A 57,671-nucleotide genomic window follows, 5' to 3' on the forward strand; every position below is an offset into this window, starting at 1 on the left:
GCTCTTGCCCTGTAATTACGCGGATCCGCGCCATTAAGCCTGCGGCTGATTCCGGTTTGTGTCGCGATGCTTCAGGCCGTTCCGGAGGGCGCGGATGTCGCCGCCACAACCACGCCTGCATCGACCACTGCGCCCGCCTCGCGCAGGACTCTCGTCAACTCGGCCAGGGTTGCTCCGGTGGTGAGCACGTCATCGACCAGAATGCAGTGCCGGTTCTGCAGGGACGCGGTGTAGCGCTGCTTGATCCTCATCGATGAGGCGACGTTGCTGCGTCGGCCGGATTTGCCCAGCGACTTCTGCGAAGCTGCCGGAAGGATACCTTTCACCATGCCGGCCATACCGGGCCGGACACAGGCCGCGCGCAGCACGGACACTTCAGCCGGCAGGAGTTTCTGCCGTTCCAGCCGGCGCAGCAGTAAGTCCAGCGGTTCGTAGCCACGCCTTCTGCGCGAACTGGCGCGGGAGGGTACCGGAACCAGAAAAACCCCTGGACGGCCGCCGTCGATGTGCGCCGCGGCGTGGACAGCGGCTGCGAGCGCAGGGGCCAGCGCGTGCAAAAGGTCCGTCCGGCCTTGGTTTTTGTAGGCCAGGATCGCCTGGGAAAGCTCATGCCGGTAACGGCCGGCAGCCATAACCGGCAGAACCTCGATCAGGTCCGTCCCGACAAAGGGCAACGACTCGGCTCCGTCCTCGGCACGGTAGGGCCGTACGGTCGCCCTGCGCAGCCTGCTCCGGCAAGGCGGACACAGTGTGTGGTCCTCGGCCCCGCAGCTGACGCAATCGGTAGGCAGCACAAGGTGGCCGAACTCCGCGGCCCACCGCAGCACCCGCTGCACTGCGGAGTGGAAGTACAGGGCATCAAACAGGGCGGCGGGGAACCACATGCTTCCACCCTCGCCCACCCATGACGGGCCGGCAACGCCGGTGAGCCGCTTGTGGACAACGAGCCGACTCTACGGAACGTACAAGCTTTTCGTGCTTATCGGACTGCGTGTCCCGTTATCCCGGGAAAGACGGATCGATCACCAGGGGCGGCGGCTGGGGCGCCCAGCTGTTGCCGACCCGGATATACAACGCTTCCTCCGTCTGGGCATAAACGTCCTGGTCTCCGTTGCCGGCACTGATGTCCAGCATTCCGGTCAGTGGCGCCATCCGCTGCGAACCGCCGTCGAGCCTTAATATTTCCGTTTCCACCGGTTCGTCGGCCGATGACTGCATGACGATCACCGTTGATTCGTTGGCCCACACCCCTGAATCCGCGGGAACGGAAGCATCCAGCTCGATCGGCGTGCTGATACTGCGCGGCTGTCCGTTCTGGTCGCGGACCACGCCGGCAATGTAGACCTTCGATTCGTCACCTTCCCGGGCGATGACCAGGGCGCGGGCCCCTTCCCGGGAGATCCTCAGTTCCTCGATGGTCCGTTCCGAGAACCATTGCGCGGTGATGTCGACCCGCGTCCGCGCCTCATCGGGGGCGATGGCGTAAACCGCTCCGCTCTGGTCGCCGGCGGCAGTCCAGGTCCAGCCGAACGGATCGACACTGGGGGCAGTCAGCTGTGTTCCGGCAACCGCCTGATGCGCTGTCTTGTCCGGGCCAATAACGTACATCCGGTTGCGCTCCGCGTTCAGGAACCCAAAGTGCTCCTGGTCAAGGGACATCGCCGGATCACGCGGATTGAGGTCCGAGACAGCGGGCAGATTCTGCGGTTCGACCGGACGCGAACCTTCGTAGAACGTCAGCTCGTTGTCCAGCACCCCGATCTGGAGGCTGCCGACCGCGGGATTGGTCACGGCGGCCTGGAAGGCAGGATCCGGGGACGGCCCCAGGTCAACCTCGCGCTGGTCCACGGTCATGTGCACCGTGCTGACCGTGTTCAGCCCGCCCAGTGTCAGCTCCAGCTGCTGCTGCATCTGCTGTCGGCGCAGGAACGTGGTGCCGGTCAGGACTTCGGCCGACAGGTCAACCGTGGCCGCCCCGCTTTCCACCGGCACCGAGCGCCTGACCAGCGTGGACCCTTCCGGGAAGGCACTGATCACCGCACCGCTGAGATACGGGGCAGGCCCTTCCAGGAGCGAGGAGACAATCGCCGCCGATACCCCCTGACGGCTGGCGTACCAGCGCACATCGGGGACCGCATAGGTGTACGTGGCGTCGTAGAAGTAGAGGTTATAGGCGGAGAACAGCGTCTGGAAGTCGACATTGGAGACCATGGTGCCGTCCGGGATCTCGGAGATCCGCCATTGGCCGTCCACTTCGGTCAGCACCACCGGCACCGACTCCGTGGCGCCTTCCTCCGCGGGCTCGCGAATCCCGTGTTCGTCGATGACCGAGGCGACTTCGAGCTGCACCACGAATTCGGTGTCCGTAGGAGAGCCCACGATGTTCACCGAATTCCGGTAGACAACCGTGCGCTCCACCGGCTGCCATTCGCCCGCCAGCGACGGTGCCAGGAATTCACGCGCCGTGCGGTAATCGTCCTGGGCCGCGGTTCCCGCGAGCAGGAAGCCGTCGACTATGGCCTTAGGGTCCGCACCGGGGACAGGTCCCGGCGGAGTGAACGTGTACTCGGCCGCCTGGGTCTGGGGCTCTTCGCCCTGGCTGGTTCCTACCGGTCCCGACATGGGAATCGAGGAGCAGGCGCTGAGCATGACCAAAGCGGCAAGAAGTACGACGGCGGCGCGCAGCAGTGCACCAGGCCCGCCTTTGCGCTCACCCAACGTCCGTTGCATGGTGCTCCCCCTCCATCGTGACCTGCACATCCTGCCGTTCCGGTGCGGAGATTTCCGCGGGCCCGCCGTGGGCCTCGGCCGGCGGCAGCGGCAGCGGCGACCGCGTCAGCACCGTGTCCCGGCGCCGTGGCAACGTCAGCCGGAAGCAGGATCCCTTTCCGGGTTGGCCCCAGGCCTGCAGCCAGCCGCCATGCAGCCTGGCGTCCTCGGTCGCGATGGACAGCCCGAGCCCGCTGCCGCCGGTGGTCCGTGCCCGGGCCGGATCCGCCCGCCAGAACCTGTCGAAAACCCGGGATGCTTCCAGCGGGGTCATGCCGATGCCGTGGTCGCGCACTTCAACGGCAACGGCGTCCTCGGAGGAAGCAACAATCACTTCCACCGGCTGCCCCTCGCCGTGCTCCAGGGCGTTGACGATCAGGTTGCGCAGGATGCGGTCGATGCGGCGTGGATCCATCTCCACCACGCAACTGGTTTCGGCGGAGACAAGCTCAAGTTCCGAACCGGAGTTCTCCGCCAACGGCTGCGCCCCCTCCATGGCGTGGCGGACGACGTCGAAAATTTCGGTTGGCTCCGCTTCCAGCACCGCCACGCCGGCATCGAAACGGGAGATCTCCAGCAGGTCAGCCAGGAGCGCCTGGAACCGCTCCACCTGGTGGTAGAGCAGTTCGGCAGATCGGGAATTGATCGCATCGAAGTCCGAACGGGCATCGTAGAGGACCTCGGCTGCCATCCGTACAGTAGTCAGCGGGGTGCGCAGTTCGTGGGAGACATCGGAAACGAACCGCTGCTGCATCTCCGACAGCGTGGCGAGCTGGGTGATTTGTTCCTGCAGGCTGGCCGCCATGCGGTTGAAGGACTCGCCGAGCCGCGCCAGTTCGTCCTCGCCGCGGACCTCCACCCGTTCCTGCAGCTGACCCGCCGCCAGCTTCTCGGCGGCGATGGCGGTCTGGCTCACGGGATGCACCACGGCGCGCGTCAGCAGCCAAACGATCCCGCCGGTGAGGATCAGCAGCAGGCCTCCCCCGATCCAGAGGATGCCGTGGATGAAGTCCAGGGTCTGCTGGACCGCGGAGAGGTCGTAGATCAGATAGAGCGCGTAGGTATTGCCCGGCGGCAGCGACACCTGCGTGCCGAACGCGATTGCAGGCACATCATGGTCTCCACGCGGCAGCGCCATGGGTTGGCGGTACTGGCCCGTGCCGCTGGCGACTGCCTGGCTGAGCCCTTCAGGAATAATGCTCGCGGTAATGCTGGTGTTTGACCGGCTGGCCACGTAGAGGTTCTGCGCGTCCTTCATGGGAGTCAGCAGGTAGTAGCGCGGAGTGCCCCCGCCGGTGCCCTCGAGCAGCTTCAGGGTGTCCGCCACCATGCTGGTGACGGTGGCCCGGTCGCTGGCTGCGGAGCCCTCGAAAATGCTCTTGGCCCGGTTCAGTTCCTGCCGGGACTCCGCCTCCGCCTGTTGCAGCCGGTCCTGGTACAGGCCCGAGGCTATCTGGCTCGAGAGGAATGCGCCTACGCCAAGAAACGCAAAGGCGGTCAGCAGGACGGTTGCCGTGACTGTACGGAACTGCAGCGAGCGCCGCCATCTGGCCGCTATCTTGTCGCGGCCAGCCAGAACGGCGCGCCAGAACGGGGCGGCTGCCGCCTTCAGCCCCGATAACCACCGCGTGAGCGCGGGATTCAACTAACTTTGGCCAGCCTTGTATCCCACGCCGCGGACGGTCAGGACCACCTCGGGCGCTTCCGGATCCCGTTCGATCTTGGAACGCAGCCGCTGGACATGGACGTTGACCAACCGGGTGTCTGCGGCATGGCGGTAGCCCCAGACCTGTTCCAGGAGAAGTTCGCGGCTAAATACCTGCCAGGGTTTACGGGCCAGCGCAACAAGCAGGTCGAATTCCAGCGGCGTCAGCGAGATCTTTTCGTCGCCGCGGTGCACCACATGGCCTGCCACATCGATAACGACGTCGGCAATCCGCAGGGTTTCCGGGGCACGTTGGTCTCCGGGCCGCAAGCGGGCACGCACGCGGGCCACGAGTTCGGCAGGTTTAAAGGGCTTGGGCACATAGTCGTCGGCACCGGATTCCAGTCCGCGGACCACGTCCGACGTATCGGACTTTGCCGTCAGCATGACAATAGGCACATCGGACTCGCCGCGGATCTGACGGCAGACTTCAATGCCGTCCATACCGGGCAGCATCAGGTCCAGGAGCACAAGGTCCGGCTTGGAGCTGCGGAAAACCTCCACCGCCTGGCTTCCGTCCGCGCAGAACACCGGATCGAATCCGTCGTTGCGCAGGACAATGCCGATCATTTCGGACAAAGCCTCATCATCGTCTACGACAAGTATGCGTGCCTTCATATCTCCATATTCCCCTATTGGCCCTTGCAATGTCGCGTTGGGCACAGTGCGGTACAGCGCTATATTCCTTCCCGGTGACCCTTCGGCCGAGTGCTGAGTGAAGTTGGGAGACGGAAACTATAGGCTGTTGTGAGGCTAGCACTTCGTACGGCCGGTAAGCCTGCCGGCCGACACGCCACGACGGCGGCACCTCGGCTCTCGCCGTGCGTTCCGGGTGCTCAACGATCAACAAGGGGGAACTCCATGGCTCAGGGATCAGACGGCGGCGCGCAGCAGCCGGAGCAGCCGGCTCCCGGTCAGCCCCAGCAGCCCGGCTCCTGGGGACAGGGCCAGCCCGGCAGGCCCGCGCAAGGTCAGCAGCCACAGTGGGGCCAGCAACCGCAGTGGGGCCAGCAGAGTCCTTACGGTCCGGGCGGTCCGCCGCCTTACGGACAGCCCGCCGGTTGGCAGACTCCGCCGAACCCGTATGGCGGCTACAACGGCTACGTGGCTCCGCCGAAGCCCGGGGTCATCCCGCTCCGGCCCCTCGGCGTGGGCGAGATCCTGGACGGTGCCTTCCAGGCGGCCCGCAAGAACGCGGCTGCTGTCTTCGGCACCGCCGTCCTGTTCCAGATCGGCATCAGCATCCTGGCCTGGATCGCCGGCAGCCTGATCATTTCCCTGCTGGGCGGGCTCCAGGTCATGACCAATGAAGAGCTATCGGACGAATCGGCCATCGCGCTGGTGCTCTCCCTGGCGACCTCCTCGCTGGTGCTGGGGCTGCTCTCCAGCGTCGGCATCCTGCTGCTGCAAGGCCTGCTGGCCATTCCGACGGCCCGCGCTACGGTCAACCAGAAAACGAGCTTCGGCCTGATGTGGTCCCTGGCGCGCGGCCGGATCTGGGCCCTCATCGGCATGGGCCTGTTGTATCTGGTCCTGACCGTGGTGGCGCTGGTGGCCGTCATTGCCGGCTCGTTCTTCCTGGCCGACCAGCTCGGGGTGACCTCGGTATGGATCATCGTCGGGATCATTCTGGCGCTGACGTTCCTGAGTATCTGGATCGGCGTCAAGCTGATGCTGGCGCCCGCCGTCGTCGTTATGGAGCGCAAAGGCATCTTCGGCGCTTTCGTCCGGTCCTGGCAGCTGACCAACCGCAGCTGGTGGCGGACCTTCGGCATCGTGCTGCTGTGCACCATCATCGTCGGCGTCATCACCTCGATCATCAGCATGCCCGTCTCCATCCTGATCGGCATCGCCGGCCCCGCCATGGGAGACCCGTCCGATCCGGAAGCCATGCTCACCGCGATGGGTCCCTTGACGCTGGTGTCCATGCTCGTTTCTTCCCTGTTCTCCGCGATCGGCTACGCCTTCCAGGCGGCGGTCATCGCCCTTGTCTACACCGACCTGCGGATCCGGCGCGAGGGGTTTGACGTTGTCCTGCTCCGTGAACATGAGCAGGCCGCGGGACGCGAAACCCGAACCATCCCGGGCCTCGGATCCGTCCCCGGAAACGCCGCAAGCTTCCATGCCGCCGGGCCCTTCGGCCCCGCGGGCCCGGCGGGTCACTCGGGTCCAGCAAGCCAACCAGGCCAGCCCGGCCCGTCCGGTTATCCGGGCAGTCCCGGAGCGCCGTGATCGCCGGCTATTCGGCCGTTCCGCCGTTTTTCGCGCGTCCGGTTCCTGCCGCCGTCCCCCCGGTGACCCCCGGAGAGGACGAAGCGCGCGAACTGCTCATCCGTGAGCTGGCCAAGGAACCGTACCAGGAGGCCAAGCCGGGACTGCTCGAGAGGATGCTGACGGCCGTCTCCGATTGGTTTACCGATCTGATCGAATCCCTGGAGGGAGTGAGCCCGAACTTGGGGACGGCATTGATCGTCCTTGCCGCAGTCCTGGTCATCGGCGCCGCCATCTGGTTGGTCCGCCCGAGGCTGAATGCCCGCAAGCGCGCCGCGGCCGAGGTCTTCGATGACGCCGTCCAGCTCACTGCCGCCGAACACCGACGGCGGGCGGCAGCCGCCGCGGCCAACCAGGAGTGGAATACGGCGGTCGCCGAGGAATTCCGCGCGTTGGTCCGGGCGATGGAGGAACGCGTCATCCTGCAGCCCCAGCCCGGCCAGACGGCCGACGAAGCCGCGGCCAGCATCGCGCCGGCATTTCCCGGGCATGCTGCCGAAGTCCGCCGCAGCGCCGCACTGTTCGACGGGGTGCGCTATGGCAACCTTCCGGCATCGGAGCAGGACTACAACGCGGTGCTTGCGCTGGACAAAGCCCTCGCAGGTATCAGCCCCGTGTTCGGCCCGGGCGTACCGTCGGATCTGGCGGTGCCGCAGTGAGCCAGGCAACGGCCGAGGGCGCACGGACAGACACCGGGCATGCCAGCGGTCAGGAGCAAACAGCGTGGTCGGTGGCGAGGCAGCGGCTGCGCCGGTGGGCTTTCTGGCTGCTGCTGGGCGTGCTGCTCATCGCCGCCGTCCTCGTCCAGCTGCTGCGCGCGCCTGCCGCCGACCGCGAGGACCTCTCCCCAGCAAACCCTGCCCCCAATGGCGCCATGGCTGTTGCCGAAGTACTGCGGCAGCAAGGCGTTGAGGTGATTCCCACGGATTCCCTGGAGCAGACGCTGCGCATTTTGGAGGACGGCGGGACCCTGCTGTTCCATGACCCCAACAACTACCTGGACCCCGACCAGCTGGCCCGGCTGTCCGACCATGGCGGCCGCACGGTCTTGATCCGGCCCGGCTTCCAGCAGCTGCAGGAACTGGCGCCGGAGATCACTGCCGCCGGACGGGTTCCGGAGGATGACGGCCCGTTGGCCGCGGAGTGCAGGACCAACGACGACGGCGCGGGCAGCCCGGAGCTGGACGGACGGGAATCCGGAACTCAGCCTGCCGGGAGCATCAGCCGCGGCGGCCTGGGCTACCGCGGCCCCGTCATGTGCTTCACGTTCGAGACCGGGGCCGAACCCGCAGCTTCCTATGTCACTTCGGCGGACGGCGGAACAATTGTGCTTGGCGCCGGCCATGTCCTGAGCAATGAGGAAATCGTCGACCGGGGCAATGCCGCCCTGGCCCTGAACACCCTGGGCAGCGCCGACAGGCTCGTCTGGTACCGGCCGTCGCTGTCGGACCTCGCCGTGCCGGAAGAGCCGCAGAGCCCGCTGGCGCTGTTGCCGGCCTGGGTCGCCCCCGTCACGCTGTGGCTGCTGGCGGTGGGCGTGCTGGCCATGCTGTGGCGGGGACGGCGCCTGGGCAAGCTGATCCAGGAGCCGCTGCCCGTCGTCGTACCCGCCGCGGAAACCGCCGCCGGACGCGCCCGGCTGTACCAGGACTCCAAGTCCATCCGGCGCGCCGCAGCCAACCTGCGTGCGGCAACCCTGACCCGGCTGGCTGCGAAGCTGCGCCTGGGCGCCGGAAGTAGTGCGGCCGCCGTCGTCGATGCCGTGGCCCGGCACAGCAACCGGCCCGCCGTCGAGCTGGACCGGTTGCTGCGGACCTACATCCCCGAAAGCGAATCCCAGCTGGTGGACTGGGCACAGAACCTGCAATCCCTAGAGAAAGAGATCCTGGACCAATGAGCGATTATCCGCAGCACGCCCCCGGTTCCATGGCGGGCACCGCGGCGCAGCGATCCGCCCCGGCAGATGGACCGGCCTCGTCCCGTCCCGATCCGGCTGGCCCGGGGATCTCCGACGACCGCCTCCGCCAGGCGCTGCTGGATGTGCGCAGCGAGGTAGCTAAAGCGGTGGTTGGCCAGGACGCCACGGTGACCGGACTGCTCATCGCCCTGCTCTCCCATGGCCACGTGCTGCTGGAGGGCGTTCCGGGTGTGGCCAAGACACTGTTGATCCGCACCTTGTCCGCCGCGCTGAGCCTGGATACCAAGCGCGTGCAGTTCACCCCGGACCTGATGCCCGGCGACGTCACCGGCTCGCTCATCTACGACGCGCACACAGCCGAATTCACGTTCCGCCACGGACCGGTCTTCACCAACATCCTGCTGGCCGACGAAATCAACCGGACGCCGCCGAAGACCCAGGCTTCCCTCCTCGAGGCGATGGAAGAGCGCCAGGTGTCAGTGGACGGTGTGGCCCGGAAGCTGCCCGAACCGTTCATCGTCGCCGCCACGCAGAACCCCATCGAGTACGAAGGTACCTACCCGCTGCCCGAAGCCCAGCTGGACCGTTTCCTGCTGAAAATGACGATGAACCTACCGGACCGCGACGCCGAGATCGAGATCATCCGCCGCCACAGCATGGGCTTCGACCCCCGCGACCTACAGGCCGCCGGCGTACGGCCCGTTGCCTCCGTCGAAGACCTGGCCCAGGCCCGTGCCGCCGTCGCACGCGTCAGCATCTCCGCGGAGGTGCTCGGCTACATCGTGGACATCACCCGGGCCACCCGTTCCGCCCCGAGCTTCCAGCTTGGAGTCTCGCCGCGCGGCGCTACCGCCTTGCTCAACACGGCCAAAGCCTGGGCTTGGCTCTCCGGCCGCAGCTACGTCACGCCGGACGATGTGAAGGCCCTGACACTGCCGGCTCTGCGGCACCGCGTGGGGCTGCGTCCCGAAGCCCAGATGGACGGGGTCCAGGTCGACGATGTGCTGCACAGCATCCTGACCACCGTTCCGGTTCCCCGCTGACGTGATGGGACCCCAATGGCGCTGACCGGACGCTTCATTCTGCTGGCACTGGCCGGCGTTTTCCCGCTGATCCTGTTCCCCGCGGGCCAGACGGCCCTGTGGTGGTGTCTGTTTTTGGCCGTGGTGCTGGTGGCCGATCTGGGTTTGGCCGGATCGCCGCGGAAGGTCGGTCTGGAACGCCGGATACCGTCGAGCGTCCGCCTGACCGAAGAATGTACCGTTGAACTGCTGCTGACCAACCATGGGACCCGCCGGCTGAAAGCGGTCCTCCGGGATGGCTGGCAGCCTTCCGCCGGTGCCGTAAACCCGGTCCAGCGGATCAGCATTCCTGCGGGCGAGCGGCGGTTGCTTGCGGTCCGGCTCCGTCCCGAACGGCGCGGGGATCTGCTGGCGCACCACGTGGCCGTCCGCTCGCTGGGGCCGCTGGGCCTGGCCGCCCGGCAGCTTTCCGTCCCGGCCCCCGCCCGGCTGCGGGTGCTCCCGCCTTTCCACGCCAAACGGCATCTGCCCTCGAAACTGCACAAGCTGCGTGAGCTCGACGGCAAGGCAGCAGTCCAGATCCGGGGTGCCGGGACCGAGTTCGATTCCCTGCGCGACTACGTCCGGGGCGACGACGTCCGCTCGATCGACTGGCGCGCCACCGCAAGGCGGCAGGCCGTCGTCGTACGCACGTGGCGTCCGGAACGCGACCGCCGGGTGGTGATCGTGCTGGACACGTCGCGCACCGCGGCGGCCAGGATCGACAACGAACCCCGGCTGGATACCGGCATCGAAGCGTCCCTGCTGCTGGCGGCGCTGGCCGAGCGGGGCGGTGACCGGGTGGATTTCCTCGCTTTCGACCGCAGGGCGCGCGCGACGGTCAGATCGGCCTCCAAGGGGAACCTACTCAACCAGTTGGTCAACGCGATGGCCACTGTGGAGCCGGAGCTCATCGAAGCGGACTGGTCCCAGATCCCCGCGCAGGTCCACAACATCTCCTCCCACCGTTCCCTGGTGGTGCTGCTGACCTCGCTGGATTCGGGCTCGGCCGAGGAGTCCCTGCTGCCGATGCTGGCCCAGCTGACCGCCAAGCATGTGGTGGTGGTTGCCTCCGTCCGGGATCCGCTGCTGGAAGAGCTGCGGGCTCAGCGCGGCACCGCCACCGAGGTCTTCCGGGCCGCCGCCGCCGAACGGGCACTCCTGGACCGGGCGGCCATCACCGGGCAGATCAAGCAGCTCGGGGCCGAAGTGGTGGACGCCGATCCGCACCAGCTGCCGCCGCAGCTTGCCGATACGTACATCCGGCTCAAAGCCGCCGGCCGGCTGTAGGGGTCCGGATGGCTTCGGTCTACCAGCTGGCCATGGGCCAGGACTTCGCCCTGCTGCAACCCGAGCTGCAGGAGTATTTCAGCCTGGCCGCTGGATCCGGCCCGGCCGCTTCCGGCGGTGCCGCCGTCGGTCTCGGCACCGGGATTTTCGACGTCGCCGGCTGTCCGCGTCCGGCGCTCCGTCCGCTCCTGCGGCTCGCTGCCCGGGACAATGCGCTCTTCCCGGACTACCAGCGGAACGTGCCGTTCAGCATTGAAAACCGCGCCCAGCTGGATGCGGACGGCAGGCCCGCTCTGACCGCCGTCCGGACCATCGATTTCGACGGCGGCCGCCGCACCATGCAGGACATGACCCTGTGGGCGGACGGGGTCGGACTGACGGACGTGCTGGGCCGCAGCGGCACGGTGCGGACAGACCTGGCCTGCTCGGCCGGAGCAGACGGACGGATGCGGCTGGTCTCCCGCCGGACCAGTTTTGGCGCCGACCGGTTCCGGCTGGGCCTGCCGCGGCTGCTGGAAGCGGCCGCCTTCACCGAGCAATGGTGGGACCGGGCCGAAGGCCGTTTCCGGATCCGCACCAAGGTACTGCAACGCCAAATGGGCACCGTGCTTGAGTACCAGGGATCGTTCTCCTACCGGCTGGTGCCCGCCCAGGGCTGACCGACCGGCCCGCGAAACCGTCCGGCCGGATGCCCAGCAGTTGGCTGTCCGAAACTAGCCTTCGGCGACAACCTGGTTCAGCGCATCCGCGCTTTGGCTCAGTCTCGTCAGGATCCGGCGGGCTGCCTCAGGCGACTGGCCGGCCAGTCCGGTTGAGGGGGTGAGCCGAAGCTGGGGCAGCCTCGACACGGGAAGCCCGAGCTGACGCCAAGGGCGCAGAACGGAATCCACGACGGCGGTGACGCGCGGCGGCTCCTGGACGGGACGACCGGTGTGCACTGCCCCCAGCCAAATGCCCTTATCCGCTTCGGCCGCTGCTGCCAATGCCTCCCACTGGCCGGTGGTCAAACCCTCAAGCGGAACGGCGACGCCGTCCATGCCGCCGTCCAGGACCAGTTCGAACGGAGCATCCGCCACCGGCAGCGCCACCACTACTTGCCGGGCGCCGGCAGCGTGCAGCGAGTCCACCAGCTGGCGCCACTGCGCACTCACCTCCTGCTCGGGAACAGCCCGCAGGGTGCGGTAGCCGCTGGCCGTCGGAATGGTGCCGGCCAGGACCTGCGCAATCTCGGGCTCTTCCACCTGGACGATAATGTCCGCGCCGGGCACCGCCGTGCGGACCCGCCGCAGATGCTCGACGACGCCGGCGGCCAGGGACTCGGCAATATCGCGGCGCGCGCCGCTGTCCAGCAAGGCCCGTTCGCCGTTGTGCAGATAGAGATTGGCCGCCATGGAAAGCGGTCCCCGGCACTGCAGCTTGAACTGTGAACCCGGCTGCTCTTCTGCCCCGGCAACGTCGGCCAGCACGTTCACATCGGTGCTCAACGCAGACGCCGCCCGGCGGTGGTCGAGCCCCGGACGGTCAACGAGCCGCCAGCCGTGGGGCTGCAGATCTACGGCCAGTTCCAGCAGCATCGCTGCGGTACGGCCCACAGGATCGGAGCCGACGCCCCGGTCCGGCAGTTCCACCAGATGCGGCAGGTTGGGCTCCCCCAGCTCGCCGCGGATGGTCCGTGCCGCTTCCGCCGGATCCGTGCCCGGCCAGCTGCCCAGCCCGGTAGCGCTGACGGACAGGGCGGTGTGCTCCGGCGCCGCCGGAGGTGCTTCTCGTGGGCTGGTCATACTCCGGCGGACTCGTCCTGTTCGGCATTGCGGCTGGTACCGCCGTTGTGTTCGTTGGAAATGGCCTGATGATGCCTGATGACTTCGGAAATGATGAAGTTCAGGAATTTTTCGGCAAACGCCGGGTCGAGATGCGCCTCCTCTGCCAGGCGGCGCAGCCTGGCGATCTGGGCTGCCTCCCGGTCCGGGTCTGCCGCCGGCAGCTTATAGCGTGCTTTGAGGTATCCCACCCGCTGCGTGGCCTTGAACCGCTCCGCCAGGAGGTAGACGAGCGTCGCATCGATGTTGTCGATACTGCCCCGCACTGACAACAGCTCCGCCATGATCTCAGGGGCAACCTCTCCGGACAAGGAGCTGGCCGACGGATCGAAATCTTCAGCAAGGGGTGGTTCAGTCATGCGTCCAGTCTAGGGTTTCGCCGTCGGGCTTTGCGTCCTCCGGACTTTGTATGAAGCCGCCGGGCGGAACTGGCCGGCAAGCCCCAAGGCAATAATCAGCAGCAGCGGCAGGATCCAGCCGGACCAGCCCAGCACGCCGGCGTGGAAAGTGGAGAATCCGGAACCGGCCATGACGAAGACGAACATCAGGCCGGCAGACGCGTTGAGAGCGCCGTGGGCCAGCGCCGCGGGCCAGACCGAATGCGAGCGCAGCCGCAGCCAGGCGAAAACACCGCCGAACACCATGCACATGGCGCACATGGCCAGGACGCCCAGCCAGCCCGGCCCGTCCTGATAGTTGTAGCCGAGCAGGATCAGCGGGGCATGCCACAACCCCCAGACGACGCCGGAAACCACGATCGCGGCCGGCGCGCCCAGCGGCATCAGCCGGGGCAGCAGCCAGCCGCGCCAGCCGAGCTCTTCGCCGAGGGCCGGCACCGTGTTGATGATGGTCCCGATGAAGATGTTAAAGAACTGAGCGGCCACCAGGATGCCGATGGGAATGGCCGGCATGGGCGCGCCGACGGCCTCGGTCTGCTCGCGGAGGGCGGCTTCGAATCCGGAGAAGTTCTCGAAGTCGGCCGGATAAACGCCCAGCCAGGCCCCTACTATCAAGGCCCCCATCCCAAGGACAACCGGGACCACCAGCCCCAGGCCCAGGTAGAGCAGGAAGCGTCCCACCGGGCGCACCTCGACGAGTCCGAGTTCCCGCGGGATCGACGCCGGCCGGTCCACGAAGCGGCTCACGATCAGCGCAGCGACCGCCGGCGTGAACATCATCAGTACCGCATAAACCCCGAAAAGCGGGTCCCGCAGTCCGCCGCCCAGCCACAGCGGCAGCGCCGCCAGCCACGCGAGCGCATAAGCGAGCACAAGAAAGATAATGACGGGACGCCAATTAACCGCAGCCATGACGCCAGCCTAGTAGTTCAGGAAACCTGTGCCGGATCCCAGCTGAGCGAACGTGCCGAATCGATGGTGGCCTGCCCCAGCACGCGGGTGCCCTGGTACAGCACCATGGTCTGCCCCGGCGCCACGCCCCGCATCGGCTCCACCAGCGTTACCACCAACTCCGGACGGCCGTCGTCGGCGGGCTCCACCTGTGCGTGGGCCGCGACCGGGTCGCCATGGGCGCGCACCTGCACCATGCAGTCGAACTCGGTCTGCGACTCCACCTCGGCGATGGGCACACCGGCCCAGGAGACCTTGATGCCGCGCATCTGGTCCACGGCCAGCAGCGCCTCCGGGCCAACCACAACCTTGTTTTCCTTGGGGCGGATCTCCAGCACGAAGCGGGGCTTGCCGTCCGCTGCCGGGCGGCCCAGCTTCAGGCCGCGGCGCTGGCCCACCGTGAAGGCGTTGGCGCCGTCGTGCTCCCCGACCACTTCGCCGGTCTGGTCCACGATCTGCCCGGTTTCCATCTCGATCTTCTCGGCCAGCCAGCCGCGGGTATCGCCGTCGGAAATGAAGCAGATGTCGTGGCTGTCCGGCTTGTTGGCCACGGAAAGCCCGCGCCGCTCGGCCTCCGCCCGGACCTCGGCCTTGGACGGGGTCTCGGCCAGCGGGAACATGGAATGCTTGAGCTGCTCGTGGGTGAGCACGCCGAGCACGTAGGACTGGTCCTTCGCCCAGTCAGCGGCCCGGTGCAGCTCCCGGTTGCCGTCCGCGTCCTCGATCACCTTGGCGTAGTGGCCCGTGCACACGGCGTCGAAGCCCAGCGCGAGCGCCTTCTCCAGCAGCGCGGCAAACTTGATCCGCTCGTTGCAGCGCATGCAGGGGTTCGGGGTGCGGCCGGCGGCGTATTCGGCGATGAAGTCATCCACCACGTCTTCCTTGAAGCGCTCCGAGAAGTCCCAGACGTAGTACGGAATGCCTAGGATGTCGCAGGCCCGCCAGGCGTCGCGCGAGTCCTCGATGGTGCAGCAACCGCGGCTGCCGGTCCGCAGCGTGCCGGGCATGCGGGACAGCGCCAGGTGGACGCCGACCACATCGTGTCCGGCTTCCACCGCGCGCGCTGCTGCCACGGCGGAGTCGACCCCGCCGCTCATCGCTGCCAATACCTTCATGAAAAATCCTTATGTGTTGTGTTCAAATCAGTTGCCCCAAGCCCCGGCGGACTCGAAGGCGCTCCCAACGCGTTGCTATTGCCAGCGCTCGGTGCCGGCCGTGACGATGCTGGACATGTGCCCGGCCATGCCGGCTTTTTTTGCCCGTGCATAGGCGTCCGGCAGCACCTTCAACAATGCGTCAACGTCTTCGGCGGTCGATGTATGCCCGAGGCTGAACCGTTGGGCGCCGCGTGCTTCGTCTTCGCCCAGTCCCATGGCCAGCAGCACGTGCGAGGGCCGCGGCACGCCGGCCGTGCAGGCGGAGCCGGTTGAGGACTCCACCCCGGCCAGGTCCAGCAGGAACAGCAGGGAGTCGCCCTCGCAGCCGGGGAAGGTGAAGTGCGCATTACCCGGCAGCCGCTTGCCCGACAGTTCCGGATCCGGCGTGCCGCGCAGCACCGCCTCGGGAACTGCACTAACGACGCCGGCAATCAGCTTTTCGCGCAGCTTCGCCAAACGTTCGCTTTCCTCGGCAAGATTGCCGACGGCGGCCTCCGCCGCCGCAGCAAAGGCAGCAATGGCGGGGGTATCCAGGGTGCCGGAGCGGATGTCCCGTTCCTGCCCGCCGCCGTGCTGGACCGGCGTCAGCTTGACGCTGCGCCCCACCAGCAGCGCGCCGACACCCACCGGTCCGCCGATCTTGTGCCCACTGATGGCCATGGTGTCCAGTCCGGATTCTTTGAAGGAGACCGGCAGGGAGCCGAAGGCCTGGACGGCGTCGGAATGGACGGGGATCCCGTGGGCATGCGCCGCCTCGACAATCTCGGCGACGGGCTGGACCGAGCCCACCTCGTTGTTGGCCCACATAACCGTAACCAGCGCCACAGAGGAGGCATCGGCGTCGAGCTCCGCCTGCAAGGCCGGAAGCGAAACCACACCGAATCCGTCGACCGGCAGCCACACGATTTCCGCGCCCTCGTGGGTAGCCAGCCATTCAACGGTGTCCAGCACCGCGTGGTGCTCCACCGGGGAGCAGATGATCTTCCGGCGGCCGGGATCCGCGTCATGCCGGGCCCAGTAGAGGCCCTTGACCGCGAGGTTGTCCGCTTCGGTGCCGCCGGAGGTGAAGATGATCTCGCTCGGGTGCGCACCGGCGGCGCCAGCCAGGGATTCGCGCGCATCTTCAACCACCCTGCGGGCACGGCGGCCCGAGCCGTGCAGCGAGGAAGGATTGCCGCTGCGGCTGAGTTCAGTAGTGAGTGCGGCCAGGGCCTGCGCCGAAATGGGCGTGGTCGCCGCGTGGTCTAGATACACGGGCACACCAGAATTCTACCGGTCGCACGAAGAGTTCACGAAAATCGGCTCCATTGACTTCCATCAGCACCCTTTCTAAAGTCATAAATACCCGTTTTAGAGCAGAAGCAATCCGGAGCCAGTACCGCACACCACGCAGTCAAGGAGCGCCATCATGGGGACCACATCAATCGTTATTGCGGGTGCGGGCCTCGCCGGCGCCACAGCCGCCGAAACCCTGCGCAGTGAAGGCTTCACCGGCGATATCACGCTGATCGGCGCCGAACCCCACGAACCGTACATCCGCCCACCGCTGTCCAAGGCCTACCTGGCCGGGAGCGAGGACGCTTCCGCTGCCCTGGTCAAGGACCCCGGCTGGTACGCGGAGAACAAGGTGGATCTGCGGCAGCAAACAGCAGTGGAGTCCGTTGATCCGGCCGGCCATTCCGTGACTCTGACCGACGGCACGAATCTGGGCTACGGGCAGTTGCTGCTTGCTACCGGCGCTTCATCCCGCCGGCTGGACATCCCCGGCGCGGACCTGGAAGGCATCCATTACCTGCGCTCCCTCGAAGAGAGCAGCGCGCTGCACTCCGCTCTGGCCGGAGGCGGCAAGAAGCTCGTGGTCATCGGACTTGGCTGGATCGGCATGGAGGTCGGCGCCACGGCCCGGCAACTGGGCAATGACGTAACGCTTGTCGGGCCCGAGGACGTGCCGCTGGGCCATGCACTGGGCGCTCTCATCGGCAACCAGTTCGCGGACCGGCACCGGCGGGAAGGCGTTATTATCCGTACCGGCATGACCCCGCTGGAGTTCAGCGGCGGGGAGGGCACGGTCGAGGAAGTGGTCCTCGAGGGCGGCGAGCGACTACCCGCGGACCTGGTGCTCGTTGCCATCGGCGCCGTCCCCAACACCGCCCTTGCCAAGGCGGCCGGGCTGGCCGTGACCAACGGTATCGATACTGACCAGAGCCTGCGCACTTCCGCAGCGGACGTGTTCGCCGCCGGGGACGTCGCCAACGCCTATCATCCGGCTCTCGGCCGTCCGTTGCGCAGCGAACACTGGGCCAACGCGATCGCCCAGGGCAAGACCGCGGCACGGGTAATGCTCGGCCAGGATGCGGTCAACGATGACATTCCCTACTTCTACACGGACCAGTTCGATATCGGCATGGAATATTCCGGCTACTTCCCGTGGGCCACGGCCGAGCCGGTCATCCGCGGAGATCTGGATGCTATGGAGTTCATTGCGTTCTGGTTGCGGGAAGGGCGCGTGGTGGCTGGTATGAATGTAAATGTCTGGGATGTGCAGGACGACATCCAGGACCTGATCCGCTCCGGCCGCCCCGTTGAAGCGGTGGACCTATCCAACGCTGCCAAGGAGCTGAAGAGCCTGTGACGGAAACTGCGCTACCCGGCATTTACCTGCCGACCCTCGACCATCCGGTCCACACCTTCGGCGACCGGAAGATCGATTTCAACAGCCAGGTAGCGCTGATGGCCATCATCAACCGCACGCCCGACTCCTTTTACGACGGCGGGCGGACGTTTGCGCTGGAGGCGGCGGTGGACGCGTGCCTGCAGGCAGTTAACGACGGCGCCGATTGGGTTGACATCGGCGGCGTTCCGTTTGCGCCGGGGCCGGCTTTGAGCGCGGCCGAAGAGGCCGAGCGGATCGTACCGGTCATTGAGGCCGTGCGTGCGCGGTCCAACGTCATCATTTCGGCCGACACTTTCCTGCCGGAGGTCGCAGAGGCCAGCATTAAGGCCGGCGCCAACGTCATCAATGACACCACGGGGCTGCAGAACAAGGACCTCGCCGCGGCCGTGGCCGACGGCGGCGCCCACCTGGTCATCACGCATTCGCTGGCGGCGCCGCGGACCGTCTATCCGCGTCCCCACTACAACGACGTCGTCGACGAAATTGCGGACTTCCTGCGTCGGAAAGTGGACTTGGCCGTGGAGCTGGGCATCGCCCCCGAGAAGATCGTTATCGACCCGGGCCATGACCTGAATAAGAACACCCTGCACTCGCTGGAAATCACCCGCCGTTTCCAGGAAATAGCCGCGCTCGGGTTCCCGGCACTGGCCGCCGTGTCGAACAAGGACTTCATCGGCGAGACGCTGGACCAGCCCAAGAAGGACCGCTTGTCCGGATCCCTCGCCGCCGCCGTCATGTGCATTATGAACGGGGCCAGAATCGTCCGGATGCATAACGTCGCCGAAGCCAACTCGGCCGTGCGCTTTACCGAAGCGGCTTTCGGCTGGCGCCAGCCGGCATATCTGAAACACAACATGGGCGAGTTCAACGAACCGGCGCAGCCGTGACCGAAGGGAAGAATTTATGACCGGTGGCTCAGTCACCCGGACAGCTGTACCGCTTGCCGCGATTAACCGGATCTTCCCGGAGGCCGCCGCCGACGCCACCGACGAGCAGCTGCTGCAGTGGTACGGCGAACTGCCGCACAACGGCCCCTGGGTACGCTTCAATTTTGTCTCCAGCCTCGACGGCGCCGCCACCCACGAAGGCAGGTCCGGTCCCCTGGGCAACGAGGTGGACCAGCACGTTTTCTCGCTGCTGCGCAGGCTTGCCGACGTCATCCTCATCGGTGCCGGCACCATCCGCGCGGAGGGATACGGTGGAGAACTGCTCTCGGCCGAGAGCCGGCAGTGGCGGATAGAACACGGCATGCCGGCCCGCCCTGCGTTCGCCGTCGTTTCCGGTTCGCTGAACCTGGACCCGGACAGCGAACTGTTTGTCCAGGCACCGGTCCGTCCGCTGCTGCTCACCACGACCAGGGCTGATGCCGGCCGCCGGCGCGCACTGGAAGAAGTTGCGGATGTCGTCGACGCCGGGGACCAGTGGGTGGAACCGGCCAGGATCGTTGAGATCCTGACATCCAGGGGCCTGAGCCAGATCCACAGCGAGGGCGGGCCCACCCTCCTGGGCTCCTTCGAAGCCGCCGGGCTGGTCGACGAACTGTGCCTGACCATGAGCCCCATCCTGGCCGGTGGTACCGGCCAACGGGTGGCCGACCATGTGGCTGAGCATGCACCGCAGGCCATGAGGCTTGCCCATATCCTCGAGTCGGACTCGATGCTGCTGCTGCGCTACCTCTCCGTTGCTCCGGCTTCCCGGCCCTGAGCCGCTGCCGGAGAAGACCGCGGCAGCCGGAACGCGGTCCGCCTCCGGTTCGTTGAAATCCCGACAGAGCAAAGGCGCAGGCAGCGCTAGACTTGCGTTCGGACCAGCGGCGATTTCGACGTAACTACAGGAAGGCGGCAGGTGACTCCCCCATCCCACTATGAGACCCTGGGGTTGCCTGCCAATGCCACCGCGCAGCAGATCAAGGCGGCCTACCGCCGGGCCGCACGTGCCACCCACCCGGACCACGGCGGCGACCCCTCAGCGTTCCGCCAGGTGACCCTCGCCTACGAAGTGCTCAGCAACCCACAGACCCGGGCCCGGTACGACAGGTCTTATGGGACGGCGTCGGTTCCCAATGCACCCACGGACAGTGAAGAGGCCTTTGCCGCCGGCTCCAATTTCACCACCGCCCCTCATCGCCGTCCCGGCGAACGCCGCCCGGCCGCCGCAGACCCAGCCGTCTATGTACCGTCCTATGACACGGCCGACGCGTCAAGCCTGGTGCCGCTGTCGCTGGCGCGTCAGCAGATCCACGGGGCGCCCCGGAAACGCGGCGTCTTCGGCGCGGCATCACGGCTGCAGCGGGAAGCCCGGACGGTACGGCTGCTGTCCCAGCAGATCCTGCCCGAGATGCCCTCTGCCCGTCTGGTCAACGGCCTCCACTCCCCCGCCGACCGCGGTTTCATCGACCATGCCCTGCTTGCCGGCTACCGGCTGGCTCTAATTGATTCCATGCTGCTGCCCAAGGGGATCTTCAGGTGGGATGGCTACGCCCTGCGCAAGGACGGCCGCATCGTCGACCCGCCCCAACTGGTGCCCGCGGTCCGGCGCATGCAGGACCTCTTTCCGGAACTGAATGTGCAGGGCTGGACAGTCATCCATTCACCGGACGGGAACCTGCACGAACCTGTGGTCGACTATGCGCGCGGCTACGATCCCCACTCGCATGCTCCGGTCCATGTGGTGAACGCGGCCCGGCTGATCCGCGAACTGAAAAAGTTCCTAGGCAGCGGCCCCGCTCCCAATACCGTGCATGTCCCCTCGCTGGGACGCCTGCTCTCCGGCATGCACAAATAACCCTTGGCGCCGCGGCGTGCATAGGATGGAGAGCGTGTTCCGCATTCTCTTCTATACCCCTGAAATCCCGGGCAACACGGGAAACGCCATCCGCCTGGCCGCGATTACCGGCGCCGAACTGCACCTGGTGGAACCGCTCGGCTTCTCCTTCGACGACGCCAAGCTTCGCCGCGCAGGACTGGATTACCACGACCTTGCGGTCGTCCACGTTCACAAGTCGCTGCAGGCCGCCTGGGATGCTCTGCAACCCGAACGTGTCTACGCATTTACGTCCGACGGCGAACAGGCCTACACGGAGATCGCCTACGCACCCGGCGACGTGCTGCTGTTCGGCCCCGAATCGGTGGGGCTGCCCGAGGAGGTCAAGCACGATCCCCATGTCACCGCCCGCCTGCGCCTGCCCATGCGGCCGTCGCTGCGCTCGTTGAATCTCGCCAACTCGGCGTCCATCGCCATCTATGAGGCCTGGCGGCAGCATGGTTTCGCCGGCGCACAGTTCTAAGACGTCATCCCCATTCACCCCGCCGCCCTTCTGCAGGACCCGGCACTATGCTAAGGACTTATGGAAACGCCACTGCCCCGAGACGACAAGGCCTCATCATCTACTCCGGATTACGAGCCTGACTACGAACCCGAGCAGAACGCCCCGGATACCGGCGCTTCCGAGGACCCGTCGGTGCTGCACGCAGACCAACTGACGGCGGAAGACGATATTCCGGCGCGCAGGCCGATGCCGGCCGCGACCAAGTGGATCCTCGTAGCTGTCGCCGTCGTTGTTTTGATTATCGGGGCTATCGCCGCCGTACAGACCCTGGGCCGCTCGGCCGAGCAGGATGTTCTCGATGCGTCGGATGTAGTCACCGCTACCGTGGAAGGCGACGAGGGCGCCAGTGCCGACGTCGCGGTGTCCACCGACAGGAATGCCGCCGTCCTGACGTTCCGGAGCCTGTCTGCCGCCGGCGAAGGCCAGATTTACCAGCTCTGGAAAATCCCCGCGAACGGTTCGGCACCGCAGTCGGTGGGGGCGCTCAGCAGCGAAAACGTATCCGGCGAGGAACCTGTCATCATCGAAAATGTGATCGGTTTCAGTGAGATTGCCTTGACCCTCGAGGCCCGCGGCGGCGCGCAGTCGCCGACGCCGCCGTTCACCCTGTCCGTCCCGCTGGACCAGTAGCCGCACGAGGGCCCTTTGCCGCGCATTGCCAGGCAAGGGCCCTCTGGATCCTAGAAACCGGCGATGGTGGCCGGAGTATTGATGCCGACTACGTGAAACGCCTCGGCACTGCGGCCTTCCTCCAGGCCGCCGCGGCGCGCATTGGTTCGGAGCATCGAGCGGACCCTGGCATCCATCCGTTCCACGTCCGGGTGCTGGCTCGCATGGATCCGGATGGCTTCCACCTTGGTATCGACGAACTCGGTGATGTCGACAAAATGGTTCTCCCGCTCGGCCGGCCCGCCGAAGAACCACAGATACGGCACCTTGTAGGCAGGCAGTCCGGCTTCGGCGAGTTCCGGATAGGCAAACGGATTCTCCACCGCGGGATAGACCGCACGGGTAACTGCCTCACCGCAGGCCAAATGGTCCGGATGGCTCTTCTGGATTCGGTCCCAGGCCCGTTCCGGGTGCATGGCGAGGACAATATCCGGACGGATTTTCCGCATCAGTTCCACCACCATGCCGACAACCTCGTAGCTCGGCTCCAGAAAACCGTCGCGCTGGTGGAGGAAATGCAGGTCCGACACGCCGCAGATCCGTGCTGCCTCAGCCTGTTCGGCCGCGCGCATCGCCACAATTTCCGGACGGTGCGCCTCATCGAATCCGCCGGCATCGCCGTCGGTCATGATGCAGTAGCTCACCTGCGTGCCGGCGGCGGTCCAGCGTGCAATGGTTCCGGCGGCGCCGAAATCAAGGTCGTCAGGATGGGCCGCGAAGACCAGGACCCGCTCAGGTGCGGTGACTGGCCCCTCGGCTTCCGTGGGCAAAGCTGGCATGTGTTTCCTCAACCCTTCTGCTTGCGGATTTCCGCGGCTGCCTGCGGTCCCGCAGTGCTCAGCCGGTAAAGCTTAGCTAACCATACCGGTGGCGTCCCGCGACTCGCGCCCCGGCCCGGGCAGGCCCGGATATGACGTAAAAAGCACCGGCTGCGGAACCCGATGGAGGTTCCGCAGCCGGTTTTATCCTTACTACAGGCCGATTCAGCTTTCCGGGTTCTGGCCCACTGTCACATCGATGCTCTGCTCTTCGCCCCCGCGCAGGACTTTCAGCGTTACGGTGCCGCCCACGGGCTGCTCACGGATGGCTGCCGTCAGTGAGAGGCTGTCCTCGATGACACGTTCCCCGACCCCCGTAATGACATCTCCTTCGCGCAGTCCGGCCTTGTCGGCAGGCGACCCCCCACTGACGCCGGCGACCTCAGCTCCCACGGAGAACTGGGTGCCTCCGCGTGAAGCCTCCGCGGCCTTAGCCGTGACGGTGACGCCCAGATAACCGTGCGTTGCTTGGCCGTCGGCAATCAGGTCCTGCGCGATCCGCTCGGCATAGCTGCTGGGGATGGCGAAACCGACGCCGATGCTCCCGCTGTCCTGGCTGGCGGATGCGATCGCAACATTTACGCCGATGACTTCCCCGTTGGTGTTAACGAGGGCGCCGCCCGAATTGCCATGGTTGATGGCCGCATCCGTCTGGATGACGTTGAGGTAGATACTGCCCTGTCCGGAGGACTGGTTGCCGGAATCCTCGGGGAACTGGAAGTTCCATTGGTCGCCGGGACTTGGCGCTTGCTCTTCCTCGGGTTCCTCGGGCACTTCCGAGGACGAGACGCTGATCGTCCGGCTCAGCGTCGAGATGATGCCGTCCGTCACCGTACCGCTCAGGCCGAGGGGCGCCCCGATGGCGATGGCGGTGTCCCCGACATTGAGCTCGCTTGAGTCGGCGAAGGCAGCAGGCGTCAGGCCTTGCGCTTCGATCTTGATCACGGCCAGGTCGGACAGCGGGTCAGTTCCCACGATGCTGGCACGGTGGACCTTGCCGTCGCTGGTGCGGACCTCCACGTTCGGGTCCGCAGCCTGTCCGCCCAACGTAACCACGTGCGTGTTGGTGAGAATATGGCCTTCCTTATCAAGGATGATGCCCGAACCGGAGCCGCCCGAATTACCCGAGGCGACGGAAATCGTCACGACGCTCGGGGATGCCTTGGCCGCAGCAGCCGTGATTTCATTGACCGAGTCGGTGTTGTTAACGATCAGCTGCTCTGCTGAACCGGAGGCAACCGACGACGGCGGAACGTCACCAGCCAGCGATTGCGCGCCCACCGCGACTCCGCCGCCTGCGAGCCCGGCAAGGAGCATGCCGGCAACCAGTGTGCCGCTTCCGAACCGCTTTTTGGCGGCTGGCTTGGGCGTCTGGGCGCCGGTTGACGCAGCCGAAGCGTAATAAGGGACGGAGCCATGTTGCCCGTAGGGATTGTGCCCGCCGTACTGATGCTGTTGCCCGTAGGTGCTCTGCTGCCCATAGGGGTTCTGCTGGCCGTAGGGGCTGGCGTCGGTGTATCCGGCTTGCTGTGCAGCTGCGCCGGTCTGCGTCTCGCCGGCGGGGTCTTCATTGGCGGTTTCGCCGAATGTCCCGGATCGGGCATGGTCCGAACCATCCGGCCGGTGCCAGCCTGTAAGCGGTTCTGTCGGTTGCTGTGACTGAGGAAGCGACTGAGTACGCGGATCCTGCTCAGAACCGGCTGGCTCGCCCATATCCGATTCGCCGGCTGGAGTGCGGTAATCAGCGTTGGCGTCCGCTGTTGCCGGTGGCTTCGCCGGCGGCGGCGGAACCTGGGGCCGGAAGGTGGCTTCCGGATCCTGGTTGTGCTCAGTCATAGTTTCCCTTTCCTTGGACTGTTACCACTATGCCTTCTCAATCTGGGACAGGGGACGATATTCGCTGGAAGAAAACTGGGAATATGCCGAATGCCGTTGAACCACATGGTTCCCCTCCGGCCGGCAGGCCGGAATCCGTTCGAGCGGTACATTGCGCTTCCGGCGTACCCGCTTCCAAGACGGTCAATTCGGGTGGACGCTCCCACTGCCGCCCCATAGAATCAAAATCGGGGCGGATCAACGGTGCGCCCCGGTATCCGCCACGATATCAACCGGGTTTCCGGACGATACTGAAGGGTTCTACATGCGATCACTGCTCACTCATTTGGGGGCCGCTGTTGGGCTCTCGGCGGTCTTCATGGCTCCGGCCGCGGCAAACGCCGAACCACCGGTGGAGATTCCGCCCGGCGAGTTTGTGGTTGACGAGGCAGGCGTCCTTGGTGCCGAACGGGCCGAGGTCGAGGAAGCGATCAGCAACCTGCGTCAAGAAGAAGGCCTGGGCCTGTACGTCGTCTACGTCGACGAATTCGAGAACCCTTCCGATCCGAGCGAGTGGCTGGTGGAGACAGCACAGCAAAAGGGTCTGGGAAGTTCGGACAGCATGCTCGTTGTCGCGGTCGAATCACGCGAGGCCCACTTCCAGTCTGCGGAAGGAAGTCCTGTTTCCGCCAGTGACCAGCAGATCTTCCAGTCGCTGAACCCCGCGCTCGCTCAGGACGAATGGGCGGAAGCAGGCGTACTGGCCGCAGAGGCAATCGCGGACGTGGCCTCCGGCGGCAGCGGAGATGTCGGTTCTTCCTCCGGCGGCGGCTCGCTGGCGCCGGTGCTCTTGATGGGCGGCGTCGTCGCTGCGGGAGGAGTCGGCACCTATTTGTATGTGAAATCCAGGCGCCGCAAGGGTGCAGGCCGCGGAGAACCACAGATCCAGCGTGGGCCGGATGGCAAACCGATTGATCCGCATGACGCGATGAGCGTCGAGGATCTGCGCAAGAAGGCCGGCAGCCTGCTGATCGCCGCCGATGACGCCATCAGATCCAGCGAGCAGGAAGTCGGCTTCGCCATGGCCCAGTACGGCGAGACAGCCGTCAAGCCTTTCCGCGAAGACATCACCGCGGCCAAAGCGCACATGATGGAGTCGTTCAAACTCCAGCAGCAGCTCGATGATCACATTCCGGATACCGAGGAACAGCAGCGGGCTTGGCTCGGCGACATCATCCGTCGCTGCGAAGCCGTCAGCGCATCGCTCCAGGAACACAAGGAAGATTTCGACGCGCTGCGGGAACTGGAAAAGAACGCCCCCGGCGCCTTGGCCAGCGCCCGTGAAGCTGCCGAGGCTGCTCGCAAAAGGTTGGCTGCCGGCCACGCAGACCTTGACCGGCTCCGTGAACGGTACGCTGACTCCGCCCTTGAGCAGGTCCGAGACAATATTGATCAGGCGCAGGAACGGCTCGATTTTGTGGACAACGCTGCAGCCACCGCGCAGGAGAAGCTCGACGCCGGAGACCGCAGCGCTGCGGTTGTCGCCGTCCGGGCGGCCGAAGAAAGTGTCTACCAAGCCAATGTCCTCCTCGATGCCATCGGCAAAACGTCCAAGGACCTGGACGCCGCAAGGTCGGCCATGGAAAGCGCGATTTCGGACACAGCCCAGGATCTTGCCCATGCACGCGCCCTCATCGCCAACGGGCAACATCCGGAACTCGCAGGGCCCGTCGCCGAAGTCGAAACGGCACTCGAAGGCATCCAACGTGAAATCGCCGGCGGCCGGATCGATCCGATCGGCATCGTCCAGCGCCTTGACGCCGCGAATTCATTGGACCGATCACTGACCGGCATCCGTGATGCCCAGGAACGTGCCCGCAGGGCACGCGAGTCGCTGCAGCACACCATCATGTCGGCCCAGGCCCAAATCTCGGGAACCTCGGACTATATCCAAGCCCGCCGCGGCGGCGTCGGCAGTGAAGCCCGGACCCGGCTGGCTGAAGCCGAACGCAACCTTGCCTACGCTCTGCAGATCGCCGAATCAGATCCCGAACAGGCCCTCAACTATGCCCAGCAGGCCAATGCCCTCGCGCAGCAGGCCAGCCAGATGGCACAGCAAGATGTTGATGGTTTTGGCGGCATGGGCGGTATGGGAGGCTTCGGCGGCGGCGGAATGTTTGGTGGCCGCGGCGGCGGCCTCGGCGGCGCCATCCTTGGCGGAATCCTGATCGACTCCATTTTGCACGGCGGCCATGGCGGCCACGGTGGCGGCTTCGGCGGCGGGGGCGGCGGGGGCGACATCTTCGGCGGCGGCGGCTTCGGCGGCTTCGGCGGTGGCGGTTTTGGCGACGGCGGAGGTGCCGGCGGCAACTTCTAACTGGATAAGAAACCGGGCAGCCCAAGGGGTTGTAGTCAAGAATCAGATAGCAGGACGAAAGGTATCACAGTGGTTAAGCAGTCAATCTTTGGCCGTATCGCACAGCTGGCAAAGGCCAACATCAACGCAGTTCTGGATCAGGCCGAAGACCCCCAGAAGATGCTGGACCAGATGGTCCGCGACTACTCGAACAACATTGCCGAGGCCGAGAGCGCCGTCGCCCAGACCATCGGGAACCTGCGCATGCTTCAGGACGATCACAACGAAGACATGGAAAACGCGCGCAGCTGGGGCAACAAGGCCTTGGCTGCCAGCCGAAAGGCCGACGAGTACCGCGCCGCGGGTAATCCCGCCGATGCGGAAAAGTTCGACAATCTCGCCAAGGTCGCCATCCAACGCCAGATCAGTGCGGAGAACGAGGCCAAGGGTGTCGAGCCCACCATCGCCTCCCAGAACGAGGTTGTCGAAAAGCTCAAGACCGGGCTTAACCAGATGAAGGGCAAGCTGACCGAGCTACAAAACAAGCGCAACGAACTCGTCGCGCGCGCACGTACGGCCGAAGCACAAACCCAGGTGCACGACGCACTCAAGAGCATCGACATCATGGATCCGACCAGCGAAGTAGGACGGTTCGAGGAAAAGGTCCGGAGGGAAGAGGCACGGGTCCGCGGCGCTCAGGAACTGGCTTCGTCGAGTCTAGATGCCCAGTTTGAGAGCCTGGAGGACTTGGGAGAGCAAACCGAGATCGAAGCACGCTTGGCTGCCCTGAAGTCCGGCTCCAGCTCTGCCTCAATCGAGTCCGGCCAGTAATCAACTAGCGGCGGCCTGACAGTGGCCGTTCCTGCACGGGGCTGTGGTGTGAAGGTTGCGCCGCAGCCCCGTATGGGCTTTTCCCGATAGCCCGGGGAATCATGATTGGCTCTTAATCCAAAAGGTCCCGACCGGATGTTTCCGGTCGGGACCTTTTCTCTGTTGCGGGGAGAGGATTTGAACCTCTGACCTCTGGGTTATGAGCCCAGCGAGCTACCGAACTGCTCCACCCCGCGGCGCGGTCTTTACTTTACCGGCCGCGGGGTTGCTAAGCAAATCGGCTGCGTCAGCCCTCGGGCGCCGGGGCCGGCGTTTCTGCCGGAGCCTCTTCGCCGCCCTCGGCGGGAGCCTCACCCGAGACAATGCCTTCAGCTTCGAGCGCATCCTGCAAAGCCCGGTTCAGCTTCTCCTGAGCTGCACCGTAAGCCGCGAAGTCTCCTTCCGCCAGAGCCGCCTCACCCTCACGGATCGCCGCGTTCGCCGCTTCGAGTGCCGCCCGCAGGTCGGCCTCCGCGTTGCCGCCGCCACCTTCTGCGGGCGGGGCAGCCGGATCGTCCGGTGTCTCGCCGACGTTCCCGGCGTCGCCGGTCGTGGCACCGGAGTCACCGCCGAAGACCTGGTCAAGGGCTTCGTCCAAGGTGGGCGCGAATCCGACCACTTCGCCGAAGCTGACAAGTACGCGACGGAGCGTCGGGTAAGCCGAGCTACCCGAGGACTGGACATACACCGGCTGGACGTACAACATGCCGCCGCCGACAGGCAGGCTGAGCAGGTTGCCCTTGAGCACTTCGGTAGCGCCCTGCTGCAACAGGTTCAGCTCAGTCGATACCGCAGTATCCGAGTTGAACAAGTTTTGTGCCTGGCCCGGTGCCGGAACCGACAGTGATCGTGGAATATCAAGCAGCCTCAGCGTGCCGTATTCCTCGCTCTTGACACCGTCCTCGCCGGTTCCGGCATCACCCTCGGCAGCGAGGAAGCCGTAGAGCACGTTTCGCGCTTCCTCACCGGCAGGAACGAACGGGATAAATGGCGTCGTCAGCGAGAAGGCAGCGTTTTCCTGCTCTGGCATCTTCAGGGACAGGTAGAAAGGAGGCTGCTTGACGTCGGAATTCGCACCCAGCGTCGGATCGGTAGGCACGGCCCAGGCGTCGCTGTTGGTGTAGAACTTGTCGACATCCGTCACGTGGTAACGGGCCAGGAGTTCACGCTGCACCTTGAAGAGATCTTCCGGGTAACGCACGTGGTCCATCAGTTCCGCAGACATTTCGCTGAACGGCTTGAGTGTTGTCGGGAAGACCTTCTGCCACGCCTGGAGGATCGGATCCTGGTCATCCCAGGCATACAGGTCTACTGAACCGTCATAGGCATCGACGGTGGCCTTGACTGCGTTGCGGATGTAGTTGACCTCTTCGGGCGGCAGAGCCACGCTTTGGCCGCCTGCCGTCGAAGAATCTGCAGTTGCTGACTGGAGCTGTTGCGGAGTCGAGTACGGGAAGTGCTTGCTGGTGGTGTAGCCGTCGACGATCCATTTGACCCGGCCATTAATGACGGCGGGATAAACATTTCCATCCACCGTCAGGTACGGCGCGACCTTTTCCACCCGTTCCCGCGGATCCCGGTCGTAAAGAATCTGCGATTCAGAGTTCACCTGGTCCGAGAGCATCAGGTCGGTGGACTGGAACTTCAGCGCGTAGACAAGACGGTTGAAGGCGTTGCCCACGCTCGGCCCACCGTCGCCTTCGAAGGTATTCCGGGACTCCGTCTCGGACTCTTCGCTCTGCGGACGGTCGATCTCAATGGGACTGTCGCCTTCTGGTGCACCAACGATGGAGTATTCAGGAGATTGTTCACCGAAGTAGATCCGTGGTTCATAGTCCTCTTCATTACCCAGCACACCCGTGGTCGGGATGCCGGACTGAATAAAGGTGGGCTTGCCATCGGGCTCGACACTGGAACCGGCGGCGGCGACGACACCGTAACCGTGGGTGTAGAGGACATGCTCGTTGACCCAGCCTGCAGGCACGCCTGCTGTGTTGAGCTCACGGACGGCGATGACAGTGTCCTGGATCTCGCCGTCGATCTCGTAGCGGTCGACGTTCAGGATTTCCGGGAACTGGTAGTACTGCCGGAACTGCTGCAGCTGGCTGAAGGCATCCGAGACCAGGTTGGGATCGAGCAGGCGGATGTTCGCCGTCGTTTCGGCGTCCTGCCGCAGGGCGCCGGCCTCGGCTTCAACGGTCGCGTTGTAGGTATTGGTCTGAACCTCGTCGAGCCCGTAGGCCTGACGCGTCAAGGCAATGTTGTGCTCGATGTATTCCGCTTCACGGCTGAGTTCGGACGGCTCTACTTGGAATCGCTGGATGACCCAGGGGTAAACACCGCCGGCCAGAATCGCAGTAATAACCAGCATTGCTGTACCGATGATCGGCAGACGCCACCGGCCCGAGACAACGGCAACGACGAACAGGATGGCCACAATGATGGCAGCCACGGCCAGAATCGCCTTGGTCGGAATGACGGCATTGACATCCGTGTAGAGCGCGCCGGTCCATTTGCCCGAATCCGACTGCAGAGTGCTGTACCGGTCCAGCCAGTAATTCACACCCTGCAGGAGCAGGAACAGGCCGGCGAAGACCGCTACGTGGATACGGGCAGCGTTGGAAGCGAAAAAGCCCTTCTCCTCCAGCCGGATCCCGCCGTAGAGGTAATGGGTCAGGAGACCGGCGATACCTGCGATCAGCACCACGCTGACCAGGAACCCAGTCAGGAAACCCAGGAAGGGCAGCGTGTTGGTGTAGAAGCTGTAGTCCAGGTTGAACTGGGGATCAGTTTGCCCAAAGGGAACCTGGTTGAAGAACAGCAGCACAGTCTGCCAAGCGGATGCCGCCGCGGTACCGGCGAAGCCACCGAGCACAATCGGAATACCGATCATCAGGAGCTTGCGTACGGGCTCAAGCTGTTCCTGGTACCGGTTGAGGTTGTCCTGCAGTGCACTGTCCGGCGCATAGACCGGACGTGACCGATAAGCGAGGCGCAGGCTCAGGTACACCGCGGCAGCCATGATCAGGAAGGCAATCAGGAAGATAGCGATTTTCGTGCCGTTTTCCTTCAGAAATACTTCCAGATAGCCAAGCTGGTTGTACCAAAGGATGTCCGCATAAATCTGCGAGAAGAAGACGAACCCGACCACCAGCACGGCCACCACAATGAGGGTGGGTATCAGCGGGGAGCGTTTCCGTGTTAGTTGGGCGGGCGCGGTTGGCCGGTCATCACGGGGCCGGTCTTGTCCGAATGTCACTCTTTACCTCATTGTCAGCGTGCGTTGTGCTTGACGGCGGATCCATGCCTATGCATGAGGCCCCTCCGTCTAGACCACGAATGAGCAGCCCGGGAGGTTCCGCTTTCCTTCCATTCTGCCTTGTGGGAACGCCACAACGAAGTCGGGAGCGACCGTCATCGGCTTCTGACGCACGATTGTGACACGTCAGCCGCAGGCAGGGAGCGCTGAGCCGTCTTTGCCTTCGCCGAGCACAGTCACGGCTTCCACTGCGTCTTCGAGAGTTGCCACCTTGACCACCTGCATCCCGTCAGGCACATTGCCGACGACCTCGCCACAGTTAGCTTCCGGAGCAAGGAAAACGGTCGCGCCGCGCTGATGCGCGCCATACATTTTCTGTTCAATGCCGCCGATCGGACCGACGTTTCCGGACGAATCGATGGTGCCGGTGCCGGCAACGTGCAGCCCCCCGGTCAGTTCCCCTGGCGTCAGCTTGTCCACGATGCCAAGTGCAAACATCATGCCCGCACTGGGCCCGACGACGTTTTCCAGCTGAATTTTGACCTCGTACGGGAACTCGAAGTCGGTCTCAAGCAGGACGCCGAGCTGATAAGCGCCCTGGGCGTTCGCCTCCGGAGCGACCTGGACGGTCTCAGGCTCGCCGTCGCGGAGGACCTCGAGCTCCACGGGTTCGCCACCGCTGGCATTGAGCTCATCACGAAGAACATTAATGTCCGTTACCGCGATGCCGTTGATGCTTTCGATGACGTCATCCGGTGCCAGCAGGTCTGCCGCGGCTGCACCGTCGGCGAAATCGACAACGGACAGGTCTTCCTCGAAGTCGACGCCCAAGTGGCTCAAGGCCGCAGCAACGGACGTTTCCTGCGAAGAGTCCATGGCGGCGGCGTTTCGGTTCTGGATCTGCTCGCCGGAGACACCCGGGGGGTACACGAGTTCTTCCGGTGTGACGCTCTTGCGTGGATCCAGCCATGCAGACGCTACTTCGAACAAACGCACGGAGCCACTGGGGCCGCCACTCATGTAAACAGTAGTCATATCCAGTGCGCCTGAAGTGGGATAAGTCTTTTGGCCGGGGATTTCGATCAACGGGACGTCGTTCACGGCGCCGATCGTGTTGAAGGTAGGACCGGGAGATTCCACGATGTACGGCGATGGCATAGCCAACGCGAGCAGGCCAAGGACGACTGCGACGACGCCCGCTCCTATCATGACCGGGTGCCGTCGGTTATTTGGCTTGCGCGGCGTCGGCGGCGCTTGCTCCCCGAGGTCGATCGGCTCAGTCAACTGTGGTTTCCTTCTCTCAGCGTCTCCCGCGGCTTACTCAAGGCACAGCAGGAAGGGCACCGGTCAAGCCGGAACCCTGCACCAGCCTACGCGCTTTGCCTGAGAGGACGCCCGTAATCCGGAGCGATCCATTTGGAAGCTTGACCGGGAAACGAGGCCGCGCATCTCATTTGCCTAGAGCGAACCGGGCTCAACAAGCACGACATGGCGTGAAAACTAGCGGTAACGTGTAGTCAGAAGCAACAATCCGGCGACGGCCACAGGCCCTGTTCCAGGCCCGCATGCCCAGCACACCCTCACAAGGACCGGTGGTATAGATGACCTCCAACCCATCCAACAACGGCGACGATCCGAAAGATCCGCTGTCCGAAATGTTTGCCAAGCTTTTCGGCGCTGAGGGAGCCGGCATGGATCCCGCAGAAATAGCCAAGGCGGCAGGTCTGCCGTCCGACCCCAATGTGCTGGCGCAGATGATGCAGCAGGTACAGGCCATGATGAGCGCCGGAAATGAAGGCCCGGTCAACTGGAAGCTGGCCCATGAGAGCGCGCGTAAGGTTGCTGCCTCGGACAGTGACCCATCGGTTACTCCCGCACAATCCCGCGAGGTGGACGAGGCATTGCGCCTGGCCGAGATGTGGCTGGATCCGGTCACGGATTTCGCCGGCACGGGGCTCATGGGCAGGGCATGGTCCCGGGCCGAATGGGTAGAGGCGACGTTACCGACATGGAAGCGGCTGACCGAACCGGTGGCGAACAGCATTGCTTTCGCTCTCACAAGCGCCCTCTCCGAACAGGTGCCGGAGGACATGAAGGCGATGATGGGCGGGGCCCATTCGATGCTGCAGAACATGGGCGGCGCTCTGTTCGGCATGCAGTTGGGACAGGCCGTCGGCGCCCTATCCAAGGATGTTGTTGGCTCCACGGATATCGGCATCCCCTTGGCAGAAGGCAAAATGGCGCTGTTGCCTGCCAACGTCAGGGCCTTCGGCGAAGGCTTGGATATTCCCGAGTCGGAGATCCGGCTCTTCCTCGCGGTCCGGGAGGCAGCGCACACCCGCTTGTTCACGCATGTTCCCTGGCTGGCAGGGCACCTTCTGAGCGCAATCGAAGGCTATGCCCGAGGCATCCATATTGACATGTCGCGGATTGAAGAAGTAGCACGGGAAATTGATCCCACCAATCCCGAATCCATGCAGAATGCTCTCTCCCAAGGAGTGTTCATGCCGGAAAGAACCCCGGAGCAAGACACCGCCTTGGTGAAGCTGGAGACGACTTTGGCGCTGGTTGAAGGCTGGGTCGATGAACTGACAGCCGCGGCTACGGTGAATCTGCCCTCCGCGGGTGCATTGCGGGAAACTGTTCGACGGCGCCGCGCAACGGGCGGACCGGCCGAGCATGCCTTTTCAGCCTTGGTCGGATTGGAACTGCGTCCTCGCCGTCTACGCGACGCGGCCGCTCTCTGGGCTGCCTTGGCCGAGGAACGCGGCATCGAAGGCCGGGATTCCATCTGGCACCACCCGGACCTGCTCCCGACGTCAGAGGATCTGGACGATCCGGCAGGCTTCAGTTCCAGGCGCCAATTGCTGGAAGCCTCTGATACGGAGGTCGACGAGGCCCTGCAAAAGCTGCTGGCGGGCGGGTTTGATGAGCCTACCAACGATGCTGATACGGATACCGGAGAGGATGAGAACGGCGACTCCAAGGATGGGCGCCAGGACTCCTAGTCCTCCACATCATCGCCCAGCGGATCCCCGCCGCTGTCGCTGAGTCCCCGGCCCATCGCAAACGCTGCCCCATCCAGAAATGCCTTGGCCCGGGCGAGGTCAGGATATGGCTCGAGCACGTCCCAGAAATCTGGCCCGTGTCCGGGAACTACGAGGTGGGCGAGTTCGTGCAGGATCACATAATCGATGACCCATTGCGGCATGCCTTCAATCTTGTCCGAAATTCTGATGGTGCCGCGGGCGGGAGTGCAGGACCCCCAGCGCCCGTTCTGGTTGGACACCCACCGGATGCTCTCCGGGCAAGGATTCCCGGAAATGTATCTACCGGATAGCATGGCGGCCCGGTGCATCAGCGCTTCGTCACTGCGGACCTTCCGCTTTCCGACGTCTGCGTCGGATTTCGCCTCGAGACGGGCGACCATCCTGGACACCCACTCACGTTCCTGGGCAGCTGTGAAATGACCAGGAATGGAAATAATCATTTCACCGTCGCGCCAGCCCGCAGATACCGTGCGCCGTCGCCTGTTGGAGCGCTTGACCACTACCGGTTTCCCGTCCTTGGTAGTCAGCGCGGCCGGGCCGTCTCCTGCCCGTAAAGCTGTGCTCTTCTGTCCGTCCCGCATGGCAACGACGTTACCGTGAATGGGCCTACGTCAGAATCGCGCACTCGCCGTACCTTCGATTCTGTGGATAACTCCTCCCCCGCCGCTGCCGGCATGCCAGCATGGAATCCCGGAACTTCGAAAAGGAGAAAGCTGTGGCGGAGTTGAAGATCAATCCCGGTTTGCGCCTGATCGAGCGCCGGGGCACAGTGCAGATAGGCCTGGGTTCCACCGGTCTGGTTCTAGAGGGCACCGGCCAGGGGGACCTGGATTTTTTGTACCGTCTGCGGACCGGTCTCGACGACACGGAACTGGAGCACGCTGCCGGCAACTGTTCCATCACTACGGAAAGGGCGCGGGCGTTGGTGGCAGCGCTGGAAAGTGTGCTGGTCGATCCGCCGGCAAAGTCGGAGCAACTCAGCGGATTGCGCCTGGACCGTCTGGCGCCCGATCGGGCCCACTGGTCTGCGGTGTACTCCGTCGACTCATCGGCGCTGCTGGCGAACCGGGCAAGGGCTGCCGTGCATTTGATCGGGCTGGGCAGAACGGGCGGCGCTGTCGCCTGCGCTCTGGCCGCTGCGGGCGTCGGCACACTGCTGCTGGAAGACCGGGCCAGCGTCGGGCCCGCCGACGTAGGATCGGGAGCGTTCAGACTGGCCGACGTCGGGCTGAACCGGGCGCAAGCTGTCCGGAAGATGATCCGCAACATTGACCCGACGGTTTCCACGCACATCCTGTCCAACAGCATGGACCCGGAAGCCGCCGCCGGCCGACCTCGCTTCCTGAATCTCGTTATTTACACTGACCGCGATGTGCCCAACGCACGCATCAGCCACGGCCTCTCCGAAGGGGACAATCCCCACCTGTCGCTGCTGCTTCGTGAGCGGGACGCGTTGATTGGCCCGCTGGTGGTACCCGGGCAATCCGCGTGTCTGGACTGCTTGGACCGGCACCACGCCCAAGCAGATCCCGACTGGTATGAGCTGTGTTCGCAGGTACACGGCGCCAGCGCAGAGGCTGGCGCCGTCGACGAAGTGGCCCAGTCCGTCGCCGCGGCAGGGCTGGCAAGCCTGCAGTCGCTGCTCTTTCTGGATGGCAGGAACCGCCCGGCAGCCTGGTCGGCCGTCCTGCAGCTGCGTTCAGCCGATGGCACTGTAGGCCGGCACGAGTATCGGCCCCACCCCGAGTGTGCCTGCCAGCTGCAGCCGGCGCTGCAGGACAGCTAGCGTGTTAATGCGTCTCTGAACCTAGTTATCGGAAAGTATGCGCAGCACGTCTTCGCCATAGCGTTCCAATTTGGCGGGCCCGACACCAGCCAGACGCGAGAGTTCCTGCATGGACTGGGGGCGCGCTTCAGCAATAGCCACCAGCGTCGCATCAGTGAACACGACGAAGGCCGGCACCGAAGCTTCCAGGGCGGTATCCTTGCGCCACTGCCGCAAAGCATCGAAGGTCGACTCTTCATAGGTTGGCGGGCAGTTCTGGCACCGGCCGACTTTGCGTTCGGCGCCTGAGTTGAGCATAGTTCCGCACACCCGGCACACCGCGGGTGCCGCTTGCTTGCGGCGGGAGGGCTTGGCGCCCGTCCGGCTTTGCACGGAGGACGATGATTGCGGCCGCAGCCCGTCCAAGAAGCGTGATGGCTTCCGGTTGGCCCGGCCCCCGGGTGTGCGCGCCAGGGACCAGGACAGCGCAAGGTGCTCGCGTGCCCGTGTGATGCCGACGTAAAGCAGCCTGCGTTCTTCGTCCACGGCGTCATCGGTGTCCGCAAAGGAGATCGGCATCAGTCCTTCGCTGAGTCCGACCAGGAACACGGCATCCCATTCCAGGCCCTTGGCGGAATGCAGCGAGGCCAGCGTGACGCCTTGGACCGTCGGCGCGTGCTGGGCGGCAGCACGCTCTTCCAGCTCAGTAACGAGATCCTGCAGAGTGAACACACCGCCGGCCGCGCTGCCGCGGGCCTTGTCCAATTCGTCAGCCAGTGCCACGAGCGCGGCCAGGGATTCCCAGCGTTCGCGTACCGCACCGCCGGATTGAGGAGCCTGCGCGGTGTAGCCAAGGTTGGCAAGGATGTCCCTGACCAGCTGCGGCACGGGATCGGTCCCCGCGGCCCGGGCGCCGGCGCGCAGTTGCAGCATCGCATCCCGGACTTCCTTGCGGCGGAAGAATCGCTCGCCGCCGCGCAACTGGTAGCCGATATCCGCCGAGGCCAGGGCCTGTTCGTAGGCTTCCGACTGGCCGTTGGTCCGGTACAGCACGGCGATCTGGCTTGCGGCGACGCCTTCATTCAGAAGTGTCCGGATCCTTCCGGCTACCTGTGCAGCTTCGGCCTCGTCGTCGGCGCATTCCGTGAACGAAGGCTCCGGGCCGGTAGGGCGCTGGGCAATAAGTTCCAGCGGGGCGGGCCAGGGATCGCTGCCGCCGCGCCGCGGCTGCTTGGTGCGTGCCGCCAGCAGCGAGTTGGCCAGATTCACCACCTGCGGAGTCGATCTGTAGTCCCGCACCAGTTTGACCACCTCGGCCCCGGGGAACCGCTTGGTAAACTCCAGCAGATGCCGGGAAGTAGCACCGGTGAACGAATAGATGGTCTGGCTGGCATCGCCAACCACGCACAACTCGTCCCTTGGCCCCAGCCACAGGTCCAGCAGCCGTTGCTGCAGGGGGGACACATCCTGGTACTCATCCACGACAAAGTGCCGGTACTGGTCCCGCACGGTGGCCGCGACCTTGGCATCTTCCTGCAGGATGCCAACCGTGATCAGCAGGACATCTTCAAAATCGATGATGTTGCGGTCGGTCTTGACGTCTTCGTAGGCCTGGAAGAGCCTGGAAATGGTGGTCAGATCAAACCCTGCCGGCTCCACCCGCCCTGCCGCAGCTTTGAGGTAGGTGTCCGGGGTCAGCATGGAAACCTTGGCCCACTCGATCTCCGCGGCCAGGTCCCTGATCGCGGCCCGGTCCGTGGTCAACCGCAGCCGCCGCGCGGATTCGGCGATGACCTGGGCTTTGTGGTCCAGCAACCCCGGCAACGGTCCGCCCACGGCGTGCGGCCAGAAATACTGCAGCTGACGCAACGCGGCAGCATGGAAGGTGCGTGCCTGCACCCCACCCACGCCCAGGTCCCGCAGTCGAGTGCGCATTTCGGCCGCCGCACGCGCGGTGAAGGTCACCGCGAGCACCTGCTGCGGCTTGTACACTCCCGAATGCACGCCATAGGCAATACGGTGGGTGATGGCCCTGGTCTTGCCGGTGCCCGCACCGGCAAGCACGGACATGGGCCCGGTCAGCGTCGACGCAACGTGGCGCTGCTCCTCGTCGAGTCCGCCGAGAATTCTGGCTTCGAGATTATCAGTGACATCCACCGGTAGTTCCAGGCTCACTTCCCGCCCAGCGGTTCCGGCAGCGCGCTGCCATACCAGTGTTCGATGAGGGCCCGGGCGATCGAGATGCCGCCCGCGACCTGGATCTCGCCGGATTCAATTCCCTGGGCGAGTTCGGCCCGCGTGAACCAGCGCACGTCCCGGATTTCCACGCCGTCCGGAACCGTTTCGGTTCCCGTTGCAACGGCAGTGAAGCCAAGCATCAGAGAAGAAGGGAAGGGCCACGGCTGCGATCCCAGGTACTGCGGCGAATGCACCACAATCCCGGATTCTTCCTCGGTCTCCCGGATTACGGCCGCTTCGAGGGACTCCCCCGGTTCCACGAAGCCGGCCAACGTTGAGTACCGTCCCACGGGCCAACTGGCCGAGTTACCCAGCAACAGCCGGTCGTCTGCGTCAACGACCGAAACAATGATGGCCGGATCGGTGCGGGGATAGTGCTCGCTGCCGTCTGCCGGGCAGCGCCGGACCCAGCCGCCGCTTTCCACGGTGGTCCGTGTCCCGCAGCGCGGGCAATGCGTATGGACAGCGTGCCAATTTGAAATCGCGGCTGCTTCCGCGAACAGGCCGGCGTCCTGTGGTGACAGCGAAGTCGCGACGTCGCGCAGTCCCAGCCACTCGCCGTCGTTCTTTGCTTCAGCAGTTATCCCCGTCAGGTCTTCCAGGACAATATCCGTTCCCTCGGGAACATCCGCCCCTGCCACTGCCCGGCCAAGATAGACAGGTTTTTCCGGCACGCGGCGCCCGAGCGAGGGCAGCAGCACGATCTTGTTGTCCCGCACGAGCGTTTTGCCCGCATCCAGGAGCATGACCCAGGTGGAATCCAAGCCCCAGATATCGTCGAACAGAACCGGCTGATTGCGGCGCTCACAACCCCGGTCCATGGCGCTGCGGGCAAGGGTCAGGCCGCCCAACGGAGGGAAGCCTGTGGCGTGGGTTGTGGTGCTCATGCCTCTACCGTACTAAGCGCGGCGGACCAATTGATATTTGGGCCGCAATCTGGGGAGAACAGGGGGCCTAGGTTTGGTCTGCGTCACGTTCTAACGACTCGCCGCCGCAGCCGCCGTGGCTGGGGCGACATTCCAATTACGGTGGACTACGTGAGAAAGACTCCTATGGAACTGGCTGCTATGGCCAGCGCGGCCGTACCCGGACTGGCGCCTGCCGGCGTTTCCGGAGCTCCCGACGACGCCGCGGACTTCACTTCCGCGGTAGTGATCGATGACGCCGGCAAGCAGTGGCGGGTCCGCTCCCCCCGCCATCCGGAAGCCAGCATGAGGCTCGAAACGGAGTTGCTGGTCCTGCGGTCCTTCTCCCCCGCCATCCGGGCCGAACTGCCGTTCCAGGTGCCGTCCGTGGCAGGCACCGTCCAGCAAGGGGAACTGCGCACTTTTGTCTACAACCACGTTCCCGGGGCTACTTTGGAGCTAGAGACGCTTGTCGCCGAGGGCGGCAGAGTGCCCATCGAAATCGGCCGGGCCATGGCCGGAATCCATGACCTGCCGCAGGCCATGGTGGACCGCGCGGATCTGCCGAGCTACACCGCTGACGAGTTCCGTCAGCGCCGGCTGAACGAACTCGATCAGGCCGCCACGACGGGCAAGATCCCGCCGGCTTTGCTGCGCCGTTGGGAGCATGCACTCGAGGATGTCACGCTCTGGAAGTTCAACCCGTCCGTGGTCCACGGTGACCTGCACGAGGATAACCTCGTCATCTGGGACGGTGCCGTCAGCGCCGTCACCGGATGGACGGATCTGCGGATCGGCGATCCGGCGGATGATTTTGCCTGGCTTATCGCCGTACACGAACAGTCTTTCGCCGACGTTGTGCTGGAGTCGTACAACAAGTACCGCAAGGAGCCGGTGGATCCACACCTGATGCGCCGTGCCGCGCTGGCCGCCGAATTCGCCTTGGCACAATGGCTGGTACGCGGTGTCGCTGCCGAGGATGCGGCAATGATTGCCGAAGCCGAAGAGATGCTGCAGGAACTTGAGTCGGATATCCGCGAACACGGCGGCCAGGAGATCAGCAGCGAAAAGCTCCCCGTGCCCGCGACACCGCCTGGTCCGCCGTCCACGGCGCCCGAAATTGAGCGGGCCGGCACGCAGTCCGCAGAGCGGCCGGCCGCGCCCCGGATCAGCGAGCGCGTGACGGCGGAGCCGATAGTTCCCGCGGCGCCCTCCAAAACGCCAACCGCTGAGGCTGGGCCGGTCGACGGTGATGACAACCGGGCGGACAAGAAGGAATCCGGCATGGATAAGGAACCCGGCGGTTCCGGCCTGAACCCCTCGAAGGAGGACGAGCCGACCGCGGACCGGCCGCCCGCTTCAGCGGACGCGAAACGGAAGACTCCCGCAGAGAAGAACGACGGCGGTGCGTCCGGCGAGGGGACCGCTGTTGCTGATGATTCATTGACAACCACAGCGATCCCCATCATTGAGCCCCGTTCAGGTTCCTAGCGTTCGGAACCGGCGTAGGCCGCGCGCACGATGGCTTCGAGTTCGGCTTCACCGGCCAGATCGTGGGGCCGCACGGTCTTATCCGCCGCCACGTAGTAGAACGCTGCCTTGACCTCCGCAGGGTCGATTCCCTGCAACCGAGCCCAGGCCAGCCGGTACACTGCGAGCTGAACGGCACGTATACCCAGCTTGTCCGGCGAGGGCGGTGAACCAGTCTTCCAGTCCACCAGGTCCCAGATTCCGTCCTGGTCCCGGAAGACAGCGTCGATCCGGCCCCGGACTACGACCTCATCCACTCTGGTTTCGACGGGTACTTCGATGGCCGCCGGCGCCTTCTCCGCCCATTCGGACGCCTTGAACGTGGCTTTCATGGTCTCCAGGTCGTAGGCCTGGTCGACATGGGAGTCCGCGGGCGAGGACAGGTCGTCCAGATCCAGCATGCCGGCGGTGCCGAAGTGCTCCTCAACCCAGCTGTGGAACGCGGTTCCCTTGCGCGCGGCGATGCCTGGCCTGCGCGGCACGGGCCGACGCAAGGACCGCGTGACCTCGCCGGGGTTGTCTTTCAGCTCCACGAGCATGGAGGCGGAGATGTGTGCCGGCAGCTCAATCTCGTTGGCTCCACGGGAGGCATTGTGCTCCTGGAGCAGCAGCTCCGTTTCCCTGGCCCACGGTGCCCCCTGCTCAAGCTTCCGGTCCTCCGCAATGGCCTGCAGCACCGTCTGGCTAGCTGCCTCCATGGCAGCACGTCGGCCGGGACGGGCCGGTTCCGGCTCTCCACCCCGGTATACCAGCGGGCCTTCCAAGGGATCGTAGGGCCAGAAGGCCGTCTCGGTTTCTTCACGGAACGGGTTGGTGTCGCCAAGCTCCTCGTCGGAGATCCAGGTACTGACCTGCACCGTCGACGGGTCCTGCTGCGCCAGTTCGGCCAGCTCGGTCAGGAATATTGACGGTGCGCAGGGTTTGACCTTGCTGCCTGCCCAGCCCGCGGAGCTGCAGACCAGCAGGTGCTTGGCCCGCGTGTACGCCACGTAGGCCAGGCGCCGCTCCTCCTGTTCGTTGTGGGCCTGGACCTCACCTTTGTAGACTTCTTCGGCGGTGAACCAGGACAATTGGTCCGGCTGCTCGGTGTCCCACTGCGGCAGGTCCGCCCCGTCGCCACGCAAGGGCCAGGGCAAGGCCTCGTTTCCGCTGCTCCAGCGGTTGTCGGAGCCGCTAGGAAAGGCACCGTCGTTGAGTCCGGGAACAAATACAGCGTCCCATTCCAATCCCTTGGAAGCATGGACCGTCAGCAACTGCACGGCGTCCTTGCTCACGTCGACCTGGACGACATCCAGTCCGCCTTCCTCTGCCGCGGCGGCTTCGAGCCAGGCTAGGAAAGCCAACAGGTCAACCCGCTGCGCGGTCTGCATGAATGTCGCGGCCGCATCATGGAAGGCATCCAGATGCCGCCGTGCCTGGTGGATGGTAACGCCGGGTTTGGAAGCCACTTCGATGTCGAGCAGCATGGCCCGTTCGACTTCGCCCAGCAGCAGGGGAAGCTCGTCCCCCACGAAAGTCCGCAACTGCCGGACCTCCGCCGACAGCCGCTCCAGGCGTGCCAGCGCCTCGGGAGTCAGCGAGCGTCCATTGCGCGATGTCCAGCCGGGTTTGGGCAAACGGTCCAGGGCTTCCACCAGCGAGGCCGCCTCGGCCAGATCCTGCTGGACGACCAGGGGCGATGCCTGTTCGTCGGCATCCAGATCCACCGTCTGCCTGTCCTCGGCCGCCCGGCGCCGCTGGGACTCCAGAAAGCGCGACCAATCGGCAAACGCCATCAGGTCCGCGGGCCCTATGCGCCAGCGGGCACCAGCCAGCAAGCGCATGAGGGAGTCGGAACGGCCGGGATCGGCCAGGACGCGGAGGGTAGCGACGAGGTCGATGATCTCCGGTTGGCTCAGCAGTCCGGCCAGTCCGACGATCTCATAGGGAATGCCCTTGTCCGCGAGTGCTTTCGCAACGCCGGCGATCTGCGCACGCCGCCGGCACAACACGGCCGTGGTGACAGGTTCGGCCCTGCCGGTCTCCGGATCCCGCTCGAATACGGTCCGGCGTGCCCTTGCCACGCCGGCAGCCACCTGTTCCGCCTCCTCGGACTCGCTGCGGTAGCGGGACAGGACAACAGTGCCCTCGACCGCGTTCGGACGCGGCCTGAGTGCAGGCACCTCGAGCCGGCCCGGCTTCGGCCGGTTCGGGTCTACCCTGTTCAGCGGCGACGAAATCGTATTCGCCATGGCGAGCACGTTGATGGCATTGCGCCAGGCCACGGTCAGGAAGCTGGCGGGAGCGACGCTGCGCTGCCCGTCCTCGTCGACGAGCGGGAAATGCTGGCGGAAGGCAAAAAGCTGTCCGGCCGAGGCTCCCCGGAATCCATAAATGGACTGGTTCGGGTCCCCTACTGCGGTAACGGGATGGCCGTCGCCGAAAAGTTGGGAGAACAGCACCATTTGCGCATGCGAGGTGTCTTGGAATTCGTCCAGCAGCACCACTTTGTACCGCAGACGTTCCAGCTCGCGGGCCTGCGGTACGTCCTTGGCGATCGCTGCCGCCAGTGAGACGAGATCGCCGTAGTCCAGCACTCCCCGCTCACGTTTGGCCCTGCCGTATTGGGCGGCGAGTTCGGCAACGGTGATCCTGGTCCGCAAGCGGTTCAACAGCGACACGACGGCGGCTTTTGGCTGCCGCGTGCTGCCCTCGACATAGGGCAGGGAACTGATCCTCTCGACGTCGTCCTGCAGGAAGCCGATGGCCTCCTCCGGGGTTGCCAAATGCTCCGAGCACTCCGAGGCGAACTGCATGACCGCCTTGACCAGCGTGGACTTGGCCGCCGTCAAATGGCCGATATCCCCGTCATAAGCCTCCACCACCTGGCTGGCAAGCTGCCACGACTGGGCACTGCCCAGCAGCACGACGTCGCGTTCGATGCCGAGCCGGAGCCCGTAGTCGGAAACCAGACCGTTGGCGTACGAGTGGTAGGTGGACACCTTGGGCTCCAGCAGCCCGGCCGCGTCATCCGCGCCCTCCGGCAGCAGCCCGTGGCGGGCGAGCTTGTTGAGCTGGACGCGGATCCGCGCCGCCAGCTCGCCTGCCGCCTTCCGGGTGAAAGTAACACCGAGGATCTCCTCCGGCCGGACCATCCCGTTGGCTACCAGCCACACCACGCGGTCCGCCATCGTGGCCGTTTTGCCCGAGCCCGCGCCGGCAATGACGAGGAGCGGCTGCAGCGGCGAACTGATGATGTCCGCCTGCTCGGGGGTGGGCAGATGCTGGCCCAGCATCCGGGCAAGTTCATCCGGGGCGTAGGTTGTGAGGACCTGTCCGATGCTCACTCGGTTACCTGCTTTCCTTCGGCGCACAGCGGGCAGAGTTCGGGGACACGGCACCCGTGCGAACCACCGCGCGCTTTCTGCGGATCGTGGCGGGCTTCAAACTGATTAGCGGACATCAGCCCGGCCGCCTCATGGATCATCGGAGTAGCCCAGTCTTCGGCGGCGTCCAGTCCGTCCTGGTGCTGGACCTTTACGTTCTTCAAGTCCTTGCCGAGCTGGACCAGCGCGGCTCCGCCGGGCTGGCGGCCGCCGTTCGGTTCCCGGTTTCCGGCCTCGTCAAAGGCCCCGGCCTTGACCGCTGCCTGGTAGCTGCCCAGCTGCGGATGCCGGTCCAAGTCTGCCGCGTTCGGCGCCGATTTGCCGGTCTTCAGGTCGATGATCACGAGCCTGCCTTCGCGGTCCAGTTCCAGCCGGTCAACCTGTCCCCTCAGCCTGGCGATGCGTTCAGGGCCTGCGATATCAACGGAAAAGTCCTGCTCAACGCCCAACAGGCTCCGCCCCTCGGACCGCATGTGGAGTACGTACTGGGCCAGCCGGCGCACCATGCCCTCGGCCCGCTGGAAGTCCAGACGGCCTTCCCAGTTTTCCTTCATTCCCAGCGCCGGCCACCGCCGGGTGAGCTCCTGGACGTATTCGTTCCCGGTCGCATCCGGCATGTCCTGGGCGATGGCGTGGACCAGGTTACCCAGACTCCGGGCAAAGTCCGTGGCGGCCTCGCCGCCGGCTGCCTGAACAAACCAGTCCATCGGTGAGGCGTGCACCGCTTCCACCCGGGACGGCGACACCGGCACCGGCTGGTCCGGCGGCACAATCGGTGCATCGGTGGTCAGGGGCAGCAGTCCCCACCATTGCGATGGATGCGCCCCGGGTACGGGAACAGGGCTTGAGGCCAGCATGGCGAGCCCCGCTGCTGCCTGTGCGGCGCGTTCTGGTTCCTTGGCTCCTTGCTGTGCCCACTGCCGCAGTTCGGCAGCCAACGCGCGTACCGTCCGCGGCCGCATGACCGTAGTCACCGGCCGCGGCGCTTCCTCGTCCAGCCACGGATCCACCACGTCGAGGAACCCGGAAGGCTGGGCGTCCTCGGACTGCACGGCAATGCAGATCAGCCTGCGCTCGGCACGGGAGATAGCCGTTGAAAAGCTTCGGAGCTCGTCGTACCGTGTTTCCCGAAGCCTGGATACGACGTCGATTTGTCCCGCCTGCTCGATGCCGTGCTCGAGGACATCCACGAACTGCGTACTGCCCAGCAGCTCTCCACGTAACCGGGTGTTGGGCCAGATGCCCTCCTGGACACCTGCCACGATGACCATCGGCCAGCCGCGTCCCGCTGCGCTGGCCGGAGTCATCAGTTCCACGGCTTCACGCAACTGCGCGCGGGGAGCGAGGTTGTCCATCGGCAGTTCCTGGTTCAGCAGATAATCAAGGAACTGGGCGGGGCTGGAGCCTGGCAGCTGGTCAACATACCGCTCCGCCGTCTGGAACAGGGCCATGAGAGCATCCAGATCCCGGTCCGCCCGGACACCCGCCGGACCGCCCTGAAGCGCTTGCGCGGACCACCTGTCGGCAAGGCCCGCGGCGGACCATAAGGCCCACAGCACGGTCTCCGCATTGGCGCCGGGCTCCTGTGCCGCCTGCGTACCGGCACTGAGCATCGCCGCAATCCGCTTGGCCGGCCCTGCTTCGCGGCCCAGAGTCCAGAGGGTCGCCGGATTCTGCAGCGCCTCCACCAGCAGTGCATCGCTGGATCGGCCGCCGCCGCCGAGCCGTTCTTCACGCCGCAGCGACTGGCGGAGCCTGCGCAGGTCAATGGCGGTCGCGCCGCCTATTCGCGACGTTAACAGTTGGACTGCCGTTTCTGCATCGAGCCGGTCCGGCTCCAACACCATGGCCAAGGCGTCCAGCAGCGGCCGAACAGCGGCTTCGTCGCGGACCGCCGTTTCCGCCACCGGAATCTTCACGGCAATCCCCTGCCCGGATAGGTAACGTGCCAGTTGCGAAAGCTGGCCGCCGGTGCGGACGATAACTGCCATGTCACTGAGCTTGATGCCGTCAAAGAGCCGGGCTTCGAGAATGCGCTGGGCAACGTAGCGCTGCTCGTGGACCGGAGAATCAACCAGATGCGAGCTGGCCTCCGAAGCCTGCACTGAATGCGCCGGCTCGGCCTGAGATCCGTCAGCCTCCGGAAATGTCAGTTCGCGTGCCTTTTGTGCTCCGCCGACCAAGGAAATCCGCGATGCAACCCGTTGCCATGCTGCTGAAACAGTTGGTCCCATGCGGTGGGAATCGGTCAATGCCATGGCCCGAAATGGTCCTCCGCCGGATGCCAATAGCTCGGACAGGCGGGCCAGCAGATCCGGCCGCGCGCCACGAAAGCCCTGGACAACAGTGTCCGGGGAGGCTGTGACAACGGTGTCCTTACCCTCGCCGAGGACGGCCAGCAATTCGTAGACGGCAGGATTGGCCTCCTGCAGGTCATCGACCAGAATCAGCCCGAGCCGCTGCCGTTCGCGGTCCAAAAAATCTTCATCGTCCATGAGCAGTTGCCGCGCCGCAGTGATAATACCGGCCGGGTCGAAGGCTTCCGGCATGCGCAGATCGATCAGGTCACGGTACTCCCGGAACAGCCGCGCCGCCGACTGCCAGTCTTCCCGCCCGCTGGCGACCCCCATCGACTCCAACTGTTCGGCGGTGCTGCCGTATTCAATGACGCGGTCGAATAGCTGCCGGATCTCGTGCCGGAATCCGCGGGTTCCGAGCGCTTCATCAAGATCGCTGGGCCACCTGACCGCACCGCTGTGCCCGGTACGGTGGCCCTGCAGCAGTTCGGCAATGATCTGATCCTGCTCCGGGCCGGACATCAGACGCGGTGCCCGTTCCAGCAGCGGCAGCCGGCCCTCGGCCCGGGCTCGCCGGATCAGGTCGAAGGCGTAGGCAGCCCAGGTCCGTGCCGGCGTTGTACTGAGGCTTCGGTTCAGCCGCGCCGTGAGCGTGTCCCGCAGCCGTGCAGCGGCCAGACGCGACGGAGCCAGCATCAATATCCGCGCAGGATCCAGCCCGGTCTGTTCGACCCGCCGGACGGCGTGTTCGACCAGCACCGTCGATTTGCCGGTCCCCGGAGCACCATAAACGAGCACCGGCCCGCAGCCTTCGGGCAGCGAAATGACGGCGTTCTGGTCCGGGCGTTCGGCCGGCCGCTCCGCCCGGGATCGGTTCGGCCGCACCAGTTTGAGGTCTGGTGCTTGCTGCATTGCTTTGATCACGGTTCCATTCCATCAGCCGGCAGTGACATTTTTTGGCGGATATCTTCAATGCGATCAAAGTCATGGTCATCCGGAAACCACCGGGCCAACTGCATCTGGACCTTCGGCCCGGCTCCGGTCTCCCGGATTATGATCGGCGTAAACTCCCGTTGATAGCGCTGCACTGCCTGGCCCATCAGCTCATGGGGCAGCGTCCCGTCCGCTCGGATAACCCGCCACCATGGCACCGCCCCGCCGTGGAGCGACATCACGCGCCCAACCTGGCGGGCACCACCGGAGCCCAGCAGCTCCGCTATGTCCCCATAGGAGAGGACTCGACCGGCCGGTATGAGAGCCGCCACTTCGAGAACGGCATCAACAAACTCCCGGCGCATGCGATCTACTCTAAATGGCAGCCAATGTGTTTTTATCCACAGGCGGCGGGCCCGCCCCGGAAATGTCGGTGCCGGCAGGTAGCGTTACCGGCATGAGCAGCTGGCATGAACTTCCCCGGGCAGCATTCGACGTCGAAACGACCGGACGGGATCCGCACGAAGCACGGATCGTCACCGCATCCATTGTCCTGGTCAACGGGCTGGGGCGGCCACTGCAACAGCTGGAATGGCTCGTCAACCCCGGTGTCTCCATCCCGGCAGAAGCCTCTGCCATTCACGGCATCACCAACGACAAAGCCATTAGCGAGGGAATGGACGCCGCGCAGGCTGCAGCCGAAATCGTCCAGACGCTCGGCAACTATTTCGACGCCGGTATCCCGGTTATGGCGTTCAACGCTCCCTACGATTTCACGGTTCTGGCCGAGGAATGCGGACGCTACGGCATGGACATGACGGAGCCCGCACCCGTTATCGACCCCTTTGTGCTGGACAAGCAGATGGACCGGTACCGGCGCGGCAAGCGGACCTTGGTTGCACTGAGCGAGTTTTACCAAGTGCCGCTGGAGAACGCGCACACTTCCGCCGCAGACGCGCTGGCCACCATTGGTGTTGCTGATGCGTTGGCCAGGAAATACCCGGAGCTCCAGGTCGATCCATTTGAGCTCCACGCATCGCAGGTGGAGTGGTGCGCCAAACAGGCGACAAGTTTCCAGGAGTGGTTGCGGCGGACTAAACCGGACGCCGTGGTCGATGGCGTGTGGCCGTTGCGGGAGGGCGTTGTGCATGCACGGCCCACGGCGACCGCAGGGAAGTCAATTTAGGATCCGATTATTACGAATCTTTGCCAGTGTTCGGGAGCGCGGCCAGTCCTGTCATAATTTAAGCTGTTCGCTGCCCGTGCTGGCCGCCGCAGACCAGGACCCGTCCCCAATCAGCCGAGGATTCATGTGATCACTGTTTCTGACCTGCGCAAGGTCTATCGCCAAGGCAACCGCGAAATCGTTGCCCTTGACGGAGTCAGCCTTGAGGTTCCGAGAGGATCAATTCACGGCATTGTGGGACATTCCGGGGCGGGCAAGTCGACTTTGGTCCGCTGTCTGACTCTGTTGGACTCCCCCACCTCGGGGTCGGTGAGCATCAATGGGGCCGAACTGAGCTCGGCCCGGGATGCAGACCTGCGCAGCGCACGCCGGCGCATCGGCATGATCTTCCAGCATGCCAATCTGATGGATTCGCGGACCACCGCGCAGAACGTGGCGCATCCGTTGGAAATCGTCAACACGTCCAAGGACGCCATCAGCACCAAGGTGACGGAACTGTTGAAGCTTGTGGGTCTGGAAGGCTTCGAAAACGCTTATCCTTCCCAGCTCTCCGGCGGCCAGCGCCAGCGCGTCGGCATTGCCCGCGCCCTCGCTTCCGATCCGGACGTCCTTCTCTGCGACGAGCCCACGTCTGCTTTGGATCCGAAAACCACCGAAGAGATCCTTGTCCTGATCAAGGACCTCACCGTGCGCCTGCAGTTGACGGTGCTGATCATCACGCACGAAATGCACGTGGTCAAGCGCGTCTGCGACTCGGTGTCCTTGCTGTCGGCCGGGCGCATCGTTGAACACGGTCCGCTGCGAGATGTCGCAGCCAAGCTGGGCAGCGAACTGTCGCGCACGCTGTTGCCGCTGCCTTCGGCGGAACCGCTTGGCACGGGAGCTGTGCTGGAGATTCTTTTCTCGGGGGACACGGCTTCGGAGCCGGTCCTGACTTCCGCCGCACGGCGCTTCAATATGGACCTGAATGTACTTGCTGGCAGCGTCGAGACCCTAGCCGGAACACAATTCGGCCACCTCAGAATTCAGCTGCCCACCGGCGTGAATTCCAGTCCGGTAGTCGAATATCTGCACAGCCAGGGCGTCTCCGTGCGTGCCACAGGAAAGGATGCCGAATGAATTTCATCGAAGAACTGAGCACCAACCCCGGTATCACGAGAGCGCTCCCCACAGCCGTCGTTGAGACTCTGCAAATGGTATCGATCTCCGGGATTTTCACTTTGGCGATCGGACTGCCGCTGGGAATCTTCCTCTACACCAGCGCCTCGGGCGGGTTACGGCCCATGCCTGTGACGAACCGAATCGTCTCCGACATCGTCGTCAACATCACGCGATCCATTCCATTCGCCATCCTCATGGTGGCCCTCATTCCCTTGGCACGGGTTATTACCGGCAGCAGTATCGGCCCAATCGCCGCTTGCGTTGCGCTGACAATCGGCACAGTTCCTTTCTTCGCCCGCTTGGTCGAAACTGCCCTCCGTGATGTAAGTTCCGGCAAGATCGACGCCGCCATGGTCATGGGGTCGACACGGATGCAGATCGTTCGCAAGGTCCTCGTCCCTGAGGCTCTTCCCGGGCTGGTGGCGGCATTGACCACGACGATGGTCACCTTGGTCGGATACTCCGCTATGGCCGGCATCACCGGCGGCGGCGGTCTGGGAAGGCTGGCCTACAACTACGGCTTCCAGCGCTTCGATACCACTGTCATGATCGTTACCATCGTCATCATGGTCATCCTGGTCCAGGCAATCCAATGGATCGGCGACGCGGCTGCCCGCCGGGTAGACCACCGGAGCGCAGCCACAGCCGGATCAAAGAAGGCACGCCGGCATGAGCCGGCCACAACTATTGGGGTCTGATCCTCCAAAAAACTTTCCGCATCGTCGACAGCCGAGCGGAAGAATGCAGCGAGTAGCCGCTAGCTGCACCACACCCGGATCCCGGCGACATCATATTCTTCGGGCTCTGCGTTATTTGAAAGGAACGCACTCGGATGCGTAAAACACTATCTCTGATCGGCACAGGCCTGGCCGCTGCGCTGGCGCTGACGGCTTGCGGTGGATCCGAATCTACCCCCGGCGCCACTCCCGACCCGGCCAATCCCGTGACGGTTACTGTTGGGGCAAGCCCGGTGCCGCATGCCCGGATCCTCGAGTTCGTGGACCAGAATCTGGCCCAAGAAGCCGGCATCGACTTGGAAATCCAGGAGTTCGATGACTACCAGACTCCGAACATCGCACTCAGCGACGGGTCGCTCGACGCCAACTACTACCAGCACCTGCCGTGGTTCGAAGACCAGGTCGCTACCAAGGGCTACGAATTCGAGCATGGCGAGGGCGTCCACATCGAACCGTACGCCGCGTTCTCCTCGAAGCACAAGAACATTGAAGACGTTCCCGATGGTGGCACTATCGCCATCACGAATGACCCCGCCAACCAGGTCCGCGGCCTGAAGATGCTCGAAGAGGCGGGCCTGCTCAATGGCATTGAGGAAGACTCGGCTGCACTGACCCTGACGGAAGAGCAGAACCCGAAGGGCCTGACATTCGAGGAGAACCAACCGGAAATTATCCTTCCGCTGGTTGAGGACCCCAAGATCGACCTGGCGCTCATTAACGGCAACTTCATCCTTCAAGCCGGACTGAGCACCGACGACGCCCTCGCCGTCGAATCCGTAGAGAACAATCCCTACGCCAACTTCCTGGCCTGGCGCGCGGGCGAAAAGACGGAAGCCATCACCGTCCTCGAGGAGCTCCTGCACTCCCCCGAGGTCAAGGACTACATCGTGGAGACCTGGCCGAACGGCGACGTCACCCCGGCGTTCTAACCTTCCGGCTGGCAAGACCGCACCAGCCACGCTTAGAACAAGAGAGCCGGCAGCATACGCTGCCGGCTCTCTTGCCAGTTCCGCCTTGGCTTGTCCGTCAACAGGGTCAGGACACTGTCGCCACGGCCTTTTCCTCGAGCCTCACCCGCCGGCCTGACGCTTCCGGCTTCGTATCCCCCGTCCAGACCTGGATGACGGCCCAGGCCACCGCCGCCACGGGCACGGCCAGAATGGCGCCGACAATACCGCCAAGGATGGTGCCTGCCGTCAAGGCGAGCAGTATGACCAGGGAATGGAGGCTGACGGAACGGCCCATCACCACCGGTTGCAGGAAGTTCCCTTCCAGCTGGTTCACCAGGACCACAACACCGATCACCACCAGCGCGGCCACAGGACCGTTGGCCACCAGGGCCACGAGGGCGGCCAGCACGCCGGCGACCGTGGCACCAACGATCGGCACGAAGCCGCCGATGAAGATGAGCACGGCCAGCGGCAGCGCCAGCGGCACCTGCAGGATCAACAACGCCAGACCGATGAAGATGGCGTCGACCGCCGCGACGATGGCGGTGCCCCGGACATAATTGCCCAGGACGTCGACGGCGCGCGAGCCCGCCAGCGCCATCTTCGCCCGGCGGCGGTAGGGGAACCAGCGCAGCAGGAACGTCCAGATCCGCTCGCCGTCCTTGAGGAAGTAGAACAGCACCACGGCCATCAGGACCGCGCCGGTGATGAACTGTGTGGCCGTGGAAAGGCCGCTCAGCGCGCTGCGGCCGACGGCGGCGCTGGTCAGGAAGTCCAGAATGCCGGCCAGCGCCTCGTCGATCTGAGCCTGGTCCACCGGGAGCGGGAAATCGGCCAGGAATCCCTGCAGCTGCGCCCAGCCTTCGGTAGCCGAACTGATGAGTTCATCCAGCTCGTTCCGGACCGCGACAACAATGCCGGTGATGACTCCGCCGAGCACCACAAGGATGCCCAAGAACGCCGTCGCGGTGGCCAAGGCACTGGACCAGCCCCAGCGCCTCAGGACATTGACCACCGGATAAACCGCGGCTGCCAGGATGAGGGCAATCAACACCGGGATGACCAGTAACTGCAATTGCAACATCACGTATACGCTGACCGAGAGCAACGTCAGGATCAGCAGCAGCTGTGCGGAGCGCGTGCCCACCCGGCCCATACCATCGGTCCACAGGCTTTGTTCCTGAACTTGGTCCCGCCGGGCAAACAACGCCATCAACATGCTCCTTGAAGTGGTTGGAAATCAGGCTCCAGGTGAGGCAGCGGCTGCCGCCTTGGCTGCGGCCGGAAGGGCAGCGTAAATCCGGTCCATGGCCGCATCATCATGCGCCGCGGAGAGGAACCAAGCTTCGAAGACCGATGGCGGCAGGTAGACGCCGGAATCCAGCATGGAATGGAAGAACGGAGCGTACCGGAAGGCTTCCTGTCCCTGGGCGTCCTCGTAGTTGTGGACTCCGTTGGCCGAGGTTCCGAAGGCCACGCTGAAGAGGTTCCCGGCACGCTGGATGCTGTGGTCCACTCCTGCTTCGCCGAGCGCGGCGGAGACCGCGCCGGACAACTCCAGGGACCGCTTGTCGATTCCGGCGTAGACCTCGGGCGTGGCCGCAGTCAGAGTGGCCACACCGGCCGCCATCGCGATCGGATTTCCGGAGAGCGTGCCGGCCTGGTAGACCGGACCCACCGGGGCAAGGTAGTCCATCACCTCGGCCCGGCCGCCCAGTGCCGCCACCGGCATACCGCCGCCGATGACCTTGCCGAAGGTCAGCAGGTCCGGCGTGAACGGAGCGTCCGTGCCCTCGGCTCCCCCGGTCAGGCCCCAGTAGCCGGCGTAGCCGGTCCGGAAGCCGGTCAGGACCTCGTCCAGAATGAGCAAGGCGCCGTGCTGTCCGGTGATCCGGGACAGCGCGGCGTTGAAGCCTGCGCCTGGTTCCACAACACCCATATTGGCCGGTGCGGCTTCGGTGATCACCGCGGCGATGTTCGGGCCGTGGGTTTCGAACGCCGCCTCAACTGCGGCCAGATCGTTGTAAGGCAGAACCAGCGTCTCTGCCGCCGTCGCCTCGGTGACCCCGGCAGAGCCCGGCAGTGCCAGCGTGGCAAGACCCGATCCGGCGGCCGCCAGCAGTCCGTCCAGATGACCGTGGTAACAGCCGGCGAACTTGATGATCAGGTTGCGGCCGGTAAAGCCGCGGGCCAATCGCACCGCGGTCATGGTGGCCTCGGTGCCCGTGGATACCATGCGCAGCCGCTCGACGGCGGAAACCCGTTCCATCACGATGGCCGCCAGTTCGGCTTCGGCGGGCGTGGACGCGCCGAAGGACAGGCCGCGGTCCACGGCAGCGTGGACGGCTGCCAGCACGTCGGGATGGGCATGGCCCACCAGTGCCGGGCCCCAGGAGCAGACCAGGTCAACGTACTCGCGGCCATCGGCGTCGGTCAGGTAGGGCCCCTTGGCGGAGACCATGAAGCGCGGCGTCCCGCCCACGGATCCGAAGGCCCGCACGGGCGAGTTCACTCCCCCGGGCATCAGATGGCGCGCGCGTTCGAACAGTTCTTCAGAGCTAGTCATTGCTTAGTTGCTTTCCTTCAGCCAGCGGGCAATCTCGGCAGCCCAGTATGTCAACACCATATCCGCCCCAGCGCGCCGGATACCCAGCACGGACTCGAGGATGGCAGGCTTGCGGTCGATCCAGCCGTTGGCCGCCGCCGCCTCGATCATCGCGTATTCGCCGGAAATCTGGTAGGCGGCCACCGGCACCGGAGACATGGCCGCCACATCTGCCACGATGTCCAGGTAGCTCATGGCGGGCTTGACCATCACCATGTCCGCCCCTTCTTCGAGATCCAGCTCGACCTCCAGCATGGCTTCGCGGCGGTTGGCCGGATCCATCTGGTAGGTCTTCCGGTCACCGCTCAACTGCGAATCTACTGCCTCGCGGAAAGGACCATAGAAGGCAGACGTGTACTTGGCCGCATAGGCCAGCACTGCGGTGTCCTTCAGGCCTGCCTCGTCGAGGGCCTGGCGGATCACGGCAACCTGGCCGTCCATCATGCCGGAGGGACCAAGGACATCCGCACCGGACTGTGCCTGGATCACGGCCATCCGGGCGTAGATCTCGAGGGTGGCGTCATTGTCCACCGCCCCGTCCGGGGTGAGGACGCCGCAGTGGCCGTGGTCCGTGAACTCGTCGAGGCAAACGTCGCTCATGACCACCAGGTCGTTGCCCACTTCGGCCTTCACGTCCGCGATGGCCTTGTTCAACACTCCGTCCGGGTCCACGCCTGCGCTGCCGGTGGCGTCGCGGGTGGCCGGCACACCGAACAGCATGATGCCGCCGAGGCCAAGCTCCACCGCTTCGAACGCCGCGCGTTTCAGGGAATCTGTGGTGTGCTGGACGACGCCGGGCATGGACTGCAGCGGCGCCGGCTCGGAGATGCCCTCGCGGATAAATGCCGGCAGAATCAGCTGCGAGTTGTCGATCCGCACTTCAGCGGTGAGTTTGCGCAGGGCGGCGGTGGCGCGGAGTCGGCGCGGTCGGTGGCTAGGAAAGCTCATCATCATCCTTCGGCTTTGGTGCGGTGCGGGTCTTGAGGGCCTCGGTCAGCGCGTCCGCAATCCCGGCCGGCGTCGGCTCAGTGGCGGTCGCGGCGATGTGCAGGCCGAGCGATCCGGCTTCCCTCGCGGTGCTGTTGCCGATGGACACCAGCAACACATGCGGCGGCAGATCGGGCGAGAGTTGATGCAGCCGGCGGGCCACGCTCGGAGACGTAAGAACGACGGCGTCAATCGCCTTTTCGGCGACGCCGCGGTTGAAATCTTCGACCGTAATCGGTTCCAGTTCGGCCCCGGCCGGGGCAGGCGAGACGGACTCCAGCACGGCGGTCAGGCGACGCTCCGCCCGGGCCGGATGGTCAACCGTGTGGTAAGCGACCACAGGCAGCACCTGCCAGCCTTTGTCCATCAGGCCCTCGAAAATGGTGTCCGCCGCGATGTCCGCCTGCGGCAGGAAGACGTTGGTGCGCAGGGCCGTTTCCGGACGGGGTTCGCCCGGCGGCGGCCAGTCCGCCACCAGTCCAACGGCGTCCATGGTGCCCTCGGGAACAAGGTCAACGTGCAGGCCCTCGGCTTCCAGGACCGTGGCCGTACCCGACCCGACGGCGGCGATCTTGGTGTCGCCGGACAGCGCCTTCAGCGTCGTGCCGAGTGCGGCCGCGCGCTGCTTCAGCGCCCGCACGGTGGTGATGCTGGTGATGACCATCCACTCGAACCGGCCCTGGCCCAGCATGCGCATCGCTTCGTCCAGCTCGCGGCTGGACTCGGGTTCCTCGAAGTCGATCAGCGGCATCAGCTTCGGTTCGGCGCCCCTGCCGGCCAGCTCGGCCACCATGGCACCTGCGCGGTCAGCACTGCGCGGCAGCACCACTACCAGCCCGGCGAGCGGACTCCCGGGGTTGCCTCGCGGCCGCAGCAGGGGCATGCTCAGCTGCCTGCCAAGGGGGTCAGTTCTCCGGCTCCCTTGGCCAGCAGGTCCTCGGCCAGCCGGGCTCCCAGGCCCGTCGCGGCCTCCATGTCCGGGCTGTTGGTCTCCAGGCTGCTGCGCAGCAGACGCGTTCCGTCCGGCCGGCACACTACCGCTTCGAGCCGGAGCACATCCCCGGCCAGCGTTGCCAGCGCACCGATGGGCGCACTGCAGCCGGCCTCGAGCCGGGCCAGCAGCGCGCGTTCCGCGGTCACCGAGAGGCGGGTGGCCTCGTCGTCGTAATCCTGCATGGCCTTGGCCAGCGCGCTGCCGTCCGTGGCGTCCGCCGTGCGGCACTCCACGGCCAGCGAGCCCTGCCCCGGGGCCGGCAGCATGACGGCCGGATCCAGCAGCTCGGTGATGGTCTCGGTCCGGTCCAGCCGGCTGAGTCCGGCGGCCGCCAGGACCACGCCGTCAAGGTCGCCCTTTTTACCCTCGATGACTTCGGGGCCGTGCATCCCGCGGACGCGGCCAAGCCGGGTCTCCACGTTGCCGCGGATGTCGATGACCTCCAGGTCCGGCCGGGCGGCGCGCAGCTGGGCCGCCCGGCGCGGGGAACCGGTGCCGACCTTCGCACCGGCGGGCAGCTCGGCCAGCGTCAGCCCGTCCCGGGCACACAGTGCGTCCCGGACATCAACGCGGGCCGGATACGCCGCGATCCGGAGCCCTTCGGCCATGCCGGTGGGCAGATCCTTAAGCGAATGCACGGCCACGTCGCAGCGGTCATCGAGCAGGGCCTCGCGCAGGGCCGCAACGAACACTCCGGTGCCGCCGATCTGGGCCAGCGAACCCTTCAGGATGTCGCCCTCGGTCTTGATCCGGACCAGCTCGTAGTCCACCCCGCCGGCTGCGGCGAGGGCTTCGGCCACGGTGGTGGTCTGGGTGACGGCCAGGGCGCTGCCCCGGGTTCCGATGCGGACGGTGCTTGTCACGGTGCGGGTACTCCTACGGTGGAATCCATGCCGGCAACCGTGGGTTTTTCGCCGCGGCGGTTGGCACAGCAGTTGGGGAAACATACGTCCATCCACGGGCCCAGCTGGGTGGTGGCGGCGCGTTCGGCGATGTTGTGCTCGGCGGTCCGTTCGCAGACGAGGTCGACCAGGCCGGCAACGAACTTCTGGTGCACGCCCGGCGTCGGTACGCGGGCTGCGGCGAGGCCGAGCTTGCCGCAGGTCTCCAGCGCCTCGGTGTCCAGGTCCCAGATCACTTCCATGTGGTCGCTGACAAAGCCCAGCGGGACGATGACAACGCCCCTGACGCCCTGCGCGGCCAGCACTTCGAGCGCATCGTTGATGTCCGGCTCCAGCCACGGCACATGCGGTGCCCCGGACCGGGACTGGTAGACCAGCGAATGTGCAACGCCAGCGGCCTCCGGAATCCGGTCCAGCACGGCCTGGCCGGTAGCCAGGTGCTGCGCCACGTAAGCGCTGCCGCCGTCGTACTCGGCGCCGTCGGCCAGGCGCGGTCCGGCTGCCTCGGCGTCACCCATGGGAATGGAGTGGGTGGCGAACATGATGTGCACGGGCGCATCGGCCTCGCCCTTGGCGGCTAGGTCCGCCCGGACGCTGGCCAGACCTTCGCGTACGCCCTCGACGAACGGCTCCACGAAGCCCGGGTGGTCGAAGTACTGGCGGACCTTATCCACTTCCAGCTTGCCTTCCAGCCCGGTCTCCACCAGCGCCACGCCGAAGTCCTCGCGGTATTGGCGGCAGCTGGAATAGCAGGAGTAGGCACTCGTGGTGACGGCCAGCACGCGGCGGTGGCCGGCGTCGTACGCTTCGCGGAAGGTGTCCGCGATGAAGGGCGCCCAGTTGCGGTTGCCCCAAAGCACGGGCAGTTCGATGCCGCGGCGGGCCAGTTCGGCCTCCATGGCCGCCTTGAGCGCCCGGTTCTGCGCGTTGATCGGGC

The 57,671-nt window shown here is 65.2% G+C and carries 46 protein-coding genes and 1 tRNA gene (1 of these 47 only partly in view); 21 read left to right on the forward strand and 26 right to left on the reverse strand.

The annotated features are described in order from the left end of the window. Positions 1–71: 71 nt before the first annotated feature. From AC20117_RS00280 to mtrA, 4 genes are all read right to left on the reverse strand, one after another. Entirely contained in the window at positions 72–884 is an 813-nt protein-coding gene (locus AC20117_RS00280; protein ID WP_074701568.1) for a ComF family protein, read from the reverse strand. A 115-nt stretch (positions 885–999) separates the two neighbouring features. Then, positions 1,000–2,730: an LpqB family beta-propeller domain-containing protein gene (locus AC20117_RS00285; RefSeq protein WP_158300418.1), complete on the reverse strand. Its 1,731-nt coding sequence runs from the start codon at positions 2,728–2,730 to the stop codon at positions 1,000–1,002. Continuing rightward, positions 2,711–4,414: an MtrAB system histidine kinase MtrB gene (gene mtrB, locus AC20117_RS00290; RefSeq protein ID WP_083339805.1), complete on the reverse strand. Its 1,704-nt coding sequence runs from the start codon at positions 4,412–4,414 to the stop codon at positions 2,711–2,713. Before mtrB ends, AC20117_RS00285 begins: the two co-directional genes overlap by 20 nt. Continuing rightward, positions 4,415–5,092 carry an MtrAB system response regulator MtrA gene (gene mtrA / locus AC20117_RS00295; RefSeq protein ID WP_074701566.1) on the reverse strand — a complete coding sequence of 226 codons (678 nt, stop codon included), beginning with the start codon at positions 5,090–5,092 and terminating at the stop codon, positions 4,415–4,417. Positions 5,093–5,335: 243 nt separating this feature from the next. On the opposite strand from mtrA, the gene AC20117_RS00300 reads away from it, so the two are divergent. Genes AC20117_RS00300 through AC20117_RS00325 form a run of 6 tightly spaced genes read left to right on the forward strand, consistent with a single transcriptional unit; the run spans position 5,336 to position 11,673 of the window. Then, on the forward strand, positions 5,336–6,706 hold the full coding sequence (locus AC20117_RS00300; RefSeq protein ID WP_158300419.1) for a DUF7847 domain-containing protein: 1,371 nt from the start codon (positions 5,336–5,338) through the stop codon (positions 6,704–6,706). After that, a complete protein-coding gene (locus AC20117_RS00305) occupies positions 6,703–7,404 on the forward strand; it encodes a DUF4129 domain-containing protein (RefSeq protein WP_101632496.1) in 702 nt (233 codons plus the stop codon). The genes AC20117_RS00300 and AC20117_RS00305 overlap by 4 nt, the downstream gene beginning before the upstream one ends. Continuing rightward, the gene (locus tag AC20117_RS00310) at positions 7,401–8,642 is read left to right on the forward strand and encodes a DUF4350 domain-containing protein (RefSeq protein ID WP_139186806.1); all 1,242 of its coding nucleotides are present in this window, start codon (positions 7,401–7,403) and stop codon (positions 8,640–8,642) included. The genes AC20117_RS00305 and AC20117_RS00310 overlap by 4 nt, the downstream gene beginning before the upstream one ends. Beyond that, positions 8,639–9,706, forward strand: a complete 1,068-nt coding sequence (locus tag AC20117_RS00315) for an AAA family ATPase (RefSeq protein WP_236777404.1) — start codon at positions 8,639–8,641, stop codon at positions 9,704–9,706. Before AC20117_RS00310 ends, AC20117_RS00315 begins: the two co-directional genes overlap by 4 nt. A gap of 15 nt (positions 9,707–9,721) precedes the next feature. After that, positions 9,722–11,014, forward strand: a complete 1,293-nt coding sequence (locus tag AC20117_RS00320; protein ID WP_074701561.1) for a DUF58 domain-containing protein — start codon at positions 9,722–9,724, stop codon at positions 11,012–11,014. A gap of 8 nt (positions 11,015–11,022) precedes the next feature. Further along, positions 11,023–11,673, forward strand: coding sequence for a DUF4166 domain-containing protein (locus tag AC20117_RS00325; protein WP_074701559.1), 651 nt, complete (start codon positions 11,023–11,025; stop codon positions 11,671–11,673). A 54-nt stretch (positions 11,674–11,727) separates the two neighbouring features. On the opposite strand, the gene AC20117_RS00330 is transcribed toward AC20117_RS00325, so the two are convergent. The 5 genes from AC20117_RS00330 to AC20117_RS00350 all read right to left on the reverse strand — a co-directional run bounded on the left by AC20117_RS00330 (position 11,728) and on the right by AC20117_RS00350 (position 16,600). Then, positions 11,728–12,795, reverse strand: coding sequence for a uroporphyrinogen decarboxylase/cobalamine-independent methonine synthase family protein (locus AC20117_RS00330; protein ID WP_074701558.1), 1,068 nt, complete (start codon positions 12,793–12,795; stop codon positions 11,728–11,730). Next, positions 12,792–13,193 carry a chorismate mutase gene (locus tag AC20117_RS00335; protein WP_074701556.1) on the reverse strand — a complete coding sequence of 134 codons (402 nt, stop codon included), beginning with the start codon at positions 13,191–13,193 and terminating at the stop codon, positions 12,792–12,794. Before AC20117_RS00335 ends, AC20117_RS00330 begins: the two co-directional genes overlap by 4 nt. 9 nt (positions 13,194–13,202) lie before the next feature. Continuing rightward, complete coding sequence (locus tag AC20117_RS00340; protein ID WP_074701555.1) at positions 13,203–14,144, reverse strand: CPBP family intramembrane glutamic endopeptidase; 942 nt, start codon at positions 14,142–14,144, stop codon at positions 13,203–13,205. Between the two features lie 17 nt (positions 14,145–14,161). Next, positions 14,162–15,298, reverse strand: coding sequence for a tRNA 2-thiouridine(34) synthase MnmA (gene mnmA, locus AC20117_RS00345; protein ID WP_074701553.1), 1,137 nt, complete (start codon positions 15,296–15,298; stop codon positions 14,162–14,164). A 75-nt stretch (positions 15,299–15,373) separates the two neighbouring features. Then, positions 15,374–16,600: a cysteine desulfurase family protein gene (locus AC20117_RS00350; protein WP_074701552.1), complete on the reverse strand. Its 1,227-nt coding sequence runs from the start codon at positions 16,598–16,600 to the stop codon at positions 15,374–15,376. 148 nt (positions 16,601–16,748) lie between these two features. Between AC20117_RS00350 and AC20117_RS00355 the strand changes: the two genes are divergently transcribed. From AC20117_RS00355 to AC20117_RS00380, 6 genes are all read left to right on the forward strand, one after another. Beyond that, positions 16,749–17,972 carry an NAD(P)/FAD-dependent oxidoreductase gene (locus tag AC20117_RS00355; RefSeq protein ID WP_074701551.1) on the forward strand — a complete coding sequence of 408 codons (1,224 nt, stop codon included), beginning with the start codon at positions 16,749–16,751 and terminating at the stop codon, positions 17,970–17,972. Continuing rightward, positions 17,969–18,901, forward strand: coding sequence for a dihydropteroate synthase (folP, locus tag AC20117_RS00360; RefSeq protein WP_083339802.1), 933 nt, complete (start codon positions 17,969–17,971; stop codon positions 18,899–18,901). The genes AC20117_RS00355 and folP overlap by 4 nt, the downstream gene beginning before the upstream one ends. Positions 18,902–18,917: 16 nt before the next feature. Then, positions 18,918–19,718, forward strand: a complete 801-nt coding sequence (locus AC20117_RS00365) for a pyrimidine reductase family protein (protein WP_074701548.1) — start codon at positions 18,918–18,920, stop codon at positions 19,716–19,718. Between the two features lie 141 nt (positions 19,719–19,859). Further along, complete coding sequence (locus tag AC20117_RS00370; RefSeq protein ID WP_074701547.1) at positions 19,860–20,798, forward strand: J domain-containing protein; 939 nt, start codon at positions 19,860–19,862, stop codon at positions 20,796–20,798. A 34-nt stretch (positions 20,799–20,832) separates the two neighbouring features. After that, entirely contained in the window at positions 20,833–21,300 is a 468-nt protein-coding gene (locus AC20117_RS00375; protein ID WP_074701545.1) for a tRNA (cytidine(34)-2'-O)-methyltransferase, read from the forward strand. Positions 21,301–21,360: 60 nt separating this feature from the next. Continuing rightward, positions 21,361–21,972 (forward strand): anti-sigma factor, encoded by a 612-nt coding sequence (locus AC20117_RS00380; protein ID WP_074701544.1) that lies wholly within the window; start codon positions 21,361–21,363, stop codon positions 21,970–21,972. Between the two features lie 50 nt (positions 21,973–22,022). Here AC20117_RS00380 and AC20117_RS00385 read toward each other — a convergent pair whose 3' ends face one another. After that, positions 22,023–22,790 (reverse strand): PIG-L deacetylase family protein, encoded by a 768-nt coding sequence (locus AC20117_RS00385; protein ID WP_074701542.1) that lies wholly within the window; start codon positions 22,788–22,790, stop codon positions 22,023–22,025. A gap of 204 nt (positions 22,791–22,994) precedes the next feature. Then, positions 22,995–24,665, reverse strand: a complete 1,671-nt coding sequence (locus AC20117_RS00390; RefSeq protein WP_074701541.1) for a S1C family serine protease — start codon at positions 24,663–24,665, stop codon at positions 22,995–22,997. A 304-nt stretch (positions 24,666–24,969) separates the two neighbouring features. On the opposite strand from AC20117_RS00390, the gene AC20117_RS00395 reads away from it, so the two are divergent. Both AC20117_RS00395 and AC20117_RS00400 read left to right on the forward strand, forming a co-directional pair. Then, positions 24,970–27,021, forward strand: a complete 2,052-nt coding sequence (locus AC20117_RS00395) for a TPM domain-containing protein (RefSeq protein WP_074701539.1) — start codon at positions 24,970–24,972, stop codon at positions 27,019–27,021. Between the two features lie 69 nt (positions 27,022–27,090). Then, complete coding sequence (locus AC20117_RS00400) at positions 27,091–27,831, forward strand: PspA/IM30 family protein (protein ID WP_074701538.1); 741 nt, start codon at positions 27,091–27,093, stop codon at positions 27,829–27,831. Between the two features lie 162 nt (positions 27,832–27,993). Here AC20117_RS00400 and AC20117_RS00405 read toward each other — a convergent pair. The 3 genes from AC20117_RS00405 to AC20117_RS00415 all read right to left on the reverse strand — a co-directional run bounded on the left by AC20117_RS00405 (position 27,994) and on the right by AC20117_RS00415 (position 32,413). Beyond that, a tRNA-Met gene (locus tag AC20117_RS00405) sits at positions 27,994–28,067 on the reverse strand. 50 nt (positions 28,068–28,117) lie between these two features. Beyond that, positions 28,118–31,129, reverse strand: coding sequence for a UPF0182 family membrane protein (locus AC20117_RS00410; protein WP_418202232.1), 3,012 nt, complete (start codon positions 31,127–31,129; stop codon positions 28,118–28,120). Between the two features lie 186 nt (positions 31,130–31,315). Then, positions 31,316–32,413 (reverse strand): YlbL family protein, encoded by a 1,098-nt coding sequence (locus AC20117_RS00415; RefSeq protein WP_074701536.1) that lies wholly within the window; start codon positions 32,411–32,413, stop codon positions 31,316–31,318. A 317-nt stretch (positions 32,414–32,730) separates the two neighbouring features. Between AC20117_RS00415 and AC20117_RS00420 the strand changes: the two genes are divergently transcribed. Next, positions 32,731–34,137 carry a zinc-dependent metalloprotease gene (locus tag AC20117_RS00420; RefSeq protein WP_074701535.1) on the forward strand — a complete coding sequence of 469 codons (1,407 nt, stop codon included), beginning with the start codon at positions 32,731–32,733 and terminating at the stop codon, positions 34,135–34,137. Here AC20117_RS00420 and AC20117_RS00425 read toward each other — a convergent pair. After that, positions 34,134–34,760: a M48 metallopeptidase family protein gene (locus AC20117_RS00425; protein ID WP_074701533.1), complete on the reverse strand. Its 627-nt coding sequence runs from the start codon at positions 34,758–34,760 to the stop codon at positions 34,134–34,136. The genes AC20117_RS00420 and AC20117_RS00425 overlap by 4 nt on opposite strands. Positions 34,761–34,894: 134 nt before the next feature. Here AC20117_RS00425 and AC20117_RS00430 point away from each other — a divergent pair, with 134 nt between their 5' ends. Beyond that, positions 34,895–35,965 carry a TOMM precursor leader peptide-binding protein gene (locus AC20117_RS00430; RefSeq protein WP_158300420.1) on the forward strand — a complete coding sequence of 357 codons (1,071 nt, stop codon included), beginning with the start codon at positions 34,895–34,897 and terminating at the stop codon, positions 35,963–35,965. 21 nt (positions 35,966–35,986) lie between these two features. Here AC20117_RS00430 and AC20117_RS00435 read toward each other — a convergent pair whose 3' ends face one another. Both AC20117_RS00435 and nudC read right to left on the reverse strand, forming a co-directional pair. After that, positions 35,987–38,101 (reverse strand): ATP-dependent DNA helicase UvrD2, encoded by a 2,115-nt coding sequence (locus AC20117_RS00435; protein WP_236777405.1) that lies wholly within the window; start codon positions 38,099–38,101, stop codon positions 35,987–35,989. 14 nt (positions 38,102–38,115) lie between these two features. After that, positions 38,116–39,069: an NAD(+) diphosphatase gene (gene nudC / locus AC20117_RS00440; protein ID WP_074701530.1), complete on the reverse strand. Its 954-nt coding sequence runs from the start codon at positions 39,067–39,069 to the stop codon at positions 38,116–38,118. A 150-nt stretch (positions 39,070–39,219) separates the two neighbouring features. Here nudC and AC20117_RS00445 point away from each other — a divergent pair, with 150 nt between their 5' ends. Continuing rightward, positions 39,220–40,578, forward strand: a complete 1,359-nt coding sequence (locus AC20117_RS00445) for a macrolide 2'-phosphotransferase (RefSeq protein WP_083339800.1) — start codon at positions 39,220–39,222, stop codon at positions 40,576–40,578. Here the strand turns inward: AC20117_RS00445 and AC20117_RS00450 are convergent. From AC20117_RS00450 to AC20117_RS00460, 3 genes are read right to left on the reverse strand one after another with little or no spacing between them, the layout of a single operon-like run. Continuing rightward, the gene (locus AC20117_RS00450; protein WP_083339993.1) at positions 40,575–43,892 is read right to left on the reverse strand and encodes an ATP-dependent helicase; all 3,318 of its coding nucleotides are present in this window, start codon (positions 43,890–43,892) and stop codon (positions 40,575–40,577) included. The two genes, AC20117_RS00445 and AC20117_RS00450, sit on opposite strands and share 4 nt — an antisense overlap. 47 nt (positions 43,893–43,939) lie before the next feature. Then, complete coding sequence (locus AC20117_RS00455) at positions 43,940–47,191, reverse strand: ATP-dependent helicase (protein ID WP_074703318.1); 3,252 nt, start codon at positions 47,189–47,191, stop codon at positions 43,940–43,942. Positions 47,192–47,199: 8 nt separating this feature from the next. Further along, positions 47,200–47,577 (reverse strand): MGMT family protein, encoded by a 378-nt coding sequence (locus tag AC20117_RS00460; protein ID WP_074701527.1) that lies wholly within the window; start codon positions 47,575–47,577, stop codon positions 47,200–47,202. A gap of 92 nt (positions 47,578–47,669) precedes the next feature. Here AC20117_RS00460 and AC20117_RS00465 point away from each other — a divergent pair, with 92 nt between their 5' ends. The 4 genes from AC20117_RS00465 to AC20117_RS00480 all read left to right on the forward strand — a co-directional run bounded on the left by AC20117_RS00465 (position 47,670) and on the right by AC20117_RS00480 (position 51,225). Continuing rightward, on the forward strand, positions 47,670–48,398 hold the full coding sequence (locus AC20117_RS00465) for a 3'-5' exonuclease (protein WP_074701525.1): 729 nt from the start codon (positions 47,670–47,672) through the stop codon (positions 48,396–48,398). Between the two features lie 126 nt (positions 48,399–48,524). Next, complete coding sequence (locus AC20117_RS00470) at positions 48,525–49,517, forward strand: methionine ABC transporter ATP-binding protein (RefSeq protein ID WP_074701524.1); 993 nt, start codon at positions 48,525–48,527, stop codon at positions 49,515–49,517. Next, positions 49,514–50,257, forward strand: coding sequence for a methionine ABC transporter permease (locus tag AC20117_RS00475; protein ID WP_074701523.1), 744 nt, complete (start codon positions 49,514–49,516; stop codon positions 50,255–50,257). Before AC20117_RS00470 ends, AC20117_RS00475 begins: the two co-directional genes overlap by 4 nt. Before the next feature lie 134 nt (positions 50,258–50,391). Continuing rightward, positions 50,392–51,225 carry a MetQ/NlpA family ABC transporter substrate-binding protein gene (locus AC20117_RS00480; protein WP_074701522.1) on the forward strand — a complete coding sequence of 278 codons (834 nt, stop codon included), beginning with the start codon at positions 50,392–50,394 and terminating at the stop codon, positions 51,223–51,225. A gap of 106 nt (positions 51,226–51,331) precedes the next feature. Here AC20117_RS00480 and AC20117_RS00485 read toward each other — a convergent pair whose 3' ends face one another. The 6 genes in view from AC20117_RS00485 to AC20117_RS00510 are tightly spaced (at most 27 nt apart) and all read right to left on the reverse strand, a layout consistent with a single transcriptional unit that may run on beyond the window. After that, positions 51,332–52,459, reverse strand: a complete 1,128-nt coding sequence (locus AC20117_RS00485) for an AI-2E family transporter (RefSeq protein ID WP_083339799.1) — start codon at positions 52,457–52,459, stop codon at positions 51,332–51,334. A gap of 27 nt (positions 52,460–52,486) precedes the next feature. Then, a complete protein-coding gene (gene hemL, locus AC20117_RS00490) occupies positions 52,487–53,812 on the reverse strand; it encodes a glutamate-1-semialdehyde 2,1-aminomutase (RefSeq protein ID WP_074701521.1) in 1,326 nt (441 codons plus the stop codon). Between the two features lie 3 nt (positions 53,813–53,815). After that, complete coding sequence (hemB, locus tag AC20117_RS00495; protein ID WP_074701519.1) at positions 53,816–54,799, reverse strand: porphobilinogen synthase; 984 nt, start codon at positions 54,797–54,799, stop codon at positions 53,816–53,818. Beyond that, a complete protein-coding gene (locus tag AC20117_RS00500) occupies positions 54,786–55,721 on the reverse strand; it encodes a uroporphyrinogen-III synthase (RefSeq protein WP_074701517.1) in 936 nt (311 codons plus the stop codon). The genes hemB and AC20117_RS00500 overlap by 14 nt, the downstream gene beginning before the upstream one ends. Positions 55,722–55,723: 2 nt before the next feature. After that, entirely contained in the window at positions 55,724–56,695 is a 972-nt protein-coding gene (gene hemC / locus AC20117_RS00505; protein ID WP_074701516.1) for a hydroxymethylbilane synthase, read from the reverse strand. Next, a protein-coding gene (locus AC20117_RS00510) for a ferrochelatase (protein WP_083339992.1) crosses the window boundary here: on the reverse strand, positions 56,692–57,671 show its 3' portion. It continues 163 nt past the right edge of the window; 980 of the gene's 1,143 nt are visible here — the last part of the coding sequence; its start codon lies beyond the right edge, outside the window; it ends in the stop codon at positions 56,692–56,694. Before AC20117_RS00510 ends, hemC begins: the two co-directional genes overlap by 4 nt.

The organism is Arthrobacter crystallopoietes (assembly GCF_002849715.1).
Lineage (GTDB): Bacteria > Actinomycetota > Actinomycetes > Actinomycetales > Micrococcaceae > Crystallibacter > Crystallibacter crystallopoietes.

Bases quoted from the DNA above. Each gene is read 5' to 3' on its own strand.
- AC20117_RS00475 (WP_074701523.1), top strand. From the start codon at position 49,514: ATGAATTTCATCGAAGAACTGAGCACCAACCCCGGTATCACGAGAGCG.
- mnmA (WP_074701553.1), bottom strand. From the start codon at position 15,298: ATGAAGGTATTGGCAGCGATGAGCGGCGGGGTCGACTCCGCCGTGGCA.
- hemB (WP_074701519.1), bottom strand. From the start codon at position 54,799: ATGAGCTTTCCTAGCCACCGACCGCGCCGACTCCGCGCCACCGCCGCC.
- AC20117_RS00315 (WP_236777404.1), top strand. From the start codon at position 8,639: ATGAGCGATTATCCGCAGCACGCCCCCGGTTCCATGGCGGGCACCGCG.
- AC20117_RS00340 (WP_074701555.1), bottom strand. From the start codon at position 14,144: ATGGCTGCGGTTAATTGGCGTCCCGTCATTATCTTTCTTGTGCTCGCT.
- AC20117_RS00365 (WP_074701548.1), top strand. From the start codon at position 18,918: ATGACCGGTGGCTCAGTCACCCGGACAGCTGTACCGCTTGCCGCGATT.
- AC20117_RS00285 (WP_158300418.1), bottom strand. From the start codon at position 2,730: ATGCAACGGACGTTGGGTGAGCGCAAAGGCGGGCCTGGTGCACTGCTG.
- AC20117_RS00455 (WP_074703318.1), bottom strand. From the start codon at position 47,191: ATGCAGCAAGCACCAGACCTCAAACTGGTGCGGCCGAACCGATCCCGG.
- AC20117_RS00325 (WP_074701559.1), top strand. From the start codon at position 11,023: ATGGCTTCGGTCTACCAGCTGGCCATGGGCCAGGACTTCGCCCTGCTG.
- AC20117_RS00300 (WP_158300419.1), top strand. From the start codon at position 5,336: ATGGCTCAGGGATCAGACGGCGGCGCGCAGCAGCCGGAGCAGCCGGCT.
- AC20117_RS00355 (WP_074701551.1), top strand. From the start codon at position 16,749: ATGGGGACCACATCAATCGTTATTGCGGGTGCGGGCCTCGCCGGCGCC.
- AC20117_RS00480 (WP_074701522.1), top strand. From the start codon at position 50,392: ATGCGTAAAACACTATCTCTGATCGGCACAGGCCTGGCCGCTGCGCTG.
- AC20117_RS00450 (WP_083339993.1), bottom strand. From the start codon at position 43,892: ATGCTGGGCCAGCATCTGCCCACCCCCGAGCAGGCGGACATCATCAGT.
- AC20117_RS00425 (WP_074701533.1), bottom strand. From the start codon at position 34,760: ATGCGGGACGGACAGAAGAGCACAGCTTTACGGGCAGGAGACGGCCCG.
- AC20117_RS00280 (WP_074701568.1), bottom strand. From the start codon at position 884: ATGTGGTTCCCCGCCGCCCTGTTTGATGCCCTGTACTTCCACTCCGCA.
- AC20117_RS00485 (WP_083339799.1), bottom strand. From the start codon at position 52,459: ATGGCGTTGTTTGCCCGGCGGGACCAAGTTCAGGAACAAAGCCTGTGG.
- AC20117_RS00320 (WP_074701561.1), top strand. From the start codon at position 9,722: ATGGCGCTGACCGGACGCTTCATTCTGCTGGCACTGGCCGGCGTTTTC.
- AC20117_RS00385 (WP_074701542.1), bottom strand. From the start codon at position 22,790: ATGCCAGCTTTGCCCACGGAAGCCGAGGGGCCAGTCACCGCACCTGAG.
- nudC (WP_074701530.1), bottom strand. From the start codon at position 39,069: ATGAGCACCACAACCCACGCCACAGGCTTCCCTCCGTTGGGCGGCCTG.
- AC20117_RS00500 (WP_074701517.1), bottom strand. From the start codon at position 55,721: ATGCCCCTGCTGCGGCCGCGAGGCAACCCCGGGAGTCCGCTCGCCGGG.
- AC20117_RS00330 (WP_074701558.1), bottom strand. From the start codon at position 12,795: ATGACCAGCCCACGAGAAGCACCTCCGGCGGCGCCGGAGCACACCGCC.
- AC20117_RS00420 (WP_074701535.1), top strand. From the start codon at position 32,731: ATGACCTCCAACCCATCCAACAACGGCGACGATCCGAAAGATCCGCTG.
- AC20117_RS00390 (WP_074701541.1), bottom strand. From the start codon at position 24,665: ATGACTGAGCACAACCAGGATCCGGAAGCCACCTTCCGGCCCCAGGTT.
- AC20117_RS00460 (WP_074701527.1), bottom strand. From the start codon at position 47,577: ATGCGCCGGGAGTTTGTTGATGCCGTTCTCGAAGTGGCGGCTCTCATA.
- AC20117_RS00380 (WP_074701544.1), top strand. From the start codon at position 21,361: ATGGAAACGCCACTGCCCCGAGACGACAAGGCCTCATCATCTACTCCG.
- hemL (WP_074701521.1), bottom strand. From the start codon at position 53,812: ATGACTAGCTCTGAAGAACTGTTCGAACGCGCGCGCCATCTGATGCCC.
- AC20117_RS00465 (WP_074701525.1), top strand. From the start codon at position 47,670: ATGAGCAGCTGGCATGAACTTCCCCGGGCAGCATTCGACGTCGAAACG.
- mtrA (WP_074701566.1), bottom strand. From the start codon at position 5,092: ATGAAGGCACGCATACTTGTCGTAGACGATGATGAGGCTTTGTCCGAA.
- AC20117_RS00395 (WP_074701539.1), top strand. From the start codon at position 24,970: ATGCGATCACTGCTCACTCATTTGGGGGCCGCTGTTGGGCTCTCGGCG.
- AC20117_RS00335 (WP_074701556.1), bottom strand. From the start codon at position 13,193: ATGACTGAACCACCCCTTGCTGAAGATTTCGATCCGTCGGCCAGCTCC.